The 57,671-nt window shown below is 50.9% G+C and carries 49 protein-coding genes, 1 tRNA gene and 2 pseudogenes (2 of these 52 only partly in view); 28 read left to right on the top strand and 24 right to left on the bottom strand.

Annotated features, from left to right (window positions below; all coding sequences use genetic code 11):
* Positions 1-65 carry the 5' portion of a DUF418 domain-containing protein YeiB gene (yeiB, locus tag G4551_RS15645; protein WP_003840115.1) on the bottom strand. Its footprint begins 1,093 nt before the window's first position, so only the first 65 of its 1,158 coding nucleotides appear in the window; its start codon is at positions 63-65; its stop codon lies beyond the left edge, outside the window.
* Positions 66-79: 14 nt separating this feature from the next.
* A complete protein-coding gene (folE, locus tag G4551_RS15650) occupies positions 80-748 on the bottom strand; it encodes a GTP cyclohydrolase I FolE (protein WP_003027410.1) in 669 nt (222 codons plus the stop codon).
* A 322-nt stretch (positions 749-1,070) separates the two neighbouring features.
* On the opposite strand from folE, the gene fghA reads away from it, so the two are divergent.
* Positions 1,071-1,907 (top strand): S-formylglutathione hydrolase, encoded by an 837-nt coding sequence (gene fghA, locus G4551_RS15655; RefSeq protein WP_003840112.1) that lies wholly within the window; start codon positions 1,071-1,073, stop codon positions 1,905-1,907.
* Here fghA and G4551_RS15660 read toward each other — a convergent pair whose 3' ends face one another.
* Entirely contained in the window at positions 1,908-2,297 is a 390-nt protein-coding gene (locus G4551_RS15660) for a helix-turn-helix domain-containing protein (protein ID WP_003840109.1), read from the bottom strand.
* Positions 2,287-3,657 (bottom strand): L-serine ammonia-lyase, encoded by a 1,371-nt coding sequence (locus G4551_RS15665; protein WP_071524317.1) that lies wholly within the window; start codon positions 3,655-3,657, stop codon positions 2,287-2,289. Before G4551_RS15665 ends, G4551_RS15660 begins: the two co-directional genes overlap by 11 nt.
* 216 nt (positions 3,658-3,873) lie before the next feature.
* Here G4551_RS15665 and serB point away from each other — a divergent pair, with 216 nt between their 5' ends.
* From serB to G4551_RS15680, 3 genes are all read left to right on the top strand, one after another.
* On the top strand, positions 3,874-4,761 hold the full coding sequence (serB, locus tag G4551_RS15670; protein WP_003840106.1) for a phosphoserine phosphatase SerB: 888 nt from the start codon (positions 3,874-3,876) through the stop codon (positions 4,759-4,761).
* 31 nt (positions 4,762-4,792) lie between these two features.
* The gene (locus G4551_RS15675) at positions 4,793-6,115 is read left to right on the top strand and encodes an MFS transporter (protein WP_003840104.1); all 1,323 of its coding nucleotides are present in this window, start codon (positions 4,793-4,795) and stop codon (positions 6,113-6,115) included.
* Positions 6,116-6,448: 333 nt separating this feature from the next.
* Positions 6,449-8,434 carry a ligand-gated channel protein gene (locus G4551_RS15680; RefSeq protein ID WP_003840102.1) on the top strand — a complete coding sequence of 662 codons (1,986 nt, stop codon included), beginning with the start codon at positions 6,449-6,451 and terminating at the stop codon, positions 8,432-8,434.
* Between the two features lie 64 nt (positions 8,435-8,498).
* On the opposite strand, the gene lysP is transcribed toward G4551_RS15680, so the two are convergent.
* Entirely contained in the window at positions 8,499-9,968 is a 1,470-nt protein-coding gene (gene lysP / locus G4551_RS15685) for a lysine-specific permease (protein ID WP_003027419.1), read from the bottom strand.
* A gap of 195 nt (positions 9,969-10,163) precedes the next feature.
* A complete protein-coding gene (gene yieE, locus G4551_RS15690; protein ID WP_003840099.1) occupies positions 10,164-11,045 on the bottom strand; it encodes a DNA-binding transcriptional regulator YeiE in 882 nt (293 codons plus the stop codon).
* A 178-nt stretch (positions 11,046-11,223) separates the two neighbouring features.
* Between yieE and G4551_RS15695 the strand changes: the two genes are divergently transcribed.
* From G4551_RS15695 to G4551_RS15705, 3 genes are all read left to right on the top strand, one after another.
* Complete coding sequence (locus tag G4551_RS15695) at positions 11,224-12,273, top strand: YeiH family protein (RefSeq protein WP_003840098.1); 1,050 nt, start codon at positions 11,224-11,226, stop codon at positions 12,271-12,273.
* A gap of 71 nt (positions 12,274-12,344) precedes the next feature.
* Positions 12,345-13,202 (top strand): deoxyribonuclease IV, encoded by an 858-nt coding sequence (nfo, locus tag G4551_RS15700; RefSeq protein WP_003027428.1) that lies wholly within the window; start codon positions 12,345-12,347, stop codon positions 13,200-13,202.
* Between the two features lie 2 nt (positions 13,203-13,204).
* Positions 13,205-14,293 carry a sugar kinase gene (locus tag G4551_RS15705; RefSeq protein WP_003027430.1) on the top strand — a complete coding sequence of 363 codons (1,089 nt, stop codon included), beginning with the start codon at positions 13,205-13,207 and terminating at the stop codon, positions 14,291-14,293.
* A 46-nt stretch (positions 14,294-14,339) separates the two neighbouring features.
* Here G4551_RS15705 and G4551_RS15710 read toward each other — a convergent pair whose 3' ends face one another.
* The 4 genes from G4551_RS15710 to hypT form a co-directional block, all read right to left on the bottom strand.
* Positions 14,340-15,590, bottom strand: a complete 1,251-nt coding sequence (locus G4551_RS15710; RefSeq protein ID WP_003840095.1) for a NupC/NupG family nucleoside CNT transporter — start codon at positions 15,588-15,590, stop codon at positions 14,340-14,342.
* A gap of 96 nt (positions 15,591-15,686) precedes the next feature.
* Positions 15,687-16,622 carry a pseudouridine-5'-phosphate glycosidase gene (locus tag G4551_RS15715; RefSeq protein ID WP_003840093.1) on the bottom strand — a complete coding sequence of 312 codons (936 nt, stop codon included), beginning with the start codon at positions 16,620-16,622 and terminating at the stop codon, positions 15,687-15,689.
* Entirely contained in the window at positions 16,610-17,551 is a 942-nt protein-coding gene (locus G4551_RS15720; RefSeq protein WP_003840092.1) for a pseudouridine kinase, read from the bottom strand. The genes G4551_RS15715 and G4551_RS15720 overlap by 13 nt, the downstream gene beginning before the upstream one ends.
* Positions 17,552-17,853: 302 nt before the next feature.
* Complete coding sequence (hypT, locus tag G4551_RS15725) at positions 17,854-18,765, bottom strand: hypochlorite stress DNA-binding transcriptional regulator HypT (RefSeq protein WP_003840090.1); 912 nt, start codon at positions 18,763-18,765, stop codon at positions 17,854-17,856.
* A gap of 349 nt (positions 18,766-19,114) precedes the next feature.
* Here hypT and cuyB point away from each other — a divergent pair, with 349 nt between their 5' ends.
* Together cuyB and G4551_RS15735 are read left to right on the top strand one after the other, a co-directional pair.
* On the top strand, positions 19,115-19,834 hold the full coding sequence (cuyB, locus tag G4551_RS15730) for a cysteate racemase (RefSeq protein ID WP_003840089.1): 720 nt from the start codon (positions 19,115-19,117) through the stop codon (positions 19,832-19,834).
* 75 nt (positions 19,835-19,909) lie between these two features.
* Positions 19,910-21,208: an anaerobic C4-dicarboxylate transporter gene (locus G4551_RS15735; protein ID WP_003840086.1), complete on the top strand. Its 1,299-nt coding sequence runs from the start codon at positions 19,910-19,912 to the stop codon at positions 21,206-21,208.
* 85 nt (positions 21,209-21,293) lie between these two features.
* Here G4551_RS15735 and fruA read toward each other — a convergent pair whose 3' ends face one another.
* From fruA to fruB, 3 genes are read right to left on the bottom strand one after another with little or no spacing between them, the layout of a single operon-like run.
* The gene (fruA, locus tag G4551_RS15740; protein WP_003840084.1) at positions 21,294-22,982 is read right to left on the bottom strand and encodes a PTS fructose transporter subunit IIBC; all 1,689 of its coding nucleotides are present in this window, start codon (positions 22,980-22,982) and stop codon (positions 21,294-21,296) included.
* Positions 22,983-22,998: 16 nt separating this feature from the next.
* Positions 22,999-23,937: a 1-phosphofructokinase gene (fruK, locus tag G4551_RS15745; protein WP_003027446.1), complete on the bottom strand. Its 939-nt coding sequence runs from the start codon at positions 23,935-23,937 to the stop codon at positions 22,999-23,001.
* Positions 23,937-25,067, bottom strand: coding sequence for a fused PTS fructose transporter subunit IIA/HPr protein (gene fruB, locus G4551_RS15750; protein WP_003840082.1), 1,131 nt, complete (start codon positions 25,065-25,067; stop codon positions 23,937-23,939). Before fruB ends, fruK begins: the two co-directional genes overlap by 1 nt.
* A gap of 368 nt (positions 25,068-25,435) precedes the next feature.
* On the opposite strand from fruB, the gene setB reads away from it, so the two are divergent.
* Positions 25,436-26,617 carry a sugar efflux transporter SetB gene (gene setB / locus G4551_RS15755; protein ID WP_003840079.1) on the top strand — a complete coding sequence of 394 codons (1,182 nt, stop codon included), beginning with the start codon at positions 25,436-25,438 and terminating at the stop codon, positions 26,615-26,617.
* Here setB and G4551_RS15760 read toward each other — a convergent pair.
* The gene (locus tag G4551_RS15760) at positions 26,614-26,868 is read right to left on the bottom strand and encodes a YkgJ family cysteine cluster protein (RefSeq protein WP_003840078.1); all 255 of its coding nucleotides are present in this window, start codon (positions 26,866-26,868) and stop codon (positions 26,614-26,616) included. The genes setB and G4551_RS15760 overlap by 4 nt on opposite strands.
* Positions 26,869-27,025: 157 nt before the next feature.
* On the opposite strand from G4551_RS15760, the gene yeiP reads away from it, so the two are divergent.
* Entirely contained in the window at positions 27,026-27,598 is a 573-nt protein-coding gene (gene yeiP / locus G4551_RS15765) for an elongation factor P-like protein YeiP (protein ID WP_003027452.1), read from the top strand.
* 715 nt (positions 27,599-28,313) lie between these two features.
* On the opposite strand, the gene torD is transcribed toward yeiP, so the two are convergent.
* From torD to torC, 3 genes are read right to left on the bottom strand one after another with little or no spacing between them, the layout of a single operon-like run.
* The gene (torD, locus tag G4551_RS15770; protein WP_003840076.1) at positions 28,314-28,946 is read right to left on the bottom strand and encodes a molecular chaperone TorD; all 633 of its coding nucleotides are present in this window, start codon (positions 28,944-28,946) and stop codon (positions 28,314-28,316) included.
* A complete protein-coding gene (torA, locus tag G4551_RS15775) occupies positions 28,936-31,434 on the bottom strand; it encodes a trimethylamine-N-oxide reductase TorA (RefSeq protein WP_003840074.1) in 2,499 nt (832 codons plus the stop codon). The genes torD and torA overlap by 11 nt, the downstream gene beginning before the upstream one ends.
* Positions 31,435-31,443: 9 nt before the next feature.
* The gene (torC, locus tag G4551_RS15780; protein WP_032939215.1) at positions 31,444-32,577 is read right to left on the bottom strand and encodes a pentaheme c-type cytochrome TorC; all 1,134 of its coding nucleotides are present in this window, start codon (positions 32,575-32,577) and stop codon (positions 31,444-31,446) included.
* Positions 32,578-32,741: 164 nt separating this feature from the next.
* On the opposite strand from torC, the gene pdxR reads away from it, so the two are divergent.
* Complete coding sequence (gene pdxR, locus G4551_RS15785) at positions 32,742-34,214, top strand: MocR-like pyridoxine biosynthesis transcription factor PdxR (protein ID WP_003840070.1); 1,473 nt, start codon at positions 32,742-32,744, stop codon at positions 34,212-34,214.
* 45 nt (positions 34,215-34,259) lie between these two features.
* On the opposite strand, the gene uxuA is transcribed toward pdxR, so the two are convergent.
* Positions 34,260-35,450 carry a mannonate dehydratase gene (gene uxuA / locus G4551_RS15790; RefSeq protein ID WP_003840068.1) on the bottom strand — a complete coding sequence of 397 codons (1,191 nt, stop codon included), beginning with the start codon at positions 35,448-35,450 and terminating at the stop codon, positions 34,260-34,262.
* A 202-nt stretch (positions 35,451-35,652) separates the two neighbouring features.
* Between uxuA and G4551_RS15795 the strand changes: the two genes are divergently transcribed.
* The 9 genes from G4551_RS15795 (at position 35,653) to yejF (ending at position 47,313) form a co-directional block, all read left to right on the top strand.
* Positions 35,653-37,119, top strand: coding sequence for a mannitol dehydrogenase family protein (locus G4551_RS15795; protein WP_003840066.1), 1,467 nt, complete (start codon positions 35,653-35,655; stop codon positions 37,117-37,119).
* A 119-nt stretch (positions 37,120-37,238) separates the two neighbouring features.
* Positions 37,239-38,225 (top strand): CobW family GTP-binding protein, encoded by a 987-nt coding sequence (locus G4551_RS15800; protein ID WP_003840064.1) that lies wholly within the window; start codon positions 37,239-37,241, stop codon positions 38,223-38,225.
* Between the two features lie 34 nt (positions 38,226-38,259).
* Positions 38,260-38,973, top strand: coding sequence for a phosphatase PAP2 family protein (locus G4551_RS15805; protein WP_003840063.1), 714 nt, complete (start codon positions 38,260-38,262; stop codon positions 38,971-38,973).
* Between the two features lie 413 nt (positions 38,974-39,386).
* Entirely contained in the window at positions 39,387-39,956 is a 570-nt protein-coding gene (gene mepS / locus G4551_RS15810; protein ID WP_003027474.1) for a bifunctional murein DD-endopeptidase/murein LD-carboxypeptidase, read from the top strand.
* Between the two features lie 172 nt (positions 39,957-40,128).
* The gene (locus tag G4551_RS15815; RefSeq protein ID WP_003840059.1) at positions 40,129-41,688 is read left to right on the top strand and encodes a cyclic di-GMP phosphodiesterase; all 1,560 of its coding nucleotides are present in this window, start codon (positions 40,129-40,131) and stop codon (positions 41,686-41,688) included.
* A 99-nt stretch (positions 41,689-41,787) separates the two neighbouring features.
* Entirely contained in the window at positions 41,788-43,602 is a 1,815-nt protein-coding gene (locus G4551_RS15820; protein ID WP_003840057.1) for an extracellular solute-binding protein, read from the top strand.
* On the top strand, positions 43,603-44,697 hold the full coding sequence (locus tag G4551_RS15825; protein ID WP_003834575.1) for a microcin C ABC transporter permease YejB: 1,095 nt from the start codon (positions 43,603-43,605) through the stop codon (positions 44,695-44,697). It abuts the gene before it with no gap.
* Positions 44,697-45,722, top strand: coding sequence for an ABC transporter permease (locus G4551_RS15830; protein ID WP_003840055.1), 1,026 nt, complete (start codon positions 44,697-44,699; stop codon positions 45,720-45,722). Before G4551_RS15825 ends, G4551_RS15830 begins: the two co-directional genes overlap by 1 nt.
* A 1-nt stretch (position 45,723) precedes the next feature.
* On the top strand, positions 45,724-47,313 hold the full coding sequence (gene yejF / locus G4551_RS15835) for a microcin C ABC transporter ATP-binding protein YejF (RefSeq protein ID WP_003840053.1): 1,590 nt from the start codon (positions 45,724-45,726) through the stop codon (positions 47,311-47,313).
* Positions 47,314-47,316: 3 nt separating this feature from the next.
* On the opposite strand, the gene G4551_RS15840 is transcribed toward yejF, so the two are convergent.
* The 3 genes from G4551_RS15840 to rsuA form a co-directional block, all read right to left on the bottom strand.
* Entirely contained in the window at positions 47,317-47,661 is a 345-nt protein-coding gene (locus tag G4551_RS15840) for a YejG family protein (RefSeq protein ID WP_085951589.1), read from the bottom strand.
* A 333-nt stretch (positions 47,662-47,994) separates the two neighbouring features.
* Positions 47,995-49,185: a Bcr/CflA family multidrug efflux MFS transporter gene (locus tag G4551_RS15845; protein WP_003027494.1), complete on the bottom strand. Its 1,191-nt coding sequence runs from the start codon at positions 49,183-49,185 to the stop codon at positions 47,995-47,997.
* A gap of 15 nt (positions 49,186-49,200) precedes the next feature.
* Complete coding sequence (rsuA, locus tag G4551_RS15850) at positions 49,201-49,908, bottom strand: 16S rRNA pseudouridine(516) synthase RsuA (protein ID WP_003027496.1); 708 nt, start codon at positions 49,906-49,908, stop codon at positions 49,201-49,203.
* Between the two features lie 150 nt (positions 49,909-50,058).
* Here rsuA and G4551_RS15855 point away from each other — a divergent pair, with 150 nt between their 5' ends.
* Positions 50,059-51,819, top strand: a complete 1,761-nt coding sequence (locus tag G4551_RS15855; RefSeq protein ID WP_003840048.1) for a DEAD/DEAH box helicase — start codon at positions 50,059-50,061, stop codon at positions 51,817-51,819.
* A 124-nt stretch (positions 51,820-51,943) separates the two neighbouring features.
* Positions 51,944-52,228: a 50S ribosomal protein L25 gene (gene rplY, locus G4551_RS15860; protein ID WP_003027502.1), complete on the top strand. Its 285-nt coding sequence runs from the start codon at positions 51,944-51,946 to the stop codon at positions 52,226-52,228.
* A gap of 120 nt (positions 52,229-52,348) precedes the next feature.
* Here rplY and yejK read toward each other — a convergent pair whose 3' ends face one another.
* Positions 52,349-53,356 (bottom strand): nucleoid-associated protein YejK, encoded by a 1,008-nt coding sequence (gene yejK, locus G4551_RS15865; RefSeq protein ID WP_003027504.1) that lies wholly within the window; start codon positions 53,354-53,356, stop codon positions 52,349-52,351.
* 134 nt (positions 53,357-53,490) lie between these two features.
* Here yejK and G4551_RS15870 point away from each other — a divergent pair, with 134 nt between their 5' ends.
* The 3 genes from G4551_RS15870 to G4551_RS15880 all read left to right on the top strand — a co-directional run bounded on the left by G4551_RS15870 (position 53,491) and on the right by G4551_RS15880 (position 55,661).
* A complete protein-coding gene (locus G4551_RS15870; RefSeq protein ID WP_003027506.1) occupies positions 53,491-53,718 on the top strand; it encodes a YejL family protein in 228 nt (75 codons plus the stop codon).
* A 31-nt stretch (positions 53,719-53,749) separates the two neighbouring features.
* A complete protein-coding gene (gene yejM / locus G4551_RS15875) occupies positions 53,750-55,510 on the top strand; it encodes an LPS biosynthesis-modulating metalloenzyme YejM (RefSeq protein WP_003840045.1) in 1,761 nt (586 codons plus the stop codon).
* Positions 55,511-55,584: 74 nt separating this feature from the next.
* Positions 55,585-55,661: transfer RNA gene (locus G4551_RS15880), tRNA-Pro, on the top strand.
* A 58-nt stretch (positions 55,662-55,719) separates the two neighbouring features.
* On the opposite strand, the pseudogene G4551_RS23880 reads toward G4551_RS15880, so the two are convergent.
* Positions 55,720-56,085: pseudogene (locus tag G4551_RS23880) on the bottom strand (HumD family translesion DNA polymerase); the annotation flags it as partial.
* Positions 56,086-56,087: 2 nt separating this feature from the next.
* Positions 56,088-56,252 (bottom strand): annotated as a pseudogene (locus G4551_RS24140) (DNA polymerase V); the annotation flags it as partial.
* A gap of 81 nt (positions 56,253-56,333) precedes the next feature.
* Here G4551_RS24140 and G4551_RS15895 point away from each other — a divergent pair.
* Together G4551_RS15895 and yibB are read left to right on the top strand one after the other, a co-directional pair.
* Positions 56,334-56,576: a DinI family protein gene (locus G4551_RS15895; protein WP_003840043.1), complete on the top strand. Its 243-nt coding sequence runs from the start codon at positions 56,334-56,336 to the stop codon at positions 56,574-56,576.
* A 484-nt stretch (positions 56,577-57,060) separates the two neighbouring features.
* Positions 57,061-57,671, top strand: partial view of a protein YibB gene (yibB, locus tag G4551_RS15900; protein WP_003840041.1) — the 5' portion only. The gene runs 247 nt beyond the window's last position; only the first 611 of its 858 coding nucleotides appear in the window; its start codon is at positions 57,061-57,063; its stop codon lies beyond the right edge, outside the window.

Below are 57,671 nucleotides of genomic sequence, written 5' to 3' on the forward strand. Positions count from 1 at the left end.
TTGAGAAGCAGGATACCAAGAATGGCGACGCCACGAATAAAATCCAGCGTGACATTACGCTCCATGGTTCCTGCCCTAATCAGTTGTGATGACGTACTGCGCGCAGGAATTCCTGACGCGTGTTCTGGCTGGACTTAAACAATCCACCAAGAGAAGTGGTGGTGGTCGCACTGGTCGCATCACGAATGCCGCGCGCTTTCACACAGTAATGCACCGCATCAATCGACACCGCCACATTATTCGTCCCGAGCAGCGTTTGCAGCGCGGTGAGAATTTGCTGGGTCAGGCGTTCCTGTACCTGTGGGCGCTGGGCGAAGAACTGCACAATGCGGTTAATCTTCGACAGACCAATAACCGAATCTTTCGGAATATACGCCACCGTCGCTTTGCCATCGATAGTGACAAAGTGGTGTTCGCAGGTGCTGGTCAGCGTAATATCGCGGACCGTGACCATCTCGTCCACCTTCATTTTATTTTCAATGACGGTGATTTTCGGGAAGTTGGCGTAATCGAGGCCGGAGAAAATCTCATCGACATACATTTTCGCAATGCGATGCGGAGTTTCCATCAGACTGTCATCGCTCAAATCGAGATTGAGCAATTGCATAATCTCGGTCATATGGCCAGAGATAAGACGTTTGCGTGTTTCGTTATCCATCTCTTGCACGGGCGGGCGCAGCGGGGTTTCGAGACCACGCGCAACCAGCGCTTCATGAACCAGTGCCGCTTCTTTACTGAGTGATGACATTTCTTCTTCTCCTGCAGGTGGGGCGCCTCTGCCCTGCATGGGGCAAAGTTTTTAGGCTGTATCACAGCCAGAACATTGTGCGTGAGGCGGCGCACATAATCCAGTATTCACCGCGATAATTATTGAAATTGGCACAGCCTTTCAGCTGTAGCAACTTCACTTTCTGTTCAGCCCGGTGACGTCGAGTGTTAATGTAAAGTTATATAGATGATGAAGTATGTTTGCTCAATGCGGAAGTGAAAGTTACTCACAGTGCAATGAATAATCTGTATTATGGTGAGTTCGCAAACACATACAGGTTCAACACAACAAGGAGCCACGCATGGAAATGCTTGAAGAGCACCGCTGTTTTGAAGGCTGGCAGCAACGCTGGCGTCACGACTCCACCACGTTAAATTGCGCCATGACCTTCAGTATTTTTCTTCCACCACCCCGCGATAACTCCCCGCCTCCGGTGCTGTACTGGCTGTCGGGCCTGACCTGCAATGATGAAAACTTCACCACCAAAGCCGGCGCACAGCGCATCGCGGCTGAGCTCGGTATTGTTCTGGTGATGCCAGACACCAGCCCGCGCGGCGAGCAGGTTGCCAACGATGATGGTTACGATTTAGGCCAGGGCGCGGGATTTTACCTCAATGCCACTCAGCAGCCATGGGCAACGCATTTTTGTATGTATGACTATCTGCGTGATGAGCTTCCGGCACTGATTCAGTCTCAGTTTAACGTCAGCGATCGCTGCGCGATCAGCGGGCACTCTATGGGGGGTCACGGCGCATTGATTATGGCGCTGAAAAATCCCGGGAGATACACCAGCGTTTCAGCCTTTGCGCCGATCGTAAACCCTTGTCGCGTTCCGTGGGGCGAAAAGGCTTTTAGCGCTTATCTGGGTGAAGATAAAACACAATGGGCTGAGTGGGACAGCTGCGAATTAATGCTGGCCAGCAAGCCCGCAGACGCGATTCCGACGCTAATTGATCAAGGAGACAGCGATCAGTTTCTTGCCGATCAGTTGCAGCCCGCAGTGCTGGCGGAAACAGCCCGTCAAACCGCATGGCCAATGACACTGCGTATCCAGCCAGGTTACGACCACAGCTATTACTTTATTGCGTCGTTTATTGAGGATCACCTGCGCTTTCATGCCCAGTATTTGCTGAAGTGATCACCAGTAAAGCGTATTTTCTATTGCCGCGCTGTAGCTCATCTCTTCTGACTGCGGCGCGGACGCTTTACGATTTAGATCGGCCGCCTGTTGGCGTACCTGTAATCGCCCCACGCTCTCACCGCCTTCATAACCTTCGTTAAAATTACGCACTTCAGACTCGAATAAGATTGCATCCAGGTGATGCAACTTATTCAGTGCACGCAACAGGGAGATAAGCGTGTCCAGATTGAGGCCGCCGCCTTTCTCAATGCGTTTAATGGTCGCAATGCCGACCTGTGCGCGGTCAGCAAGTTGCTGCTGCGTTAGCGCCAGAGAAATCCGCGTTTCTCTGATGCGAGCGCATAATGACAAGATGATTTCATCATTATTCATGGTGTTATATTTCATGCCGCCCTCCCCGATTTTTGGGCTGAATTTTCCCAAGGCAGCCGTGATACGTCTCACGGTACTTCGCGCTCATGTCTTTACCCGTTTCATACATGGCGGCAATCACCTCATCGAGCGAAACGCATGGCTCGCTGACACGGCTCATCGCCATCGTTGCGGCGTTAATCGCTTTTACGGACGAAATCGCGTTTCGTTCGACGCAGGGAATTTGTACCTGCCCGCCAAGCGGATCGCAGGTCAGTCCGAGATGGTGCTCCATGGTGATTTCTGCGGCATTCAGCACCTGAGCAACTGACGCCCCCATCAGTTCTGCTAATCCGGCTGCGGCCATCGAACTGGCCACGCCGATCTCTCCCTGACACCCAACCTCAGAACCTAAAATAGACGCGTTTTGTTTGAACAGTAGCGCGATGGCGCCAGCGGTGAGGAAAAAGCGGATAACCGATGCGCTATCCAACTTACAGACAAACTTATCGTACCAACTGAGGACCGCAGGGATGATACCGCTCGCACCATTGGTCGGCGCGGTCACCACTCGCCCTCCAGCGGCGTTTTCCTCGCTGACGGCAATCGCAAACGCATTCACCCAGTTGAGGTTGGTGAGAAAGTCGTTAGCAGAGGGTTTCATTGCCAGTAATTTATAGAGCGAGCAGGCCCTGCGCGGCACCTGATACGAGCCGGGCAGTAGGCCTTCAGTATGCAGACCACGATGGACTGCCTGCTGCATTACCGCCCAAACATGCGCGAAATAGTCATGCAACGCCGCCTGGGAATGCACCTGTAATTCATTTTTCATCATTAATGCCGCAACGGATAATCCATTACGCTGACACAGCGCCTGCAGCTGCGCGGCATTTTGAAACGCAAAAGGAAATGCGTTTTTTTGCGCGGCTCTCTCGGGCGCCGGCTCGCCGGGTTTGCGAACCTGTCCGGCGCCGGTTGAAAACCATGTTTCTTCATACAACGTAAAATAATCATCCCTGGCACGAAACGTCATCGCATAGGGATGGCCAGAATGCGGTTGTTGATTCGGCTTAATCGCGACCGTCACGGTAACTGAAGGAGAAAGCGTCAGGGTGCCGTCCTGTTCAGCACGTTTAATGAGATCCATCTGCTGGCGTAAATCAACATCATCCGGCTGATTGCCCAACAGCCCCAGATAAAGAGCGATATCAACGTTATGACACTTGCGGCTTAATGAGAGCGCGCCGTATAGCTCAACCTCGATTTCTCGCGTTAGCGGTAAGATCTCCTGTAGCTTTAATTGTGAAATGAAGTTAAACGCGGCACGCATTGGCCCTACTGTTCTTGAACTGGAAGGCCCAATGACGACTTTAAAAATATCAATACAACTTTCCATTTTAGACCCATCCCTGTTAGTCAAAATAGAATATACCGCCAGTAGCAACAGACCGTGACGTGTATATCAAAAATGATACCTTTCAGACTTTGTTTATTTATTGGTATAAAAAACAATACTATTTTATCTTTTTTTTAACATTCACATCTGTGATAAAGCAGGATTCAATCGTCACCCTCTACTATTACAATAACCTTAATTTACAGGAGTGACATAATGGCAATTATTTATTTTATTAGTGCAAAAGATCCTGAAAAACTTCAGGCATGGCTGCACAATACATTTCTAAATACCGAGACCAAACAATATCCGTGCGCACTGGAACAATTATCTATAGCCGCATTCAATAAACCGTATTTAAAATTATCAATACCCGATGAAATATTCACCGATGACATATACAAGAAACTAAGGGCTACATCGTTCACTCAGCAATTTGATTTTTTCCTAAAACCGCAAATCATCCCGATGAACGGGATCATCGCCTTTGACATGGACTCGACGTTTATCGAGGAAGAAGGTGTGGATGAGATTGCCCGCGCGCTAGGCATCACCGATCAGATAACGAAACTGACGCAGCAAGCGATGGAAGGAAAACTGGATTTCAATAACAGTTTCACCCGGCGCATCGGAATGTTAAAAGGGACACACATCCATGTCATTAATGCCGTATGCGATCGGATGACGGCCTCTCCCGGCATCACCACCATTTTGCCATTCCTCAAGCAAAAAGGATTTAAAACAGCGATCATTTCCGGCGGACTGGATATTTTCACCCACCGCTTACAACAGAAATATCAGCTGGACTATATATTTTCAAATACCGTTGAAGTCAGGAATGGTATGCTGACAGATAATATTTCCGCGCCAATCATGAATGCAGAAAATAAGCAAAAAACATTGGCCATGCTTGCCGACTCTCTGCAGATGCCTCAGCATAATATTATCGCCTGCGGTGATGGCGCCAACGATATTCCCATGCTCACGTATGCTGGCACTGGTATTGCCTGGCGAGCAAAACCCGCGGTCAGAAATTTAATTAACAATCAGATTAATTTTCACGGATTCGAGTCGCTTTTGTTCTTTATCGAAAATGGATTATAACCCCACAAGCACTGTCTGAAGGGAAGATCATATGAGCTTGAAATCATTTATATTCAGCCAGGCTGATAAGCCGGTTGTAAAAGAAAAAAAAGAGATTGACCATACTTACAAAAAATTCAGGATAGAGATTATTACCTCGGTTTTTATCTCTTACGCGGTCTTTTATTTAACACGTAAAAACTTCTCAGCCGCCATGCCGGCCATGCTGTCAGATACCACTCTGACCGCAGAAGATTTTGCCATCATGTCTTCACTGTTTTACATCCTGTATGGCTCAATGAAGTTTGTTGGCGGCATGCTGGTTGATAAAATCAATCCGAAAGCCATGACCGGCCCGGTGCTCATTGGCGTGGGGATCGTTAATATTCTGTTTGGTTTTTCCGACAGCGTTGCCGCGTTTTATGTGTTGTACAGCCTCAATGCTATCCTCCAGGGCACCAGTTTTCCACCAATGGCAAAGATCATGGCATCCTGGTTTTCCAAGAATGAACGCGGACGTTGGTGGGCGGTCGTTGAAGCGGCGCATAATATTGGCGGGAGTCTCGCCCCACTGCTGACAAGTTTCGCGATTGTCTGGAGCGGTAGCTGGAAAATGGGTTTTTATGTACCGGGCGCAATCTCCTTGCTGATGGGGATCGTAGCGCTCTTTACGATTAAAGACCGTCCCGGGACCTTAGGTTTGCCTAACGTTGGCGAATGGCGTAAGGATCCAACAGAGCTTGCCCAAGTGAAAGCCAGTCCGGTAAATCTCTCCTTTTGGCAGATTTTCGTCAAATATATCCTGATTAACCCATTAGTGTGGATTATTATCATTGGCGATATGTCCGTTTATATTGCCCGCACCATCCTCAATGACTGGCCGCAAATTTACTATTCTCAGGTACATGGCTGGAGCCTGATTAAAGCCAACTCCATTATCTCGTGGTTTGAAGCCGGTGGACTTGCCGGAGGGTTACTGGCGGGTTACTTATCTGACTTTATGTTTAAAAGTAACCGCTGGATGACAGGCTTAATATTCGCATTAATGCTGTGCGTATGTATTACCTTAATCCCACTGGTTCAGGATACCTCATATACCATTACGGCCATTCTCTTCACCATTATGGGTTTCGCCCTGTACGGGCCGCATATGCTTTTTGCCGTAGGTTGTCTGGACGTCACTCACAAAGATGCGGCGGGATCGATAACTGGCTTCCGCGGATTGTTTAGCTATGTCGGCGCGGCGTTAGCGGGCGTACCGGTGATATTAGTGAAGAACAACTGGGAGTGGTCTGGAGTCTATCTCTATGCCGTGATCGCAATCCTGTTAACCACCTTGTCACTGGCCTTACTCGCCAAATTCCATCGACTATAAGCCAGCCATAACAGGACAGTGGCGCCATCGCCGCTGTCTTTCGGTTGGGTTCTTTCAGCGTCAAAAAGGTGTCCATCTTCTTCATCCCTCCATCATTCCTTCACTTTTTCTCCTTTTTTCTTCCTTCACTATCTTATTGATTAAAAAAGTATTTCACCCCAAATCAAATCAAACACAAATGATTTCTATTATCATTTGTGTTTACAAATATTCATACTTTTGTACAATCCTCCCGCTTCTTTACTGAAAAGAGTCCTTAAAAGACAAATACATACAATTGTCATGGCCTTTCACATGACGCGCAGTTTGATTCATTTAAATGGAATGATACAAATGACTATACCTCACGTTAAGGCTGTAGCTGCCGCAGTATGCGTCGCCAGTCTCCCATCACTCGGCTATGCCGCTGAACAAGATACCGTGGTAGTTACCGCTACCGGCTTTGAGCAGAAAATTCAGGATGCCCCGGCTTCGATATCTGTTATTACCAAGCAGCAGATTGAGGACAAAGCCTATCGCGATGTCACCGATGCGCTAAAAGATGTCCCTGGCGTCGTCGTCACCGGCGGGGGGAGCAGCAGCGATATCAGTATTCGCGGTATGGCTTCGCAATACACGCTCTTCCTGGTCAACGGTAAACGCATCAGCACCCGCGGCACACGTCCTAATAGCGACAACTCAGGTATTGAACAAGGTTGGCTGCCGCCGCTTGAATCCATCGAGCGTATCGAAGTCATCCGTGGCCCGATGTCATCCCTGTACGGCTCCGACGCGATGGGCGGTGTCATTAACGTCATCACCAAGAAAGTGTCGAATACCAAAGCCTGGACCGGTTCTCTGCACGGCGATGCCACTTTCCAGGAAGACAGAGACTCTGGCGATATTTACCAGACCAACGCCTATGCGTCTGGGCCACTGATTGACGGATTACTTGGCGCGAAGGTGACCGGTTTATTCTCCCATCGGGCGGAAGATAAAATCCTCAATGGCTACAATGAACAGCGTATGCGTAACGGGGGCTTAACCCTGAACTTTACGCCAGACGATAAAAACGATATCGATTTCGATTACGCACGTGAATTGCAGGATCGCGACAGTACCCCAGGCAAATCTATGGCTGAGGAAAACTGTCGTAACGGAAGCTGTAAGCCGAACAGCAAAAGCGAAAGCAAGTATGTGCACACGACATATTCACTAACCCACAGCGGTTATTACGACGACTTCAACTCCACCAGCTATGTCCAGCAGGAAGAGAGCGAAAACCCGGGTCGCCAGATGAAGTCCTACAACACGATTTTCAATAACCAGAACCAGGTATTCCTTGGAGCGCATACCCTGACGCTAGGCGGGCAATACCGTTATGAAAAACTGCGCGATAACGGCAACCAGCTGCAAGCGGCTGATGGGCTGAACAAACTGACCCGCTGGAGCTGGGCGTTGTTTGCTGAAGATGAATGGGCCGTTACCGATACCTTTACGCTGACCGGCGGTCTGCGTATGGATAAGGATGAAAACTACGGTGACAACTGGACGCCACGCGGCTATGGCGTATGGCATCTGAGCGATCAATGGACCTTAAAAGGCGGCGTTTCGGCGGGCTATCGCGCCCCGGATCTGCGCCAGTCATCAGCAAACTGGGGACAGGTCACCGGCGGCGGTCGTCTGAACGGAATCATTGTCGGCAACCCGGACCTGAAGCCGGAGAAAAGCCTCAGCGAAGAAATCGGCTTACTGTGGGATAACGGCGATAACCTCAACGCAGGCGTCACCCTGTTCAATACCGACTTCAAGAACAAAATCACTGAAGTGCGCCGTTGTAACAGCAGTTCCGATCCGGCCTGCACCATCGGCAATACCCATTATGACTTCGTCAGCGATCGCGTTAACGTCGATAAAGCCAATATGCGTGGCGTAGAATCCACCTTCGGCTGGAAAATAACCTCTGACGTCAACTGGACTGCGAACTACACCTACACGGAATCTGAGCAGAAAAGCGGTCAGTTCTCCGGCCAGCCGTTGAACAAAATGCCGAAGCATATGTTTAACACGACGCTGGACTGGCAGGCCACGCAAGATCTCGGTTTCTGGAGCCGCCTGAATCTGCGTGGAAAAACGTCTGAATACCTGAGCCGTACTTCCATGGCACAGGGTACGCCGTCCTATACGCAGGTCGATGTGGGTTTACGTTACTATGCCACCAAGGATCTGTTGATGACCGCTGGCGTGTATAACGTGCTGGATAAGCAAATCGATTACGATACCTACGACACCGTTCTCGATGGTCGTCGTTACACGGTTGGCATGACATACAGCTTCTAAGTCTGACGCAATAAAAAACCCCGGCACTCATCATGCCGGGGTTTTTGTTATGCTTTTTATACTGTTATTTCTTCACGCGACCCGGGAATTTCATTTCGCTGTAGCGAACAAAATGAGTTCCTTTGGTCAGCTTATAGCCAAACCAGATAATCAGGAACAGCGGGATACCAATATAGGTAGCCATCACGCCGCCCCAGTCAATGCTGTCTTTCAGGAACGCTTCGTAGTTCTGGCCGAGAGTGATAATCAGGCACAGCACAAAGGCGAAGATCGGACCCAGCGGGAAGAAGCCAGAACGGTACGGCAGATCCTTCACATCGTGGCCCTGCAGCACATAACCGCGACGGAAGCGATAGTGGCTAATGGCGATCCCCAGCCAGGCGATAAAGCCGGTCATCCCGGAGGTATTCAGCAGCCACAGGTATACGGTCTGGTTGCCAAACATCGAGGTCAGGAAGCACAGCCCCGCCACCACGGTGGTCGCATACAGCGCGTTACGCGGTACGCCGCCGCGAGACAGTTTGCCGAAAATACGTGGCGCTTTACCGTCACATGCCAGGGTGTAAAGCATACGCGTCGAGGCATACATCCCGGAGTTACCTGCAGACAGTACCGCCGTCAGAATAACCGCGTTCATCACCGCCGCAGCAGACAGCAGACCCGCATGCTGGAATACCAGCGTGAACGGGCTAACGCTGATGTCTTTCACATCGTTACGCAGCAGGCTTGGATCGGTGTACGGAATAATCAGGCTGATAATCAAAATCGCGAACACATAGAACAGCAGGATTCGCCAGAATACCTGACGTACCGCACGTGGAATGTTCTTTTCAGGATCTTCAGATTCACCTGCCGCGATACCGATAAGCTCCGTCCCCTGGAAGGAGAAGCCGACGATCATCGCCACACCAATCATCGCAGCAAAACCACCGGCAAACGGTGCATCACCGGTCGTCCAGTTGCTCCAGCCCACCGGCTGAGCGCCTTTGAAGATACCGAAAATCATCATTACGCCAACTACGATGAAGATAATGACAGTGGTAACTTTGATCAGTGAGAACCAATATTCCGCTTCACCAAATCCGCGAACGGAAATGTAGTTCAGCAGGAAGATCACGCCGAGGAACAGCGCACTCCAGATCCAACCCGGCGTGTCCGGGAACCACCAGCTCATCACCAGCTGTGCGGCCACCAGGTCAACGGCAATCGTTACCGCCCAGTTGTACCAGTAGTTCCAGCCCAGCGCGAAGCCAAAGCCTTCTTCTACGTAGTTCTGACCGTAGGTGGAAAACGAGCCAGAAACCGGCATATAAGCCGCCAGTTCACCGAGGCTGGTCATCAGGAAATACACCATCAGACCGATCAGAATATAAGAGAACAACGCGCCGCCAGGACCCGCTGCAGAAATAGTTGCACCAGATGCAACGAAAAGACCTGTACCGATGGAGCCTCCAATGGCAATCATCGTCAGGTGACGCGCCTTCAGTTCACGACGTAGCGTGGGCGCTTCTGTGGTTTTAGTTTCGGAAACCATGTGAAAATGCTATCCATCCAAAAAATGAGGCGCGATTGTAGCAGACGAAACGGCATTCTTCCGGCACAAATGCGCTGTTATAAGAGACCTTCATGACTGGCCGCGGATTATAAGTAAAGCAGAAAATAGAGGGGGCAAGGCGGTTAAAACGTAACCGCCATTATGCAAAAAGGAGTCGCTACGACAGTGAACGTCCTATTCCCCCTGCTCTACCTGGTCGCTGTAGTGCAAAAAGCGCGTAATGGCATTGGAGATATGTTTTTGTCGATGATGAACACGCCACAGCGTGCGGACCAAACGTGGAAGCGGCACAGGAACTTCGCTCAGCGTTCCCGCCTGTAACTGCTCGGCAATGACCCGCCGTGACAAACAGCTGATCCCAAGGCCATGGCGCACTGCATGCTTAATGGCCTCGGAGTTACCCAACTCCATTGCCATCTGAAATCTCGGCAAATGAGACAACAGCAGGTAATCCACCAGTTCACGCGTACCCGATCCTCGTTCACGCAGGATCCACGGCGAAGCAGCCAGTTGTTCCAGCGTAACGGGTCCCTTTGTAAGCGGTGACGACGGTGCGGCGAACACCACCAGCTCGTCTTCCAGCCACGGTTCAGAGATAATTTCCGTACTGTGACACGGCCCTTCAATCAGCCCGATGTCTACCCGGAAATCCAGCACCGCATTGATCACGTCCTGGCTGTTGCCCACGCTAAGCTCCAGCGGCAAATCAGGGAAATCATGCCGATAGCGGGCGATCATGGCAGGGAGAATATAGTTGCCAATGGTGCTACTGGCATAAACCCGGATAGCGCCATTATCTTCGCGGAAAAGCTGTTCGATTTCGGTCGTTTGCTCGAGTAGCGCCAGCGCCCGTGGGTAGAGCAAGCGCCCGTGTTCGTTGACCACCAATCGTTTACCAACACGGTCAAACAGTTGCACGCCGAGTTGCCCTTCCAGATCGGTAAGTGCCGCACTCACCGCCGACTGCGACAATGCCAGCATGACAGACGCCTGGGTCGTTGAGCCGCTTTTTAATACCTCAGCAAACACTTCAAGTTGTCGCAGGGTGATATGCATAGTCGTTTTCCACCGGATAACCGTTACTTATACCCTAAATAATTCGAGTTGCAGCCAGCGCACATGCAACCTGAAGTATGACGGGTATACCACTTATATAGATTAATTATAAATATATAATCAATTTTATTTTTAAACCACTTCGCCGTACTCTTTTACCCAGATAAAGGAGAAGGATATGACAGAACTCACCTTGCAGACTCATCGTCGTACAGCGTGGCATTTTATTCCGGGGCTCGCCCTGAGTGCAGTTATCACTGGGGTCGCCTTATGGGGTGGATCCATTCCCGCCGTTGCAGGTGCCGGGTTCAGCGCCCTCACCTTAGCAATCTTGCTGGGGATGGTTCTCGGCAACACCGTCTATCCGCACATCTGGAAAAGCTGTGACGGCGGTGTGCTGTTTGCTAAACAACATTTATTACGTCTGGGGATCATCCTCTACGGCTTCCGCCTCACCTTCGCGCAAATTGCTGACGTCGGCGTCAGCGGTATCGTGATTGATGTGTTAACGCTAAGCAGTACCTTTATGATTGCCTGTTTCCTGGGGCAAAAAGTGTTTGGTCTGGACCGCCACACCAGTTGGCTGATTGGCGCGGGGAGCAGCATTTGTGGTGCCGCCGCCGTGTTGGCAACCGAGCCGGTAGTGAAGGCGGAAGCCAGTAAGGTAACCGTCGCTGTCGCCACCGTAGTGATCTTCGGTACCATCGCTATCTTCCTGTATCCGGCAATGTATCCGCTGCTGGCACACTGGTTTAGCCCGGAAACCTACGGCATTTACATTGGTTCCACCATGCATGAAGTGGCACAGGTAGTGGCTGCCGGGCACGCCATTAACCCGGATGCGGAAAATGCCGCAGTTATTGCCAAAATGCTGCGCGTCATGATGCTGGCACCGTTTCTTATCCTGTTGGCCGCCCGCGTTAAACAGCTGTCTCCGGCCTCCGGTGGTGAGAAGAGCAAAATCACCATTCCGTGGTTTGCCATCCTGTTCATTGTGGTCGCGATTTTTAACTCGTTCCACTTTCTGCCGCAGTCGATAGTGAACATGCTGGTAACACTGGATACCATTTTGCTGGCAATGGCGATGGCCGCACTGGGGCTGACCACTCACGTTAGCGCCCTGAAAAAAGCCGGTGCTAAACCGTTACTGATGGCCCTGCTGCTGTTTGTCTGGCTGATTGTAGGCGGTGGCGCGATTAACCTCGCTATCCACGCGCTGATGGCATAAACGAGCACGACTCACCTCCATTAACCCGCTATACTTCCTCCTTTTGCATTTGAGTATGGCGGGTTTAATTTATGAAATACATCGGAGCGCACGTAAGCGCCGCTGGCGGTCTGGCTAACGCCGCTATTCGAGCCGCAGAAATCGAAGCGACCGCATTCGCCCTGTTCACCAAGAATCAGCGTCAGTGGCGTGCCGCGCCGCTGACCACCGAAATCATTGATGATTTCAAATCTGCCTGCGAGAAGTATCACTATACTTCCGCGCAAATCCTGCCTCACGACAGCTACCTGATTAACCTCGGTCACCCGGTCAGCGATGCGCTGGAAAAATCGCGTGACGCGTTTCTTGACGAAATGCAACGCTGCGAACAGCTTGGCTTATCCCTGCTTAACTTTCACCCGGGTAGCCATTTGATGCAGATTCCGGAAGATGAATGTCTGGCGCGCATTGCGGAATCGATCAATATCGCCCTCGCCCAGACCCAGGGCGTTACGGCGGTCATTGAAAATACCGCCGGACAGGGCAGCAACCTTGGCTTTAAGTTTGAGCACCTGGCCGCCATTATCGACGGCGTAGAAGATAAATCCCGTGTCGGCGTCTGTATTGATACCTGCCACGCCTTCGCGGCCGGTTACGATTTGCGATCCGTTGAGGAATGCGAAAAGACCTTTGCGGAATTTGAACGAATTGTCGGCTTCAAGTATCTGCGCGGTATGCACCTGAACGACGCCAAGAGCACGTTTGGCAGCCGCGTTGACCGTCACCACAGCTTAGGTGAAGGCAATATTGGCCACGATGCCTTCCGTTGGATCATGCAGGACAATCGTTTTGACGGCATTCCGCTGGTGTTGGAAACCATTAATCCAGATATCTGGGCAGAAGAGATTGCCTGGCTGAAAGCCCAGCAAACTGAAAAAGCGGTGGCCTAATCATGAACGACAGGGAAAAGCAGATCCTTAAGATCTTGCGCCGCAATCCGTTGATTCAGCAGAATGAAATCGCCGATATTTTGCAGATCAGCCGTTCACGCGTCGCTGCGCATATTATGGATTTAATGCGTAAAGGCATGATCAAAGGTAAAGGTTATATCCTTACCGAACAGGATTATTGCGTGGTTGTCGGTGCTATCAACATGGATATCCGGGGTGTTGCAGACATCCATTATCCGCAGGCAGCCTCTAACCCTGGCAGCATTCATTGCTCAGCAGGCGGTGTAGGACGTAACATCGCCCACAACCTGGCGCTGTTGGGCCGCGACGTACATTTAATTTCCGCTGTTGGCAGTGACTTCTATGGCGAAACATTGCTGGAACAAACGCGTCAGGCTGGGGTTAACGTTTCCAGCTGCATTCGTCTGCATGGACACAACACCTCAACCTACCTGTCGATCGCTAATCAACAGGAAGAGACCGTACTGGCCATTAACGATACCCATATCCTGCAACAATTGACGCCGCAGTTGCTTAACGGTTCGCGAGATTTGATTCGCCATTCCGGTGTCGTACTGGCCGATTGCAATCTGACCGCCGAAGCCATTGAGTGGGTCTTTACTATTGCCGATGATATTCCGGTATTCATTGACACCGTTTCAGAGTTCAAAGCGGAAAAAATGAAAACCTGGTTTACGCGTATTCATACGCTAAAACCCACGCAGAAAGAGCTTGCGATTTTATGGGGCCAACCTATTCATACTGATGCGGATCGCGTACTGGCCGTCAATAGCCTGCATCAGCAAGGGGTAAAACGCATTTTTGTCTGCCTGGAAGATGAATCCGTTTTTTGCAGCGAAAAGGACGGCGAACAGTTTTTATTGACGCCGCCTGAGCATACGGTGGTAGACAGTTTTGGTGCCGATGACGCTTTTATGGCGGGATTACTGTACAGCTTTCTGGAAGGCAGTGAGTTTCGTGAAAGCGCGCGCTTTGCCATGGCCTGCGCAGCATTATCGCGGGCCAGCGTCAGTATCAACAACCCAACGCTCTCTGCGGATAACGCTCTGTATTTGCTGCAAACAGCTTGAATGTCTGCCGGATAGCGCTACGCTTATCCGGCCTACAAACTTTATTTTATGCCAGTCCGATAAAGAAACCGGCTATTGTGGCGCTCATCAGGTTTGACAGCGTTGCTGCTGCCAGCGCACGCATTCCAAGTTGCGCGATTTCCGGCGCACGCTGTGGCGCAATCGCCGAAAATGCCCCGACCACGACGCCAATCGAACCGAAGTTCGCGAAACCACACAACGCAAACGAGATAATCGCGATGGTCTTCACGTCCAGCGTTCCGCCCGTTTGCAGATACGGCGAGAAGTTGAGATAAGCGACAAATTCGTTGATCGCCAGCTTCTGTCCAATCAGACTACCTGCCAGCGTCGCATCGCTCCAGTCCACGCCCATAATCCACGCCAGCGGGGCTAACACATAGCCAAAGATCCCTTCCAGAGTGGCGTGTCCAAAACCAAACCAACCGCCAATTCCGCCGATAATGCCGTTAATCAGCGCGATAATGGCGACAAATGCCATTACCACCGTCGCAACGCCTGCGGCAATCTTCAGCCCGGTCATAGCCCCACTGGCCGCCGCTTCGATGATGCTTTTCGGTGGTGTTTCAGTAAATGACAGGTTTTCAAAGGTGACGCGAGATTCTTCCGTTGCCGGACTCAGCATACGGGCGAACAAAATGCCGCCAGGGATTGCCATCAATGATGCCGCCAGCAAATAGTCAATCGGGACGCCCATTCCGGCGTAACCAATCATCATTGAGCCAGCAATCGAGGCCATCCCGCTACAAATAGCGGTAAACAGTTCATTACGATTAAGGCGGTCAATAAACGGTTTCACGATTGCCGGGATCTCGTTTTGCCCGAGGAAAATCGTGGTTACTGCGACAAATGACTCGATCTTACTGATGTTCAACGCCTTCTGGAAAATACCGCCGAGGATGCGGATCAATAGCCCCATCACGCCAATGTAATAGAGCAGACTGATGAGTGCGGTCACAAAAATGATAGCCGGGAGCACCCGGAAGGCGAAGATAAACCCAGCCCCGTCAAACAGCACATCCATTTTTGGCCCAACCAGGGAGCCGAAGATAAATGCGCTACCCGCGTCACTATATGACATCACCTTGTGGACGCCGAGCGCGGCCTGTTCAACCAGCCATTTTCCCGGCGGGAAATAGAGCATAATACCGCCGATGGCAATTTGCAGTACCAGCGCAGCCCCAACGGTGCGCAGACTAATACGTTTTTTATTTACTGACAGCAGAAACGCGATGGCCAGTAATACCACCATACCCACAACACTTCTCATTATATCCATAATGAAATTCCCTTCATGTCAGGAAACCCGGCGTTATCGCCAGGTTTTGGTAGGTTTGATATTCGCGGGCGACCGCATTCTGCCCGGGAAATTCTGTCAGGCGAGGCGTTGATACTCCTTCGCAATTTCACAGGCCAGCACCGCGTTGTTGAACACCAGTTGAATATTTGATTTCAGGCTGTCGCCACCGGTCAGCTCCGCAACTCGCGCCAGCAGGAACGGCGTACTTTCTTTACCCACGACGCCCTGCTCTTCCGCTTCTTTTACCGCCTGATCTATTGCCGCATTAATTTTTTCTTCTGCCATGGCAAACTGCTCCGGGATTGGATTAGCGACAACCAGGCCTCCATTAAGACCCGTTTGCCATTTCACCGCCATCGCACGGGCAATCTCTTTAGCGCTGTCCAGACGGATACTGACTTCAAACGGACTGGTACGACAGAAAAATGCCGGTAACGCTTGGGTTCGATATCCAATTAACGGCACGCCAAAGGTTTCTAAATATTCAGTCGTTAAGCCAAGATCCAGAATAGATTTTGCACCAGCACAAATTACCGTGACATTGGTATGTGCCAGTTCCTGCAGATCCGCGGAAATATCAAACGTATGTTCAGCACCACGATGAACGCCACCAATTCCCCCGGTCGCAAATACTTTAATTCCAGCCAGCGCGGCAATAATCATCGTAGAGGCAACGGTGGTGGCACCATTTTTCCCTGCCGCGACCACAAATGGCAAATCACGACGACTTACTTTCGTAACGCTATGTCCTTCTCGTCCAAGCAATTCAATTTCATCTTTACTTAAACCTACTTTCATTATTCCGCCGATAATGGCAATGGTCGCAGGAACAGCGCCGTGCTTACGAATAGTTTCTTCTACTTCAATCGCTGTCTGAGCATTCTGCGGAAATGGCATTCCATGAGAAATAATGGTTGATTCAAGCGCAACAATCGGTTTTTTACTGTTTAATGCTTCCTGGACTTCTGGTGATATTTGTAATAATTCAGAGGAAAGAGTTAATTCAGACATTCTGTGTTCTCCACTATTGAGCTAACATTCGCAACAGACAAATCAGGGTTATTGGTATATTCACAGGCTAATGCCATTGATGAACACCCCTGCGCAAATCGAACCGAATCAATAAAGGGCATGCCGTCTACCCAGCAGGCGGCCAGTCCAGCCATCATCGCATCACCAGCCCCTGTGACATTAATGACGCGAGTTTTAATGGGGAGCGACCAACCACAACTCCCCGCAATATCACTGTAATAAACGCCGTCGCCGCCCATGCTGAGCACCAGCCGGTTTAAGCCGCGATCATGAAACCACGCGGCGACTTTGCTAACGTCATCACGCCCAGAAAGCGCAATACCGCTGAGCGTTTCGGCTTCAAGGCGGTTTGGTTTGAGGGTGTGAATTTTTGCAAGGCGGCCGCGAATTTTTACGCACTTCCAGGCCGACACCGGGTCAACAAACACCGGAACATCTCCGGCGTTTTCCAGTACCCATGCCAGAGCGTCTTCGCTGATATTGCAATCGGCGATAATGACTTTTGCCTGCCTAATAAAATCAAAATGCTGTGATAAAAATTCTGCTGAAATATGCTCGGTGATACTCATATCATTAATAGCCACCAGCATTTCACCAGTATTATCAAGCAGCGATAAATAACTGGATGTATTCTCTCCGGAAACGATAAGACACTTGTCGACATGTACTCCTGATTGATTAGTTTGTGCCAATAATGATTGACCATAAAAATCGTTACCAACCGCTGTTAGCAACCAAGAATTTTTACCCAGCAGCGCGAGATTATGTGCGATATTGCGTCCAACGCCACCGGGAGTAAATTTTATCTTACCTGGATTCGAATCCGCATAATTTAGAGAAGCATGCGAACACCCAGCAACATCCATATTGGCCGAGCCAATCGTTACGATGTATTCCTTTTCACGCATAGCACGTCCCCTGGCAATTAATTTGCCAAAAATGAGTTCGTTAAAAATAACCAACGCCACACATCAGGTTATTAGAGCACATGTTCACTATCAAACATGTGTTCATAGTAGGCGTGTTTTTGACAAAGTAAATCCATCCACAAGCTATAAAGTCGATAGATATGAACAGAATCACAATTTTTTATAGATACAGTTTGTCAGGGAGAGAGAAAATGAGAGGTAGTACACAAATTGATCAGGTTAAAAAGCATCTTTGGTCATAACCGAAGGTTTTTCAGACGCGCCAGGCGAACTGGCGCGTATCAACTAAGCGAAACCAGATCCTCTGGCATATGGTTGTACAAAATCCGCCAGAAGTGCTCAGCCGTTTTATTCAGGCGGGTATCCATTCTATAAATATAGGCCTGAATAGGCACCATCAACTCCGGCGTGTCCAGACAAACCAGGCGTTTATCCCGTAGTTCGTTCACGATCGTCCACGCTGGCAGCCAGGCAATACCATGCCCATCCAATGCCATATTCTTCAATAGCTCACTCATCGAAGACATAAACAGCGTACGCGCCGAAATACTACCCACCTCCGCCAGGTGACGGTTAACCAATCTTCCCATGTAGGATGTGCTGGTATAGTTCAGTATCGGCACCTGCGGCTGATAGATATCAAACAACGCCTTACCCTGTGAATCCGCAGCACAGACGGGATACAGCTCAGACTCAAACACCTTCAAGCCGCAGAAAGGTGACTGCATTAAGTCTTCATCGCGAAAGGAGATAATGAAATCACTTTTCCCCTCGCGCAGCGTATTCACTGCCTGGACTACGTCAATCGCTTCGACGTGGTATACAAACTCCTCGCCCCATGCTGACATTGAATGTACTAATCTGGGCAACATCGTCAGCGACAGAGAATGCGCTGCCGCTATTTTGATATTGGGAACGCCAAGCAGGTTGTGACCACTAAGCTCATCTAAGTTACATTCCAGCTGTTGCAGCAGGCTACGGGTCTGCGAATGGAATAACTTACCCTCCTCCGTCAGCTGCAGTGGACTCGTCGTACGGTCAAACAGCAACACCCCAACGGCGGATTCGAGCGCCTTGATCCGCCGGCTAAATGCCGGTTGGGATAGGTTGCGCTCCTCCGCTGCCTGGGAAAAATGACGACACGCTTCCAGCGTCAAAAAGTCATATAACCATTTTGTCTCGATATTTTTCATGCCTGTCACGCGGATGTTTAAATATGTCAATTAGTCTTAAGCATCATGCCTGAATATGCCCAGAGATGATATTCAACATCAGCATCTGTTGATTCGTTTTTTGCATAACACCTTCGTTTTTGACATTAACCTGTTTCTTTACCCATCGACCACGACAGCTTATCGCTGCGGAATTTCAGACACCAGCCTGATTACTGGCCTGCTGAGGTGGCAAAAGAAACTGCACCCATGCAGTTTTTGCATTGAACCATACATTATTGCATTTCTCCTCACGACACACTGCTGTTAAACATAGACACCAGACACACACCAGCCCTGATATTAAATATCGGTAATAGAGGTATATATTGTGAAAGGTTTAATTGGCGTACTTGGTGGTATGGGACCTGCTGCAACCGTCGATCTTTTTAATAAATTCGTCACCTTTACCGCAGCGCAACGCGATCAGGAACATATCCCATTAATTATTTCATCCATCCCTGATATTCCAGATCGAACTGATGCGTTAATGCATCATGGTCATTCCCCACTTCCGGCAATGCGTGATTATATGCATAAACTGGAAGATGCTGGTGCGGAGTGTATTGTGATCCCCTGTAATACTGCCCACTTTTGGTTTAATGAATTAAAAGAGTGCTGTCATACAGAGTTACTCAGTATCGTTGAAACCACCATGGATGAAGTCAAAAACTGCGGAAAATCACGTATCGGTTTACTTGCTACCAACGCCACCCTTTACATGGGACTCTACCAAAAAGGCATAGAATCTCTTGGCTTAACCTGTGTCAGCCCTGATTCATCCGGTCAGGAAAAAGTCATGGATAGTATTTATTGCTTAAAAGCCGGCGATCTTAAGCGGGCACAAACGCTGATGAATGAACAGGCTGAAATGCTCTTTTCACGCGGTGCAGAAGTCATTGTACTGGGATGTACTGAAGTCCCCGTCATTCTTGCCAACGCAGTCAAAAACTCACCAGATAAATATATTGACTCAACCGGTTCATTAGTACGCGCCGGTATTAAATGGTACGAAAAGCGGGTTGGCAAACATCATCTTCTGGCGCAATAACAGCCGTCACCAGTTTAATAAAGCATTAAACAAACACTTATTTTAATAACAAATTATTCTCTGGCGGAGGCCATTATGGTTTGGTTAGAAATTATCGTCGTGTTGGGTGCAATATTTTTTGGTATCCGCCTCGGCGGAATAGGTATCGGTTTATGCGGCGGGCTGGGGCTGGCTATTTTAACGTTGGGATTTGATCTACAAATTGGTTCGCCCCCCGTTGACGTTATTCTCATTATTATGACAGTTGTCGTGGCAGCATCGGCGCTACAGGCCGCCGGAGGTATGGATTATCTGGTTCGCGTAGCCGGTAATTTCATGCGGCGTAATCCTAAATATATCAATATTATTGCACCGATTATCACCTGGTCGATGACCATTATGGCCGGAACAGGGTTCATTGTATTTTCTACCCTACCGGTGATTGCCGAAGTCGCCAAAGAGTCCGGTATCCGCCCTTCTCGTACGCTCGCCGGCTCCGTGGTCGCCTCTCAGGTGGCGATATCCGGTTCGCCGATCAGTGCCGCAATGGCGGCGATGCTGACCATTATGGAAGGCAACGGTGTCACCTTTATCCAGGTTATGGCGGTATGTCTGCCAGCTTCGTTTGTTGCCGCGATGGCCGCCGCTTTTATCGCCTCACGTCAGGGATGCGAGCTACAAGATGATGAAGTCTATCTTGAACGCCTGCAAAAAGGGTTGGTGCGTAAATATGAAGGGCAAAACAGCACTGTACCGGGTGCCAAACTCTCAGTCGCCCTGTTCATGTTGGCAACGGTCGTCATCGTTATTCTTGCCGCCTGCCCGCAGCTACGCCCCGGATTTGATGCCGGCAACCCAATGAATACCCGGGATATCATCATTATTTGTATGCTATCTGCCGCTTGCCTGATGGTGGTGTTATGCAAAACATCAACCGATGCTATTGTCCTGACCTCCACATTTCGAGCAGGGATGAGTTCACTGGCCGTCATTCTCGGGATTGTTACATTGGGAACGACCTTCATTGATGCCCACTTAGCGGAGATTAAGGATATCGCAGGCGATATTCTACAGGCTTATCCGATGCTGTTGGCGCTGGTGCTGTTTGGTACCTGCGCGCTTCTCTACTCGCAAGGCGCCACAACACCGCTGATTATCCCTCTGGCCGTTGCACTCGACGTACCTACATGGGCGATTCTGGCCTCCTATGTGGCGGTAACCGGGGTGTTTGTTCTACCAACATACCCGACTTCGCTGGCGGCAATGGAGTTCGACACCACAGGGACAACACGCGTGGGCAAGTATGTCTTAAACCATCCGTTTATGCTGCCAGGACTGGGTGGGATCATTGCTGGCGTTGCCTTTGGTTTTATCATAGCGCCAATGATTGCCTGAACCGTTTTACATATCTATCTTCAGGCAGCAGTTAATCGATAAAAAAAGGGGCAGAGAAATCTCTGCCCCTGATGTCAGCATTAAATCATGCCGCTTTTGCCACAACCTCATCTTCCGGGCGCTTCAGCACCGCGTAGGAGAGACCGGCTACCAGCGTACCGGCAATAATGGCCAGCAGGTATCCCAGTACCGGCGTAATTGCACCTGGAATTAACAGGACGAAAAGCCCGCCGTGTGGCGCCATCAGTTTCGCACCCACTGCCATCGAGATAGCACCGGTAATCGCACCACCAACGATACAGCAAGGCAGAACGCGCATCGGGTCACGTGCAGCGAATGGAATAGCCCCTTCGGTGATAAAACACAGGCCCAGTACCAGCGCTGCTTTGCCGCCTTCCTGCTGCGCTTTGTCGAACTTACGGCGCGCAACCAGCGTTGCCAAACCCAGAGCCAGCGGGGGAACCATACCTGCCGCCATGATGGCCGCCATCGGCGCATAAGTTTGCGTACTCAGCAGACCCACACCGAAAGCATACGCCGCCTTGTTAACCGGACCACCCATATCGGTACACATCATGCCGCCAAGAATCGCTCCAAGCAGCACCGCATTCGCCGTACCCATGGTTTGCAGCCAGTGGGTCAGACCTTCCAGAATGCCAGCCACCGGTTTGCCGATCAGGTAAATCATGGCCAGACCAACCACCAGGCTTGAGAACAGCGGAATGATCAGGATCGGTTTCAGCGCTTCCATACTCTGCGGGAGTTTCAACTTCGTGCTGATAAGCTTCGCCACATAACCGGCAAGGAAACCAGCAATAATCCCGCCAATAAAGCCGGAACCGGTGCTCACCGCCAGCATACCGCCGATAAGACCCGGCGTCAGACCAGGACGGTCAGCGATGGAAAACGCGATATAACCTGCCAAAACCGGCACCATCAGCGCAAAAGCTGAACCACCGCCAATCTGCATCAGCGCCGCCGCCAGCGTACCCTGCTCTTTAAACGCTTCGATACCAAAAGCGAACGAGAGTGCAATACACAGACCGCCAGCAACCACCATCGGCAGCATGTAAGAGACACCCGTCAGCAGGTGACGATATGCCCCCGCGCTCTCTTTCTTACTTTCGGTTGCTGAAGTCTGCGCTTTACCGGTTGGCTGGTACGGTGTTGCTTCTTCCAGCGCTTTGTCCAGCTCCTGCTTGGTTTTCTTCAACGCAAGACCCGTAGAGGTGCGGTACATCGGTTTGCCGGCAAACTTCGCCAGATCAACTTCAATGTCAGCTGCCACAATCACCAGATCCGCCTGAGCCACTTCTTCCGGCGTAATGGCATTGCCTGCGCCAACAGAACCTCGGGTTTCAACCTTCACCCACCAGCCACGTTTTTTCGCTTCTGTTTCAATCGCTTCAGCAGCCATAAACGTATGAGCAACACCGGTCGGACACGCCGTCACTGCCACTACACGTTTTGGACCACTGCTGGCCACAGGTGCTGTTGCAACCGGGGCACTGTAAGGTTTTGCATGGCCCTTCGCTTCGCTGAGGAACAGTTCAGGGTGCGCAACCGCACGACCAATGTCGCCCAGCCAGACTTTTTTGCCGTTCAGCGAACTGTCGGCAGGAAGCGTATCGCCCAGAACAATTGCCAGTTCGGCATCATTCGGATTATCAATAATTTCCAGATGTGCTTTCTGTGCCGCCGCTCCAAGAAGGGTTTTCGCCATGTAAGCGCGAGCCTGGCCGAGATTAGCGTCAATAATCAGCAGCGTTTTCATTATGCCTCTCCTGCTGTCAGTTAAACGGTTTTAAGTCGACACGCGCCATCATTGCGGCCAACTGAGGACGATCGGTAATGCCTACATTGCTTTGGCTTACTGCCAGGGCGGCAACAGCCGTCGCCAGACGCAGGGTATGTTCACTGGACTCACGCATCAGCAGGCCGTAAATCAGACCGCCAACCATTGAATCACCCGCGCCGACGGTGCTGACCACCTCAACTGACGGCGGTTTAGCAATCCATTCACCTGAAGCGTTAACCCACAGCGCACCTTCCGCGCCGAGTGAAATCACCACGTGAGCAATACCCTGCTCGCGCAGCGCATGCGCCGCATCAATCACATCTTTCATTTCCGGCAGTTTGCGGCCTGCCCAGATTTCCAGCTCACGACGGTTTGGTTTCACCAGCCACGGTGCCGCTTTCAGACCCGCCACCAACGCTTCACGACTACTATCAAAGATAATGCAAGGACACTGACTGCGCAGGCGCGTCATCCAGTCGGTGAAGGCTTCCGGGCTTACGCCGGTCGGCAAACTGCCGCTGACGCACACCATGTCGAACTGGCCCAGCCAGCTCAGCGAGTCATTCACAAAGCGTTCCCAGTCAGCCGGGGTGACTTCAAAGCCGGAGAAATTAAAGTCAGAAACTTCACCGTCTTTTTCGGTCAGTTTGACGTTGATACGGGTACGCCCTTGTACAACCTGAAAACGGTTGGCAATACCCAGTTCGCTGAACAACTGCTGAAAACCATCCTGGTTGTCTTTACCCAGGAAGCCGCCCACAGTGACATCGATACCTAAATCCTTCAAAACCTTAGCGACGTTAATTCCTTTCCCTGCCGCGTGCAGACCGGTGGTTTTAACCAGGTTCACTTCACCGCGTTCAATTTCCGGGCAAAAGCCCACCAGGTCGTAAGCCGGGTTAAGGGTGATAGTCGCAACACGTCTGCTCATTACGCGCCCTCCCCCAGACCTGCCGCGATGGCTTCTCCAATCGCCTTCAGCGCCTGTTCAGCATCTTCGCCCTGTGCGGTAAAGCGCAGGTGATGTCCTTTTTTCACACCTAATGCCACAACTTTCATCAGACTGCGTCCATTCGCCGGTTTGCCGGTTCCATCAAGATTTGTCACGGTAATTTCACTGTTAAATTGTTTAATCGTATTCACCAGCATGGTGCCCGGGCGGGCATGTAACCCATGCTCATTGCGCACAATAAATTCGGCGCTCAGTACATCATCAGTTAAGGCGTCATCGCTGGTCAGCAGCGCCAGCACCGTTGCCGCATCGGCTTTCAACAAACGGTCAGCTTTATTATTCAGCAGCACATCGCCAAGGCGCTTCAGCACGGCAACCGGTTGATCGTCATTCATGGCGACGGTCACCAGCAGGGCTGCCGCTTCACCTTCTACATCGAATGTTGTTGCTGCACGGCTGACCGCAACAGCGCTACGCACGTTGCCTTCAGCACAGTCATTCAGCCAGATCCCCTGACCGAGATTCATCGGCTGCTCATTGATTGCTCTGGCCACAAAGGTGGCGTCAACCGCACCGACTTCTTTCAGTCGTGCCGCGTTGAGTGCCTGCAGCGTCACCAGCGAGTTGGCCACGACATCCAGCGACAGCGTTTCGTTATCAAGCTTCAGCTGTTCGCTTTGCTTTTCGCCCATCAGCAGCGCACGCAGTTCTTCCGCCGTGGTCGCAGATTTCAGCTGTTCAGCGACGGAGTCATCGCTCAGCACGTGTGTCAGCTGACGCAGTAAACCGAGATGTTCATCAGAGCTTGCGGCGATGCCGATTGCCACATAAGCAACCTGCCCTTCGCCCCAGGTCACGCCCTGCGGAAACTGAAAAACCTGCACACCGGTTTTCAGCACCTGACCGCGCGTGTCCGTCGTACCGTGAGGAATCGCAATACCGTTGCCGAGGAACGTGGACGTCTGTTGTTCGCGCGCCAGCATGCCATCGACGTAGCCTTCCGCGACGTTACCCGCCTGCACTAAGGCAGCGGCAACCTGGCGAATAGCCTCTTCTTTATTCCCGGCCTGTTCGCCCGGGTGAATATCCTGAACAGATAACTGGAACATGGTTCTCCTCTCCCGCTGATTTGAAACGATTCAGCTAACATGAGAAAAAAGGCGTCACCTGACTCCATCAGTTATGGCGAGATGACGCTGAAACGTTTCAAGAAGTCTTGCTCTTTTTTCTTCAGCACACAAGTAAAGTTGACAAATTACTTGCTGAATTTAGAGATAACGCACATTTTCTCTGCGAGGGAGAAAAAACTGCTGACGGAAAAACGGCGTCAGCTTGTCAGATTCAGCAACGTCAGCAAACAGCATTCTTTGACTGAAATGCTATTTTGATTTTTGATGCCGATTTTGATTTGGCTCCCTGTTTATTTTCTGACAAGCGGCGTAAACTCCGCGTCTCTTCACATCATTGATATCAAAACATGCATAACACCCCCGTAGCCGCCACACCCAAGGCGTTTGATTTAACGTCTTCGGCGTTCCTGCTTGTCGCATTTCTGACGGGTATCGCCGGTGCGTTGCAGACGCCAACGCTTAGCCTTTTTCTGACGGATGAAGTCCATGCCCGTCCCGGCATGGTCGGGTTCTTTTTTACCGGCAGCGCCGTGATCGGCATTTTGGTGAGTCGGTTTCTGGCCGGGCGCTCGGATAAAAAAGGCGATCGCAAAAACCTGATTGTGTTTTGCTGCGTGCTGGGGATGCTGGCCTGCGTGCTGTTCGCCTGGAACCGTAACTATTTTATTCTGCTGTTTATCGGGGTATTCCTCAGCAGCTTTGGATCGACTGCCAACCCGCAAATGTTCGCTCTCGCCCGTGAACACGCCGATCGCACAGGTCGGGAAGCCGTCATGTTCAGCTCAATATTACGTGCGCAGGTTTCGCTGGCCTGGGTAATTGGCCCACCGCTGGCCTACGCGCTGGCCATGGGGTTCAGCTTTACGGTGATGTATCTCAGCGCAGCGGTGGCGTTTGTTGTCTGCGGCGTAATGGTCTGGTTATTTTTACCCTCGATGAGTAAAAACGTGCCGCTCGCAACAGGCGCAGTTGAAGCCCCGCGCCGCAATCGACGCGACACGCTGCTGCTGTTTGTTATCTGCACATTAATGTGGGGCACTAATAGTCTCTATATCATTAATATGCCGCTGTTTATCATCAACGAACTGCATCTGCCGGAAAAACTGGCTGGCATCATGATGGGTACCGCTGCCGGACTGGAAATCCCGACCATGTTGATTGCTGGCTATTTTGCAAAGCGTCTGGGCAAACGTCTGTTGATGAGAATTGCCGTCGTCGCCGGATTCTTCTTTTATGCCGGTATGCTGCTGGCTCACTCTCCGGCGATATTACTTGGCTTACAGCTGCTGAATGCGATTTACATCGGCATCCTCGGCGGAATTGGCATGCTCTATTTCCAGGATCTGATGCCAGGACAGGCAGGCTCAGCAACGACCCTGTATACGAATACCATTCGCGTGGGCTGGATTATTGCCGGATCGCTGGCGGGGATTGCCGCTGAAATCTGGAACTATCACGCGGTGTTCTGGTTTGCGCTGGTGATGATCGTCGCTACCGTCGTGTGCCTTGCGCGCATCAAGGACGTTTAAGGCGCGGTCAGCGCTTCAAGCTCGATGAGATAAACCATGGCATGGTGCGTCGTCTGTCCGCACATTTCCGCACTGGGCTGTAAACCGCCACACACTTTTGGTCGTAGCGGCGAAGCAAAAATTTTGCAACGCAGGGATTCATCCAGCTGAACGCATGGCGTATTAGCAGGTTTGCCATCAGGCATGCCAGGGATGGGACTGGAGATTGAAGGCGCGGTGCAGCATGCACCACAATCCGGACGGCATTCCATACAGTACTCTCTTTATCGTAAACCATCGGATTGTGCGGAAAGCGCACAGTACCACCTTTTTGGCACCAGCAAAAGCATCAATTCCGCTTGCCTGAATGCCCCGGCGCGAGTAGTTTTACGCGATATTTTAGACACTCCTCACTACAGGATTTTTTCGATGCCAAGAGCGAACGAAATTAAAAAAGGTATGGTACTGAACTACAACGGCAAACTGCTGATTGTAAAAGATATCGATATTCAATCACCGTCCGCACGTGGTGCAGCTACGCTGTACAAAATGCGTTTTTCTGATGTGCGTACCGGTCTGAAAGTTGAAGAGCGCTTCAAAGGCGACGATATCGTGGATACCGTCACCCTGAGCCGCCGCGGGGTTGATTTCTCCTACGTCGATGGCAACGAATATATCTTTATGGATAAAGAAGACTATACCCCGTATACCTTCACCAAAGACCAGATTGAAGAAGAGCTGCTGTTCATGCCGGAAGGCGGTATGCCGGATATGCAGGTACTGACCTGGGACGGCCAACTGCTGGCGCTTGAACTGCCGCAGACCGTAGACCTGGAAATCGTTGAAACCTCACCGGGTATTAAAGGTGCTTCAGCGAGTGCGCGCAACAAGCCAGCAACCCTGAGCACCGGTCTGGTGATCCAGGTTCCTGAGTATCTTAGTGCGGGTGAAAAAATCCGTATTCATATCGAAGAACGTCGCTATATGGGCCGTGCAGATTAATCTCCTGTCGTTACAGGTGAACCAAAGATAATGGCATGTTATCTCTGGCAAAATGTTCCGTTCACTTTAGTGGTATCACTTCTCTGAAACCATACTGCCTGTGAACGTGTTAAGGGTACTATCGCCGTACCCTTAACAATCCCGGCTCCCGGCGGGAAAATTGCCACTTCGTGGTTCCCTCCGCTTATTCCTCCAGGCTACCGGGCCGGGCGCGAGGTAGCGTCCCTGCAAAACGCGCCCTGAACCCGCATCCATGCGGGTTCTCCCGGCCTTACGGAAACACGTCGGCAATTTTCAGCCGGACCAGCCCACACCTGACCACCTGCGTTTTTTGTTTAAACAGCAAAACAGATTTAACTGGAAGCCAGAGCGTTAAAGCGATGACCCCGGTCCGGCTGAAAAACGATGAGGCGTTGACGGCTGACCGGGGCTGCCCGCAGGGATGCGGGCAGAGGGGACGGCCTGCAAGGATGCAGGCTCGGCACCGACCCGACAGGCAGACGGCATAAGACGAATAACTCGCGCAGCGATGATTTTCCCGCCGGGAGCCTGGGATGCAAGGGAGGCGGCGGTGAGCCTCCCTTGCACGTTCACGGGTAACGGCGTTTCAGAGAAATGACTCCACTGAGGTGAACGGAACCCTATGCCGCAATCAAATATTCTCCATAATGCTTTACTGACTGGCATTACAGCGCAGGCTGTCCCTTTGTCATTTTCAGCGCTGACTGCTGAAATAAAAATCATCCATCAGCAGCGACTCCAGATACTGTTCATCCTCTTGCATAAAACGTACTATCAGATTAACCGCCTGAGGATAAAACCCCTCGTTATCCCGCACCAGACAAGCGTCGCGAAATAACGGTGCCCAGCACAGAATATGATGATGCAAAAAGTAATACTGCGCGGAGAATTTCTCCTCTTTAGCAACCATCCTCGCCATTAATGCCAACTGTACGGCAATATGATCGGAGGGTTCATTCTCCCGAGCCGCCAGCCCTTGCTCAACCAGCAGCACATTCATTTGCAGACGTTCTTCTGCCGCCGTCGTGTGTGGATAGTGCCCCGCATAGGGAGAAACACTAGCCGGCGGGGCCAGCAGAAACAACGAGGCAAAATCTGCGGCCAACTCAAGCTGTCGGGAGTCGCGCCGCAGAACCCGGCCCAGGCTACGCTCAAAACGTTTAACATTGGCAGATAATCCGGGGATCGCCTCGAGTGAGGCAATCCATGCCTGGCTATTGCCATTTTCCAGACTGGCGAGCTGTTTTTCATCCAGCTCACGAAATAACAGTTGCGAAAACCACTGGTACACAGCCGCCCGCTGCTGATGAATTTGATTATGCTGCACTGGTCCCCTCCTCTTTCACAATCTGCGGACCACCGAAAGCCGTCACCTGCGGGGCTTTCTGCTGATAACGCTCGACCTCCACCAGCACGGTATGTGCTGAAGGCCCCTGGGCCAGCTGTGAAGTACCGATATCCGCACTCAGCACGTTCGGGTCGCCATAGGTGCATAATGTTCCGGCTTTCCCCCCTTCCTGCGGGGAGTACCACGCGCCTTCATGAATACGGACCACGCCAGGGGTAAAATCCGGACTGATTACCACGCCAGCCAGTACCTGACCACGAGCGTTAAAAACGCGGGCGATATCACCGGCTTTTAAGCCACGAGTGGTGGCATCCTGTTCGCTGATATAAAGCGGCTCTCTTCCGGCAACTGCATAGGTGCTGCGAAACGCCTCGCTTGAGCACAACTGGGAATGTAGACGTTTATCCGGATGGCAGGATTGCAAATGCAGCGGGTATTTATCTTTTTTGCCGCTATGGGTACGCTCAAAGGGTTCCATCCACACCGGATACCCCGGACAATCCTCATAGGCAAAGCCCGCGATGGTTTTGCTGTAGATTTCAATAAGACCTGACGGCGTTCCCAGCGGATTCAGGTCTGGCTGCTCACGAAACTCGCCGTGACGTACCCACGGCTGACCCGGCGGATATTCAATATATCCGTCACCCTGCCAGAACGTTGTGAAGTCCGGTAAGGTAACACCGAGCGACGCCCCCATCTTCACACCTTCGTCATAAAGCGCCTGTATCCACTGCATTTCATTCCGGTTTTCACGGTACACCGCTTCCTTATCAAATCGCTTACACAGCCCGGCAAAGATGTCAAAATCATGCCGCGCTTCGTATTGCGGTTTAACAATCTGATGCAGCGCCATCAGCCCTTTATTCGAATGCGTGCCGAACTGCTCAATATCGTTACGTTCAAAACGGGTGGTCACAGGCAGAACGATATCGGCAAAACGGCACGACGCGGTCCATTGGTGATCTAACACCACCACGGTTTCCAGCTTTTTCCACGCGTCGATCATGCGGTTCCTGTCCTGCTGGGCGTGGAATGGATTGGCCGCACTGTAGATCGCCATTTTGATGTCAGGATACGTTAACGTCTCACCGTTGAAGGCAATCTTGTTGCCTGGCGCAAGCAGGCAGTCAACGATACGCGAAGTGGGGATATGCTCCGATGCGCCGCGAAAATCCGCTTTGTACTTCGCCTGCGGGGGATTAGTAATACTCCCCAGCCCGGAGAGCACTGGCCCGGTCGATGTTACCGTCCCACCCCCGTTATAGTGCCAGCCAAATCCGACCCCGCCGCCGGGCAAACCAATTTGACCGACCATACTGGCCAGTACCACCAGCATCCACGGATACTGCTCACCGTGGTGCATGCGTTGTACGCACCAACCGCCCATAAACTGTGTCCTGCCTTTCACCAACAGGCGGGCGAAGTCTCGGATCTGCTCTGCTGTCAGCCCGCAGATTTCAGCCGCCCATTCGGCATTTTTCGGCTGCTTATCACTCTCGCCCAGCAGGTACGGTAAAAACTGTTCAAAGCCGACGGTGTAATCGGTAATAAACGCCGTGTCGTACAGTTTTTCTTCGTACAGGGTATGCGCCAGTGCCAGCATTAACGCGACATCGGTTTGTGGCCGCAACGCCAATTGCTCGCAGCCAAGATAGTTTTGAGATTTGCTACGCACTGGATCAACGCTGATAACGCGCATCTTATTCTGCGCTACCGCCTCTTTAATCTGCTGCCAGTAGCCAAATGCATCGTGATCGGGAACCAAAAACTCGATCTGCAAGTTCTTGATCGGATCGCAACCCCACAACACGATGGTATTGCTGTTTTGAATCACCAGCGGGAGTGACGTCTGCTGCTCATAAACTTCCAGTGAACCAATCACATGCGGTAAAATGACCTGGGCCGCTGCCGCAGAATAGTCGCCGACAGTTGTCACATAGCTACCATGCAGACCAAGTCCCCGGTCCATCGCCCCGCCCGCTTTATGGTATTTGCCTACCATTTGCCAGTCAGCAAGCCCGGTAAATACGCCTGATGAACCATAAGTTTTTTGCACCCGCTCCAGCTCTTCGTACAACAAATCCAGCGCCTGATCCCAACTGACCCGTACAAAACGGTTATCTCCGCGCTGGCTGCGATCCGACTCCTCACGTTTAAGCAGCCAGTCCAGACGCACCATCGGGTAGCGCACCCGCGACGGGTTGTAGACCACTTCACGCACCGCGTTCAGCATATCGCAGGGATATTTGTCATGTTTGAACGGACGGGTTTCGGTCCACTCACCGTTGACCACTTTGGCTTCAAAAGCGCCATAGTGCGAACCTGATTGAATCCACTGTTCGGGATTTTCCCCCGCCGCCCACACTTTTGATATCAGCGGATTAGGCGCCAGTGCGCTGGCAGCACCCACCGCCAACATACCGCTGAGAAAACGGCGGCGGGACGGATTAAAGTCATGAATATCCATACATTATCCTTACTTTTTGTTGGTGTCAGACACATCGCTGGCGTGGGTCTGGAGGTATTTCAACAACGTACGTTCCTCCACCGGATTAAGCCGGTAATAGGTCGACATGGCTTTCAATCCAGCGATCCAGCCATTAGCGGTATATCGGGTCGTAGGAGGAGTGCTATGACAGGCGCTACAGGTGGATTGCAGCATTTGATCTGAGTACTCCCAGATTGGCGCAAGTGTGCTGATAAAGTCCTGATCGGTGGTCCAGGCGGTGACGCTCACCTGCTGCCATTCCTGATGTGAATCAGGATCGACCTGGGTTTGTAGCACTTTTACGTTCGCCATCAGGGGCTCATCGAGCACGGCGGAGAAAACGCGTTTCCCCATATACTGGGTGATCACCCGTCCACGCCCTTTGCTTTCACGCCAGCCCGTAATTTCGAGCTGGACGTTACTGCCTTCTTTTTTCAGCACCTTGGCCTCGGTGGCGGGAAATAACAGCGCCTTCCCTGCCGGACTTTCTGCCGTTGCCGCCAATGATTTTTCGCTTAATGAGAACAGTGTGGACGCATCCGTTGGCGTATCTCCCTGACGCTGTAGCTGCTTAAAGCGATCGCGAAAACCGCTGCTCATATCGGGTTTGTGATGGGCTATTCCTTTGTGGCAATCGATACAGTTACTGTCTTTTGCTGCCGCCGCGGTCATTTGCGCCGCCGCATTTGCCGATTGCTTGCCATGATCCATTGCCTCATAGCTATGGCAGGATTTACACGCCGCTGAATTATTCGCGCTCATGCGCGCCCACTCCCGTTGGGCCAGCTCCGAGCGTTTGGCTGCAAACTTTTCCGGAGTGTCGATAGAAGGAGAAATAAAGGTGTGATAGAGATCGTTTAAGGCTTCAGTTTTACGAATAAGCGTTGGCACAACGCCCGGTGGAATATGACAATCCTTACACTCAGCCCGCACGCCAGACGCGTTGCGAAAATGCACGCTGGTTTTATATTCCTCTCCAGCCGTGCGCATCGAGTGACACGATAAACAAAATTCGGTGGTACTGGTGTAATGAACGCCTTGCCACGTTCCCCAAATAGCCAAGGCCATTACTACCGCCCCGACGAATGCGCACCACAATGCGTTCTTTCTTATCCACGACATGCTTGCCTCCATTTTTTAATAGCGACACGCTAAGGGATAATAAAAATCAAAAATAGAGACAGCGAAAGCAGATTATAGGAACAGCAGCCACTCTATGAGGTGAGTCAAATAGTAAAGATCAGAAATTCGTAATATAGTGACCATCTGTAAATAAGGAATTTCTTATGCTAACACTGACGCTCAATAGAGAAAGCCGTACTCCGCTGCAACTGCAGATATTTCAATTTTATTTCCAGGCAATTCAGCAGGGTGATTTGCTTTGTGGAGACAAACTCCCCTCTATTCGCGAGCAGGCTCAGGTATTGCACGTTGCTAAAATAACGGTAGTGATGGCCTATGATAAGCTGATGGCGGCTGGGTTAATCAAGAGCCGACACGGCATTGGCTATGAAGTGATATTCACCACGCCTGTACGTATAACCCCAACTCATGTGCCCGTAACCCAAGGCTCCCCACCGGTAAAACCTAAAGCTGCCGGGGTCTCTACCGATGTTTACGCCGAGCCTGGACGAGAGTGCTACTGCCGGATGGGCGTCCCCGACCCCAACGCTTTTCCCTGGTCAAGCTGGCGGAAATGGAATAATGCTCCAAGCATACTTAAAGAACAATTATTTACCCGGTATCATTCACCAAATGGATTATTTTCACTACGTGAGCAACTGGTCAGATACCTTAATTTATCCCGCGGAATTAATACCCGAGCAGAGAACATCATCATTACCAACGGGATTCAGGAAGGATTATCACTACTCAGCCAAATATTTATTATTCATCATGCTGTCAGTCAGCAAAAAAAGTGCCATATTGTGACCGAATCCCCTTGTTATTCTGGCGCATGGCATCTCTTTAATTATTACGGTGCAGACATTACGTCAATTGCCGTAGATAACCACGGGCTGCAAACAGATAATTTACCCGAGTATGAAACCCAGCTTTGTTATGTTACTCCAGCTCATCAGTATCCGATGGGAAGTGTGCTTTCGCTGGAGCGCCGTCAGTCATTATTAACGTGGGCGCAACGCGTCGGCGCTTACATCATTGAAGACGATTACGATGCCGTTTTTACCTATGGGGACAATCCCCTTCCCGCGCTGAAAGCCATGGATTATCACAACCGGGTTATCTATATGGGGACATTTTCTAAAACACTGGGGCCAGGCGCACGGCTTGGCTATCTTATTTGCCCTGATGAACTGCTTCCGGCGGTACAGAACATGAAAGCGCTCAATAACAACGGCAGTCAGTGGTTGTTGCAGCAATTTTTAGCCGAACTGATGCAAAATCAGGTTTTTTATACGCATATCAGCAAGCTGGCCTGCAGCTATGCGACGCGCCTCACTCTGTTACGCGATGGCCTGTCCACTCTGTTTCCCGAAGGGAAAATCGCTGGCGCAACGGCAGGTCTGCACCTCTCGTTACGCATTGCCAGACATACCGAATTCATCGCCAGGTTGCAACAAAGCTGCCTGTTGGCTGGGATCCGTTTCGACACTCTGCCGGATATAGAAAATGGATCAGAAGCCGCATGGCGCAAAGAAAACAGCGATGCTGTTATGTTTTTTGGTTTTGGTGGATTGCAGATACAGCAGATCAATAAAGTGCTGACAGTGCTGGAGCAGGCGCTCGCGCAGCCTTGATGAATAACAGGGATTGCGCCTGTAGCGCAATCCCTGTTGTTAGACTTACAGCAGGTCGCGGAACTGCGTTTGTTTCAGCGCCAGCTCAACGCCGCGGACTTCTGCCAGTCCTTTCAGGCGACCAATCGCCGAGTAGCCCGGATTGGTTTTCTTGTGCAGATCGTCAAGCATCTGGTGCCCATGATCCGGACGCATCGGGATAGGACGCAGGTCGCCCGCCTTTTTACGCCGCTGCTCTTCGCTCAAAATGGCAGCCACCACCGATACCATATCCACATCACCCTGCAGGTGCGCACCTTCGTGGAACGTTTTCGGGTTATCTTCACGACAGGTCGAGCGCAGGTGCGTGAAGTGGATACGATCGCCAAAGGTTTCGATCATTTTCACCAGATCGTTATCAGCGCGCACGCCGTAAGAACCGGTACACATGGTGAAACCATTATTAATACTGTCGACGGTTTCTTTCAGCCACTGCATATCTTCGATAGTCGAAACGATACGCGGCAGGCCGAGGATCGGGCGCGGCGGATCGTCAGGATGCACGGCCAGACGCACACCGACTTCCTCTGCCACTGGCACAATCGCCCGCAGGAATACCGCCATATTTTCGCGCAGATCGTCTTTACTGATGCCGCCATATTCAGCAAGGCGAGCACGAAACTGATCCAGCGTATAGCCCTCTTCTGCGCCAGGCAGGCCAGCAATGATATTGCGTGTCAGCTTTTCAATTTCTGCATCGCTCATGGCATTGAAGTAGTCCAGCGCCTGGCGTTGTTCTTCGTCGGTATAATCCGCTTCAGCTCCCGGGCGTTGCAGAATGTGCAGCTCGAAAGCCGCAAAGGCAATCTGGTCAAAACGCAGCGCTTTGGAACCATCCGGCAGCTGATATTCGAGGTCGGTACGCGTCCAGTCGAGGATCGGCATGAAGTTATAGCACACGGTATCGATGCCGCAGGTCGCAAGATTACGGATACTCTGCTGATAGTTGGCAATCCACGTTTGATATTGACCTGAACGCGTTTTGATATCTTCGTGGACAGGGATACTTTCCACCACCGACCAGGTCAGCCCTTTTTCAGCCAGAATGGCCTGACGCTGTTGAATTTCTTCTACCGGCCACACTTCACCGTTAGGAATATGGTGCAAGGCGGTTACAACACCCGTTGCGCCAGCCTGACGCACATCATCAAGCGATACCGGATCGTTAGGTCCGTACCAACGCCAGGTTTGTTCCATTGTTTTACCTCACAAGTTGTTATACCAAATTAAATCACCTTAATGACGACTACCATACAGGTATCCGTTAGATGATCAACACATTGCCGATGATTGGTTGATCAAGCTCACATTCCCCGGATAAATGAGGCACACCAATTCAATTTGTTGTCATATAACTTTATACTGCCATTGTTAATTTATGGTTAATCAGGTGTATTTAATGAAAACTATTGCCTCAGCGCCACTGGCGGAAAATGTCATGATGCCGCAGTACGACCGCCAGCAATTAAAAACGCGGATTGTACATTTTGGTTTCGGTGCTTTTCACCGCGCCCATCAGGCGTTACTCACCGACAGGGTGCTGAATGCGCAGGGTGGAGACTGGGGTATTTGTGAGATCAGTCTGTTCAGCGGCGATCGACTGATGAGCCAACTGCGCGAACAGGATCATTTATTTACCGTGCTGGAGAAAGGGGCCAACGGCAACCAACCGATTGTTATCGGCTCCGTCAACGAATGTCTCAACGCCAGGCTGGATTCACTGGCGGCTATTATTGAAAAATTCTGCGAGCCTCAGGTGGCTATTGTCTCGTTAACCATTACGGAAAAAGGCTACTGCATCGATCCGGCTACAGGCTCGTTAGACCTCAGTAATCCACGTATTGCTCACGATCTGCAAACACCGACTGAACCGCACTCTGTCCCAGGAATTATTGTTGAAGCGCTACACCGCCGGCGTGAACGCGGGCTACAGCCGTTTACCGTCCTCTCTTGCGATAATATCCCGGACAATGGTCATGTGGTAAAAAACGCCGTACTGGGAATGGCGGAAAAACGTTCACCAGAACTGGCAACCTGGATTCAGGAGCATGTCAGCTTCCCGGGTACCATGGTGGATCGCATTGTTCCTGCCGCTACCGAAGAGTCACTGGCTGAAATCGCACGCGAGCTGGGCGTTGCCGATCCTTGCGCAATCAGCTGCGAACCGTTTATCCAGTGGGTGATTGAAGATAATTTTGTGTGTGGCCGCCCACAATGGGAAACGGCGGGTGTTCAGATGGTCGAAAACGTCTTGCCGTGGGAACAAATGAAACTGCGGATGCTGAACGGCAGTCATTCGTTTCTGGCTTATCTCGGTTATCTGGCCGGGTTCCAGCACATCAGCGACTGCATGCAGGACAGCGCATTTCGTGAAGCCGCCTACCGTCTGATGCTCAACGAACAGGCGCCTACGCTGCAAATTATCGACGTTGATTTAGACCAGTATGCCCTTAGCCTGTTGGAGCGTTTTGCCAACCCAGCGTTGAAACATAAAACCTGGCAAATTGCGATGGACGGTAGCCAGAAATTACCCCAGCGCATGTTGGAAGGGATCCGCGTACATTTAGCCCGCCAAAGCGAATGGCCGCTGCTGGCGCTCGGTGTCGCAGGCTGGATGCGTTATGTGAGCGGCGTGGATGACTCAGGCGCAGCAATTGATATTCGTGACCCACTAAGTGAGAAAATTGCCGCTCTGGTTAAACAGAGTACTGAATCAGAACGTGTCAGCGCCCTGCTTTCGCTGCGCGAAATTTTCGCTACCGATCTCGTCCAGAATCCGCAGTTTGTCGCGGCCATTCAGCAGGCCTGGCAACGCATTGCCCAATACGGTGCGCATCAGGCTGTCATTGATACGTTAAAAAGTTAACGATTTCTGCCATTAAACAGGACGAAGCGCGTCTTCGTCCTCTCACCCCTTCTCTTTTTCACCGTTTTTCGCCAGGATTGTTAAATGCCATTACGGTAATTTATGATTCTGGAGTAAATGTGACTAAAACCAATCTCATCACCGGTTTTCTCGGCAGTGGCAAAACCACCTCTATTCTTCATTTATTGGCAAACAAAGATCCTGCTGAGAAGTGGGCCGTGCTGGTTAATGAGTTTGGCGAAGTTGGCATTGATGGCGCGCTACTGGCTAACAGCGGTGCGCTGTTAAAAGAGATCCCCGGCGGCTGTATGTGCTGCGTTAACGGTCTGCCGATGCAGGTTGGTCTCAATACGCTGCTACGTCAGGGAAAACCTGACCGTCTGCTCATTGAACCCACCGGCCTCGGCCACCCTAAACAGATTCTGGATTTACTCACCGCACCGGTTTACGAACCGTGGATCGATCTGCGTGCGACCCTCTGTATTCTTGACCCGCGGCTGTTACTGGATGAAAAAAGCGTCGCCAATGACAATTTCCGCGACCAGCTGGCCGCCGCAGATATCATTGTTGCCAACAAAACCGACCGTGCCACGACGGGAAGCGAAGACGCCCTGCAAAGCTGGTGGCAACACTATGGAGGTAATCGCCAGTTAGTTCATGCCGACCATGGACAAATTGACGGACAGCTACTGGATTTGCCCCGACTAAACCTGGCAGAGCTTCCTGCAAGCGCGGAGCACGCCCATAGTCATGCCGACAAAAAGGGGCTAGCAGCGTTGAGTCTACCCGCACAGCAGCGCTGGCGTCGTAGCCTGAACAGCGGACAGGGCCATCAGGCCTGCGGTTGGATTTTTGACGCCGATACTGTGTTCGATACTATCGGTCTGCTGGAATGGTCGCGTCTTGCTCCTGTTGGACGAGTGAAGGGGGTAATGCGTATTAAAGAAGGACTGGTACGCATTAACCGCCAGGGAGACGACTGGCATATAGAGACGCAAAACGTCGCGCCACCAGATAGTCGTATTGAACTCATCGCCGATACCGAGACCGACTGGAATGCGCTACAGAGCGCATTGTTGAGACTTCGTTTAGGCGCTAGCGCGTAAGGTTGCCTTCGTTTTTTAGCAATGGTAAACGACGATGAAAACCCGATACCCTCTAATCCTCCTGCTTAATATTGTGGGCCTGGCACTGTTTCTGTCCTGGTATATTCCAGCCGGGCATGGGTTCTGGTCTTCACTGGATACGGGCGTTTTCCGCTTCTTTAATCATAAACTGGTGGAAAGTCCGCTGTTCTTATGGGTTGTTGCTATAACCAATAACCGGGCATTTGATGGCTGCTCATTGCTGGCAATGGGCGCATTGATGCTGCACTTTTGGCTCAAAGAGACATCGGAAGGTCGCCGACGCATTGTGGCTATCGGTTTGGTTATGCTGCTTACCGCAGTGATATTAAATCAGCTGGGCCAGGCGCTTATTCCCGTTAAACGTGCCAGCCCAACCCTGATGCTGGATAATATTTATCGCGTCAGCGAACTGCTGCATATTCCGACCAAAGATGCGTCGAAAGACAGTTTTCCTGGCGATCACGGCATGATGTTGCTTATTTTTTCCGCATTCATGCTGCGTTATTTCGGAAAAGTCGCAGGAATAATCGGCCTCATTATCGCTGTGGTTTTTGCCTTCCCACGCGTAATGATTGGCGCCCACTGGCTCACCGATATCGTGGTTGGTTCCATGACGGTGGTCTTGATTGGCCTCCCCTGGTGGCTAATGACGCCATTAAGCGACCGATTAGTCACTCTGTTCGTGAATTATCTACCCGGCAAAAACAAACAATTTTTAAACAAATAACGCAGAGTAATTAACATCATCAGGGATACTTCTGATTCCCTGATGATGCCTGGCAATATTTCATCATTCTGATTGTCATTCTCCTGTCATCTTATTCATGTTTAAAATGAGTAAGTTGCGTGTTTTTTACCCTGATTGTTCTTAATTTAGACAATGCCGTTTATTCACTTTCTGTATCAATTTTTCTTATAAGAAATCACGTAAAATCACTCGCATTGACCGGAACGATCGGGTAATCTCGAACACGTTTTGCCTCGCGGGATAATTATTCCCTTTCAGAATAAATTTGTGCGTTCTGCCACAGATTTGACCTTAAGGAATTGTCTCATCGTGCGATGGTAATTAGTCTCGTCACGTTTGGCATTTTTTATAACGATATTTATCGTTAAGGACTTCAAGGGAAAACAAACAAAATGGTCAAATCTCAACCGATTTTGAGATATATCTTGCGGGGCATACCCGCGATAGCAGTTGCGGTTCTGCTTTCTGCATGTAGCACAACGAACACCGCCAGGAATATGCATTCTGAGACGCATGCTGTGGGCAATGGAGATAACTCTTCACTGCAAGCCTCTCAGGATGAATTTGAAAATATGGTACGTAATATCGATGTTAAATCACGTATTATGGACCAATATGCTGACTGGAAAGGCGTGCGTTACCGCCTTGGCGGCAGCACCAAAAAAGGCATTGATTGTTCAAGCTTCGTACAGCGTACGTTTCGTGAGCAATTTGGTTTAGAGCTTCCTCGCTCAACCTATGAACAACAGGAAACGGGTAAATCCGTTTCGCGCACTAATCTGCGTACAGGCGATCTGGTTCTGTTCCGTGCTGGCTCTACTGGCCGACACGTCGGTATTTATATCGGCAACAACCAGTTCGTACATGCCTCGACCAGCAGTGGCGTTATCATTTCCAGCATGAACGAGCCTTACTGGAAAAAACGTTACAACGAAGCTCGCCGGGTTCTAAGCCGCAGTTAATTTCGTTTGGCAGCTATCCCTTGGCTATCCTGATGAGACATATAAAAAAGCACTGCTGCGGCGGTGTTTTTTTTTGCTTTGCCCTTGTGACTAAGAAAAATCTCACAACATGAGTCATTTCAGGTTATATTCATACAGGATAAGTGGTTACTTCAGGTAAACATAAGGAACTATGTTAAGGCGCTCCTCTTCTTCCGATCGGAAACTCCTGCTCACCTGCGTTATAACGGGGATAGTCGTCGCGTTACTCGTCAGCTCACTGCAGTTTTTTATGTCATGGCATCAACGAAACGCAAAGTACGACACGCTAACGTCTAACATACAAAACTATATTGAAAGTTTCTTCGCTGACCTTGAAACCACCACCAACACACTGCAACCTCTGGTAAAAGACACCTGCTCGCAAGCTTCAGCTCAACTCACTTCCAGCGCCGCGTTTAGCCTGAATGTGCGGGCCTTTTTGCTGGTAAAAGACGGTATCGCTTTCTGCTCTTCAGCAACCGGTTCAATGAATACGCCTCTTCAGCAATTGGTTCCCGTGCTGGACATGACGAAAGATATCGATATGGATCTCCAGCCCGGTACGCCAATGATGCCGAATAAACCGGCAATACTCATTTGGTATCGCAATCATTCATTACAGAACAGCGGCGTTTTTGCCACCCTGAATGTTAACCTGGCACCCTATCTTCTCTATAACGCCCGGCAAGATGATTTCAACGGTGTGGCACTCATCGTCGGGAAGACGGCTATCACCACGTTTTCCAAACAATTAATCCCCGTGTCTGAACTCCCTGCTCTCCCATCATATAATGCAGCCTTGTCTACATTCCCGTTGGAGGTGCGTTTTTACGCGGATCGGTGGACGTATAAAGATGTTGGATACGCCATCATGCTCGGATGCATGGCCGGGATCATGACCGCTCTCCTTCTCTGGTACTACATCTATGCCGTCCGTTTACGCCCGGGGAAAGATATCCTTAACGCCATCAAACACAATCAGTTTTATGTGGTGTACCAGCCCGTGGTAGAGGTGCAAACGCTGGAGGTGAAAGGTGTTGAGGTACTATTACGCTGGCATCACCCGACCACCGGTGAGATCCCCCCGGATGCCTTTATTCATTACGCAGAATCACAGAAAATGATTGTGCCGCTAACCCAGCACCTCTTTAAGCTGATAGCCCAGGACGCGCCGATGCTGCAAAAAGTGTTACCCGCTGGCGCAAAATTGGGGATCAATATCGCGCCAACGCACTTACACGGCGAGACGTTTAAAGATGATATTCAACGCCTGTACGCCTGCCTTCCCGCGAACTATTTTCAACTGGTGCTGGAAATCACCGAGAGGGATATGCTGCATCAAAACAAGGCAATCGAGCTATTTGAATGGCTGCATTCAGCAGGTTTTGAGATTGCCATTGATGATTTTGGCACCGGTCATAGCGCACTTATTTATCTGGAACGCTTTACCGTTGACTACCTGAAAATCGATCGCGGCTTTATTAACGCCATTGGGACGGAAACCCTGACCTCTCCGGTTCTGGACGCCGTGTTGACACTCTCTAAACGTCTTAATATGCTGACGGTTGCTGAAGGGGTAGAAACACCTGAGCAAGCCCGTTGGCTGCGCGAACGTGGAGTACATTTTTTCCAGGGATACTGGATTAGCCGCCCATTAAAGCTTGCTGATTTCGTGCGTTGGATGGCGCAGCCCAATAAGCCGACGTGGTGATCGCAGTATGCGATTCATATATTCTCACTCGCCGCTACATCTCTTATCTTTCAGGCATGATGCCCGTCGGGTTGTGGCAGGAAAAGGAAATCGCTTTTAATGATCCCTCGCGTATTGCTTCTGTTTATCACCCTCATCGGGTTTAGCGCCCAGGCGCAATCCATCAAAGAAAGCTATGCTTTTGCCGTGCTGGGTGAACCGAAGTACGCGTTTAACTTTAATCACTTCGATTATGTTAATCCCGCAGCCCCTAAAGGTGGTCAAATCACCCTCTCCGCCATTGGCACATTTGACAACTTTAACCGCTATGCAATGCGAGGTAATCCCGGCGCACGTACCGAAACGCTTTACGATACGCTGTTTACAACCTCTGACGATGAGCCTGGTAGCTATTACCCGCTCATTGCCGACAGCGCACGCTATGCTGACGACTATTCCTGGGTAGAAATTGCCATTAATCCACGAGCGCGTTTTCACGATGGATCACCCATTACCGCCCGCGACGTCGCATTCACCTTCCACAAATTTATGACTGAAGGCGTGCCACAGTTTCGTCTGGTCTACAAGGGAACAACGGTAAAAGCCATCGCGCCATTAACCGTACGCATTGAATTAGCCAAACCGAGTAAAGAGGACATGCTCAGCCTGTTTTCATTACCCGTGATGCCAGAGAAGTACTGGAAAGACCATAAGCTCAGCGATCCCTTATCATCGCCACCGCTCGCCAGCGGCCCTTATCGCATTACCAAATGGAAGATGGGCCAGTATATTGTCTATTCGCGCGTCAAAGATTATTGGGCCGCTAATCTACCCGTCAATCGTGGACGCTGGAACTTCGATACCATCCGCTACGACTATTATCTGGATGATAACGTCGCCTTTGAAGCGTTTAAGGCCGGTGCGTTTGATCTGCGTCTTGAAAATGATGCCAAAAACTGGGCGACGCGTTATACCGGGAAAAATTTTGCGAATCATTACATCATCAAAGATGAACAAAAAAATGAATCCGCCCAGGATACGCGCTGGCTGGCTTTTAATATTCAGCGTCCGGTGTTCAGTGACCGACGGGTGCGGGAAGCCATCACGCTGGCCTTTGATTTTGAATGGATGAATAAAGCCCTGTTCTATAACGCCTGGAGCCGGACCAACAGCTATTTTCAGAATACCGAATATGCTGCGACAAAATACCCCGATGCAGATGAACTGGTGGTACTCGCGCCCTTGAAAAAAGATCTCCCTCCTGAGGTCTTCAGCCAAATCTATCAGCCGCCAAAATCAAAAGGCGATGGCTACGATCGTGAGAACTTGCTGAAAGCCGATACCTTGCTGGAACAAGCCGGATGGGTACTCAAGGGGCAGCAGCGCGTAAACAGCGTCAGCGGTAAACCTCTGAGCTTTGAACTATTGCTCCCGGCGGGCAGCAACAGTCAGTGGGTGTTGCCGTTCCAGCACAACCTGCACCGCTTAGGCATTACCATGAACATCCGCCAGGTTGATAACTCACAAATTACCAACCGCTTACGCAGTCGCGACTATGACATGATGCCAAGGTTGTATCGCGCAATGCCGTGGCCGAGTTCAGACCTGCAAATTCTGTGGGCTTCTCAATATATTGACTCCAGCTATAACGCCCCCGGTGTGCAAAGCCCGGTTATCGATAAGCTGATCGGTCAAATCATTGCCGCGCAAGGTGATAAAGCCAAACTGATCCCACTCGGCCGGGTACTGGACAGAGTTTTAACCTGGAATTACTACATGTTGCCGATGTGGTTTATGGCCGAGGATCGTATCGCCTGGTGGGACAAATTTTCGCATCCGGCTATTCGCCCAATTTATACCATTGGCCTCGACAACTGGTGGTATGACGTCAACAAAGCGGCGAAACTGCCCGCAGCCAGACGGCAGGGAGAATAGATGGGCGCTTATCTGATTCGACGTCTGCTGCTGGTGATCCCAACGCTTTGGGCCATCATCACCATCAACTTTTTTATCGTGCAAATTGCCCCCGGCGGTCCGGTTGAACAGGCCGTCGCCGCCATTGAGTTCGGGCAAAGCGGGGCATTACCTGGCGCGGGTAGCGAAGGCGTTCGCGCCAGCCATGCGCAAACCGGCGTTGGTAACATCAGCGACAGTAATTATCGCGGCGGCCGGGGTCTGGACCCGGAAGTCATCGCGGAAATCACTCGGCGCTACGGGTTCGATAAGCCCATTCATGAGCGTTATTTCAAAATGCTTTGGGACTATATTCGTTTCGATTTCGGCGACAGCCTGTTTCGTAGCGCCTCTGTGCTGACGCTTATCAAAGACAGCCTGCCGGTTTCCGTTACGCTGGGCCTATGGAGTACGCTCATCATCTATCTGGTGTCGATACCCCTTGGGATCCGCAAAGCGGTTCACAACGGCAGCCGTTTTGATGTCTGGAGTAGCGCATTTATTATTATTGGCTATGCCATTCCGGCCTTTCTGTTTGCCATTTTGCTGATCGTCTTTTTTGCCGGGGGCAGCTACTACGACCTGTTCCCGCTGCGCGGGCTGGTTTCCGCCAATTTTGACTCCCTGCCCTGGTATCAGAAAGTGACCGACTACCTTTGGCATATTACCCTGCCGGTGCTGGCGACGGTAGTTGGTGGGTTTGCCGCGCTGACTATGCTGACCAAGAACTCATTTCTGGATGAGGTGCGCAAACAGTATGTCGTCACCGCACGCGCTAAAGGGGTCAGCGAGAAAAATATTCTGTGGAAACATGTGTTTCGCAATGCCATGTTGCTGGTGATCGCCGGCTTCCCGGCGACGTTTATCAGCATGTTTTTTACCGGTTCGCTGCTGATTGAGGTGATGTTCTCGCTTAACGGTCTGGGACTACTGGGGTATGAATCCACCGTATCGCGCGACTATCCGGTAATGTTTGGCACACTCTATATCTTCACCCTGATCGGTCTGCTGCTGAATATCCTCAGCGACATCAGCTATACGCTGGTCGATCCCCGTATTGATTTTGAGGGACGCTAATGTCGCGATTAAGCCCCGTCAATCAGGCCCGCTGGGCGCGCTTTCGCCACAACCGTCGCGGCTACTGGTCGCTGTGGATTTTTCTGGTGCTGTTCGGTCTTAGTCTGTGTTCAGAACTGATTGCCAATGATAAGCCGTTACTGGTGCGCTACGACAATAGCTGGTATTTCCCCCTGTTCAAAAACTACAGTGAAAGCGACTTCGGCGGACCGCTGGCGACCCGGGCTGATTATCAGGATCCGTGGCTACAGCAGCGCCTGGAAAACCAGGGCTGGATCCTGTGGGCACCAATACGCTTTGGGGCCACCAGCATTAACTTTGCCACCGATAAGCCCTTCCCTTCCCCGCCTTCTGCACAAAACTGGCTGGGAACAGACGCCAACGGCGGTGATGTACTGGCACGGATCCTCTACGGCACACGTATTTCGGTCTTATTTGGCTTAATGCTCACCCTGTGTTCGAGCGTGATGGGCATTATGGCTGGCGCAATACAGGGCTATTATGGCGGCAAGGTGGACCTGTGGGGGCAACGATTCATTGAAGTTTGGTCCGGTATGCCAACGCTGTTTCTCATCATTCTACTGTCGAGCGTTGTCCAGCCTAACTTCTGGTGGCTGCTGGGTATTACCGTGTTGTTTGGCTGGATGAGCCTGGTTGGCGTGGTGCGCGCGGAGTTTTTACGTACCCGAAACTTTGATTATATTCGTGCCGCTCAGGCGCTCGGCGTGAGCGATAGCAGTATTATTCTGCGCCATATGCTACCCAATGCGATGGTTGCCGCTCTGACCTTTTTACCGTTTATTTTGTGCGCCTCGATAACCACTCTAACCTCGCTGGATTTTCTTGGGTTTGGCTTACCGCTTGGCTCGCCATCGCTGGGAGAACTTCTGTTACAGGGTAAAAACAACCTGCAGGCACCGTGGCTTGGCATCACCGCGTTCATCTCCGTTGCCCTGCTCTTATCGCTTCTGATCTTTATTGGTGAAGCGGTACGCGACGCGTTCGATCCCAACAAGGCGATTTAAGATGACACAACCTCTGTTAGCTATTGACAATTTATCGGTAGGTTTTCGTCAACAAGAGACCGTGCGCACCGTGGTCAACAGTCTGTCACTGCGCGTTGATGCCGGACAAACGCTGGCGCTGGTGGGGGAGTCCGGCTCAGGTAAAAGCGTGACCGCGCTATCTATTTTACGGTTATTGCCCTCCCCTCCGGTCGTCTACCTTTCCGGCGACATCCGTTTTCATGGTGAATCATTACTTCACGCCGATGAGCAAACGCTTCGCGGCGTGCGGGGGAATAAAATCTCCATGATTTTCCAGGAACCAATGGTGTCACTGAACCCGCTCCACAATCTGGAAAAACAGCTTTATGAAGTGCTGTCGCTGCATAGGGGAATGCGTCGGGAGGCCGCGCGAGCAGAAATCCTGACCTGTCTGGATCGCGTCGGCATCCGTCAGGCGGCCAAACGTCTCGCAGACTACCCGCACCAACTGTCCGGCGGGGAACGCCAGCGCGTGATGATTGCCATGGCATTGCTAACACGACCGGAGCTGCTGATTGCCGATGAACCGACTACCGCGCTGGACGTTTCCGTTCAGGCACAGATCCTGCAACTACTGAGGGAACTACAGCGCGAGCTGAACATGGGATTACTGTTCATCACCCACAACCTCAGCATTGTGAAAAAGCTGGCCGATACCGTGGCAGTCATGCAAAACGGTCAGTGCGTTGAGCAAAATAAAGCAGCACAGTTGCTCACTGCGCCCACGCATCCCTACACGCAGAAATTGCTAAACAGTGAACCTTCCGGCGACCCGGTACCTTTACCGGCCGGACAAGCCCCGCTGCTGGAAGTGGAAAAACTGCACGTCGCCTTCCCCATCCGCAAAGGTATCCTGAAGCGTGTGGTGGACCACAACGTCGTGGTTAACAATATCAGTTTCTCTCTGCGGCCCGGTGAAACGCTGGGGTTGGTCGGTGAGTCTGGGTCGGGGAAAAGCACTACCGGACTGGCGCTCCTGAGGTTAATCTCCTCACAGGGAAGTATTGTGTTCGATGGTCAGGCGCTGCATACCTTAAATCGTCGCCAGCTGTTGCCGGTCCGTCACCGTATTCAGGTGGTATTTCAGGATCCCAACTCCTCGCTTAACCCACGCCTGAGCGTGCTACAGATTATCGAGGAGGGGTTACGCGTTCATCAGCCAACCCTGTCAGCCGAACAACGCGAGGCGCAGGTGAAAGCGGTGATGACGGAAGTGGGACTGGATAGCGAAACGCGGCATCGTTACCCGGTTGAGTTTTCCGGCGGTCAGCGTCAACGTATTGCCATCGCCAGAGCATTGATTCTCAAACCTTCCTTGATTATCCTGGATGAGCCAACATCATCGCTAGACAGAACCGTACAGGCGCAAATCCTGACGTTGTTAAAGTCCTTACAGGAAAAGCATCGGCTGGCTTATATTTTTATCAGCCATGATTTGCACGTAGTACGCGCGTTATGCCATCAGGTTATTGTGCTACGTCAGGGAGAGGTTGTGGAGCAAGGGCAATGCGAGCACGTATTTAACGCGCCACAGCAAGCCTATACGCGTCAGCTGCTTGCGCTAAGCTGACGCTCAAAACGGATTGTTATTTGAAAACGGCTCTGCGATGGCCACGCCGAAGTTTTTCAGTCTGCAGGTCGCGGCAAATTCATCCTGGCGATTCACAAACAGGCACGGCTCCCCTTCACATTCCAGTACGGAACAAGGAACCTCAATGTCGCTGAGGGCCTGGCTGAGCTTATGCATGACTGACCATGCGCTGTCACCATCAGGGCTGAGCAATTTGAGCGCCACCAGGCTGTTCTCATTGCTCTGACCGTTTTGCGGAATCGGTTCAACCTTTGAACCTGCGAAACCCACCGACCAACGATAGCTCTGCGGCAGACGATGAACGATTGAGAGTTGTAATGTCATCACTTTCTTTCCCTGGAAGCACAATCACTTCACAATTATTTTACATCAATATTAACACATCATTGACAATACGTCTTCAGACAGTTGGTAAACGTTTACACCCTGTCTTTATGCCGCTTTCCGAACCAGGTAATTAAAATTATTCAATGGTTCTGGCATATTTCCGGGCTATATGTACTCGTTTCTGCGATCTAACTCAACCTTTTTAACTACAATGATGTGACTTTTTACATAAATTGATTTTACATAAAATAAACATAACCAGGGGAAATGATAGATTTGCGGTTGATGTATATCAACTCTGGAGGCCTTAAGGCCCCCAGGATGTGTAATAGATCACCGTTTTTGGGCGCGACTGGCGTAAAGACAGAAGAGAATTGAACAGGTAGCGCAAAATGCGATCGACCATATCATTGGCCAGGCTGAGTTAAAGGTCGCCAGAGACAACAGCGCCCCAACGATGGCACCAATGCCGAAGCGGAATGTCCCTGCCAGCGATGACGCCGTTCCTGCCATATGTGGAAATTCATCCAGAATAACCGCCATGGCGTTAGATGACACCATCGACACACAGCCAACAAACGCCGCAACGCCCACAACCAGGGCCCAGAACCCCAACCCAAACAGTGTGCTAAAGACCATCCAGCCAGCCATCACGAACTGGATCCACAGACCGGTACGGAACATATTCAATGCCCCAACCCGACGCACAAAGCGGCTGTTGATGATAGTCATCACGAACAGGAATACGATGTTCAGTGCGAAGTAATAACCGAAATGTTGCGGTGAAACGTGGTTGATCTCAATGTAGACAAAGGGTCCGGCGCTCAGAAACGAGAACATCCCGGCAAAACTGAATCCGCTGGCCAGCATATAGCTCAGCACACGTTTATGACGAAACAGCGAGGCAAAGTTGCCAATAGTAGTACGCAGGCGAAACGGCTGGCGACGCTCTACCGGCAGAGTCTCTTTGATCAGTGTAAGGATCATCACCGACGCCAGAATAGCTGCCATGGCGAGGATCCAAAAGATATAGTGCCAGCTCAGCCATACCAGCACCCAGCCACCGATAATCGGTGCCATTAATGGCGCAATTGTCGTGACCAGCATGACGAATGACATCATGCGCGAAAACTCTTCTTTCGGATAGATATCACGCATCAGGGCGTTGATAACCACGCTCGCCGCCGCCGCAGCCAGGCCGTGGAAGAAACGCATCACGATCAGTTGATCGATGGTTTGCGCCAGTGCGCAGGCCACTGCCGCCGCCGCAAACACCAGCGTCCCGCCCAGGATCACTGGCTTGCGTCCAAGGCTGTCTGCCATTGGCCCATAGAACAGTTGCCCCACTGCGAACCCCAGAATATAGGTACTGAGGGTCATCTGCGCGCTACCTGCTGGCACACCAAACTGTTCAGAGATAACAGGCAGCGCCGGAAGATACATATCAATCGACAACGGCATCAACATGGCTAACAAGCCAAGGATAAAGACAATGGCAATTGACGAGTTCTGCCGGGTGGTCACATTTAGCTCCTGAAATTAACGCGGGGTTAAGTTAACGCTGGCGATTTCTTCTTCAGTCAAAGGACGGTATTCACCTGGCGCCAGATCCTCATCAAGCCTGATGTCACCAATCCGTTCACGGTGCAGTTCCACAACGTGGTTACCCACCGCGGCAAACATACGTTTAACCTGATGATAGCGCCCTTCGCTGATGGTCAAGCGCACCTGAGTTGGCGTAATCACTTCCAGCACGGCCGGTTTGGTCAGATCTTTCTCATTGTGCAACTGTACACCATGGGCAAACTGTTCGGCGGTATCATCTGCCACTGGCGACTCCAGCGTCACCAGATAGGTTTTCTCACAATGGTGACGAGGAGAGGTGATGCGATGCGACCACTGTCCGTCATCGGTCATCAGCACCAGTCCAGTGGTGTCGATATCCAGACGCCCTGCCGCATGCAGTTTGTAGGCAACCGGTTCATCAAGGAAATAGAGCACCGTCGGGTGATCGGGATCATCCGTTGAGCAAACATAACCCTGAGGCTTATTCAGCATAAAATAGCGCGGGCCATTTTGTTGAACCAGGGAATTACCGTCATATTCTACGTCGTGTTCTGGCAGCAGCTTAAAAGCGCTATTTCTGACGATTTCACCGTCGACGGTAACGCGGTTAGCACGGATCTCACGCCCGGCAATAGCGCGGCTGACGCCGAGTTGCTGAGCGATAAATTTATCAAGTCGCATGTGTGTGATTTTGCCTGTAAAAATACGAGAATCGGGTTTACGCCCGAAAAGTGGGACCGTTATCCGCCCAGTATAGCGGCGTTACACCATCCCTCAAGAGAAATGATTCATGGCATACTACTCCTTGTTATTGTTTATTATAGTGAGCCCATGATTTTTACTCTTCGCCCGTACCAAAAAGAAGCCGTGGACGCCACGCTCAACCATTTTCGCCACCACCGCACCCCGGCGGTTATCGTCCTGCCAACCGGCGCGGGCAAAAGTCTGGTGATTGCCGAGCTGGCCCGCGTAGCGCGTGGTCGCGTACTGGTACTGGCGCACGTCAAAGAACTGGTCGCACAAAACCATGCGAAATATTGTGCGCTGGGGCTGGAAGCCGATATTTTTGCCGCAGGCCTGAAGCGTAAAGAGAGCCACGGAAAAGTAGTATTTGGCAGCGTACAGTCGGTAGCGCGTAATCTGGACGCCTTTCAGGGAGAATTCTCCCTGCTTATCGTCGATGAATGCCATCGCATTGGCGATGATGAAGAGAGTCAGTATCAGCAAATCCTCACTCACCTGACCAAAGTAAATCCTCACTTACGCCTGCTCGGACTTACCGCCACACCTTTTCGTTTGGGCAAAGGCTGGATTTATCATTTTCATTATCACGGAATGGTGCGCGGCGATGAAAAAGCACTGTTTCGCGACTGCATTTATGAATTACCGCTGCGCTACATGATTAAACACGGCTACCTGACGCCGCCAGAACGCCTCGACATGCCGGTAGTGCAATATGACTTCAGCCGCCTGCAGGCGCAAAGTAACGGCCTGTTTAGCGAAGCGGACCTGAATCAGGAGCTGAAAAAGCAGCAGCGAATAACGCCGCATATCATCAGCCAGATTGTCGAGTTTGCCCAGACGCGTAAAGGGGTGATGATTTTCGCCGCCACAGTTGAACACGCCAAAGAAATTCTGGGTCTGCTGCCTGCTGACGACGCCGCACTTATCACCGGAGACACGCCTGGCGCCGAACGCGACGTGCTGATTGAAGAGTTCAAAGCCCAACGTTTTCGCTATCTGGTGAATGTGTCGGTCCTGACCACTGGCTTCGATGCCCCGCACGTCGACCTTATCGCCATTCTTCGCCCGACCGAGTCAGTTAGCCTTTACCAACAAATTGTCGGTCGTGGGCTGCGCCTGGCGCCGGATAAAACCGACTGTCTGATCCTCGATTACGCTGGTAACCCGCACGACCTGTACGCGCCGGAAGTTGGTGCGCCGAAAGGGAAAAGCGACAACGTTCCGGTACAGGTGTTCTGTCCTGCCTGCGGCTTTGCCAACACCTTCTGGGGCAAAACAACGGCCGACGGCACGCTGATTGAGCACTTTGGCCGCCGCTGTCAGGGATGGTTTGAAGATGATGACGGCCATCGCGAACAGTGCGATTTTCGTTTCCGTTTTAAAAACTGCCCGCAATGCAACGCGGAAAATGACATCGCCGCCCGCCGTTGTCGGGAGTGCGACGCGGTACTGGTTGACCCAGATGACATGCTGAAAGCCGCGCTCAGGCTTAAAGATGCGCTGGTTCTGCGCTGCAGCGGGATGGCGCTACAAAATGGGCAGGATGAAAAAGGCGAATGGCTGAAAATTACCTATTACGATGAAGATGGCGCCGACGTCAGCGAACGCTTTCGCCTGCATACTCCCGCGCAGCGAACGGCCTTCGAGCAACTGTTTATTCGCCCGCACACCCGAACGCCCGGCATTCCCTTACGCTGGATAACCGCCGCCGATATCCTCGCCCAGCAGGCGCTGTTACGTCATCCTGATTTCGTGGTCGCGCGCATGAAAGGTCAGTACTGGCAGGTCCGTGAAAAGGTCTTCGATTATGAAGGACGCTTTCGTCGGGCACATGAATTACGCGGTTAATCGTACTTTTGATTGATGTACCAGCCGTTTGAGTATAGAATCTCGCCCGCTTTTGCATACGCAAAGCAGATCACTTACCTGTTGCTGGGTCGCCTGTAGCAGGAATTATTAAAGAGAGATTTAAATGTTTACTATCAACGCTGAAGTACGTAAAGAGCAGGGTAAGGGTGCGAGCCGCCGCCTGCGTGCCGCTAACAAGTTCCCGGCAATCATCTACGGTGGCGCAGAAGCCCCGATTGCTATCGAACTGGATCACGATGCAGTTATGAACATGCAAGCTAAAGCTGAATTCTACAGCGAAGTTCTGACCATCGTTGTTGACGGTAAAGAAGTTAAAGTTAAAGCTCAGGCTGTACAGCGTCACCCGTTCAAGCCGAAGCTGTCTCACATCGACTTCGTTCGCGCGTAATCGCAAACAAGTTGAAGAAAAACCCCGCCAAGGCGGGGTTTTTTTATGGGATTTTGTAATCGATACTGATGGTTCTCGTCGACCGGATAAGGCGTTTACGCTCTCACCCGGCAAACGGTTTTATTTCCCGCCCGACGTGCGACGCTGCAGCTGGTCGCGCAGGTTCGGCGGCGTACCTTTGATGGTCAAAGTATCTGTAGCCGGATCCCAGAAAATACGTTCACCCAGTAGCATGGCGTCGAAGTTGATGGTTAACCCACCGCCGCTTCCGGCAAATTTGGTTAACTGACGCAGCGTACTGCGATCTGCCGGGAAGCTCTCTTCCAGCTCGTAGCCTTTATCAGCGGTAAATTCGCTGAAGCTAACTTCACTGACGCCGGAAAGCTCTTTGGACAGCGACTCCAGCTCGATCTCTTCACCGGCTTGTAGCTGTTCGTTGCAGTAGCTGTACACCTGCTGGCGCACGTTCTGGCGTTCAGCTTTATCGAGCTGCGCCTCGGCAGTAAAGTCATCGACCGCCTGCAGCAGGCCACGGTTTTGCGCTTTGGCGTTCAGACCTTCGCTGGCACCGAGGAAATCCATAAAGAAATCGGCAACTTTGCGCCCTACCCGCCCTTTCAGGAACGTCAGATAGCGCGTGGACTCCGGATTGGTTTCCCATTCGGTTAAATCAATACGCGCCACGATATCCGCATGATTGATGTCCAGATAGTGCGTCGGATTGATATCCAGATTTTCATTGACGCGCATGCTGCTTAAATTGTTCAGCACGGCGACCAACAGATACTCTACCGCCAGATAGCGGTAATGGCAGAACAGGACAATGCCGCCGTCGGCAAAAGGATATTTCGCCAGCTCGTCCCGCAAGCGTCCGGTCGCGGCACGACTAAATGCCAGAAAATCCTCTTCGCCCTGACGCTGTAAACGCAGCGTTTGTGCCAGTTCACTCTCTTCGCTAAACAGGCCATAAGCTTTATTCTTGGCGCTATATACCCGATGCAGCTCAGCCATCATATCGACAACCGTCGCTGTCGGTTCCAGTAATGAATCGCGCAAGACCAGCTCAAGGTTCTGCTCGTCACGTTTGATAAGCTGGTGCAGGGCAATCTGGTTGATATCCAGACTCATGATAAACTCTCCTTTTAGACCGGGCGGTATTCAACCACCTGCCGGGCAGTGACGCAATAGAAGATAAAAAAGCAGAAAAAAAACTGTCTGTACGGTAATATGTTGCCCTTTCATGAACAGACTGATTTCGATTTATGCCACAAATTTCCCGCTATAGTGACGAACACGTTGAACAACTGCTGAATGAGATGCTCAACGTACTGGAAAAACATAAGGCGCCGACCGACCTTTCCCTGATGGTACTGGGAAATATGGTGACTAACCTTATCAATACAAGCATCGCACCGGCCCAGCGCCAGGCGATTGCCAACTCTTTTGCCCGCGCATTACAGTCTTCGGTAAACGACGACCAAGCGCATTAAGAGCCTGCTCCGGGGAAACGAACAACAGTTTATGGTAACTCATCGTCAGCGCTACCGTGAGAAAGTCTCCCAGATGGTTAGCTGGGGGCACTGGTTTGCCTTGTTCAACATTCTGTTGGCCGTGGTACTCGGTAGCCGTTACCTGTTTGTCGCCGACTGGCCGACAACGCTTGCAGGTCGTATTTATTCCTATGTAAGCCTGGTCGGACATTTTAGTTTTTTGGTGTTTGCCACCTATCTGCTAATCCTGTTTCCCCTGACGTTTATCGTCATGTCCCAGAGGCTGATGCGATTCTTATCAGCTATTCTGGCGACGGTGGGCATGACGCTGTTGCTAATCGACAGCGAAGTTTTCACCCGCTTCCATTTGCACCTCAACCCGATCGTCTGGGAACTGGTCATCAATCCTGACCAGAATGAAGCGGCGCGTGACTGGCAACTGATGTTTATCAGCGTACCAGTGATTTTGTTAATTGAAATGCTGTTTGCGACCTGGAGCTGGCAAAAGCTGCGTAGCCTGACGCGTCGTCGCCACTTCGCCAAACCATTAGCCGCATTCTTCTTCATTTGCTTTATCGCCTCGCACGTGGTGTATATCTGGGCGGATGCCAATTTCTATCGCCCGATTACCATGCAGCGCGCGAATCTGCCGCTCTCCTACCCGATGACGGCGCGTAAGTTCCTGGAAAAACATGGTCTGCTGGATGCGCAAGAGTATCAGCGTCGCCTGATCGAGCAGGGGAATCCGGAAGCAGTTTCTGTGCAGTACCCGCTGAGCGAACTGCGTTATCGCGATATGGGCACCGGCCAGAACGTCCTGCTGATCACCGTCGACGGCCTGAACTATTCACGCTTTGAAAAGCAGATGCCTGCGCTGGCTGAATTCGCCGGGCAGAATATCTCCTTTACGCGTCACATGAGCACTGGCAACACCACGGATAACGGGATTTTTGGCCTGTTTTACGGCGTCTCACCAAGCTACATGGATGGGATTTTATCGACCCGAACGCCTGCGGCGTTGATTTCCGCGCTGAACCAGCAGGGCTATCAGTTAGGGCTATTCTCTTCGGATGGCTTTACCAGCCCGCTTTATCGCCAGGCGCTGCTGTCAGATTTCTCCATGCCAAGCGTGCAGACGCAATCTGACGACCAAACCGCAAGCCAGTGGATTAACTGGCTGGGACGCTACGCGCAGGAAGATAACCGCTGGTTCTCGTGGGTCTCCTTTAACGGGACCAACCTTGATGACAGCAACCAGAAGAACTTTGCCAAACGCTATGCCAGCGCCGCTCAGGATGTGGATGCCAACATCAACCGCGTTATTAGCGCCCTGCGCGACTCCGGCAAACTGAACAACACGGTGGTGATTATTACCGCAGGTCGGGGCGTGCCGCTGACGCAGGAAGAGAACAACTTTGCCTGGTCGCGAGGCCATCTGCAGGTTCCTCTGGTTATTCACTGGCCGGGAACGCCTGCTCAGCGCATCAATAGCCTGACCGATCATACGGACCTGATGACAACGCTGATGCAGCGCCTGCTGCACGTCAGTACACCTGCTAACGAATACTCGCAGGGGCAGGATCTGTTCAATGCAACCCGCCGCCATTACTGGGTTACTGCCGCTGACGGCAGCACGATGGCCGTTACCACACCCGAGATGACGCTGGTGCTGAACAACAACGGTAATTATCAGACCTATAATTTGCGCGGCGAGAAAATAAAAGATCAGAAACCGCAGCTAAGTCTGCTGTTACAGGTTCTGACGGATGAGAAGCGATTTATTGCTAACTGATTAATTATAAATCAGTTAGCGAGACATGCTCTTGCATTCGTAGCGGAAAGCAGTAGTATTAGCAGCCATAGCGTCGGCACGTAGCGCAGCCTGGTAGCGCACCGTCATGGGGTGTCGGGGGTCGGAGGTTCAAATCCTCTCGTGCCGACCAAAAATCCTCGAAAAACCAGCCTGTTACGGCTGGTTTTTTTATGCCTGTTTTCTGAGCGCTCCGCGTTCCTGGCATCATTAATGATGTACGTGATAACTCCAAATATTGCGTGTGAGGAATTGTAGCCATCACCATCTTCTGACAGCGCTTCCCTTCTCCCGTTCTCCAGATTTATCAGGTGGGGCTGAGGGTGAGTTCGGTATCACTTTATCCTGAATTCCCCATCTATCGCGCATATCAGCAGCGAACCATCACAGGCTGAAAGCGACGCATCCACAACAAGTAGCGCCCCCTGGATTATCCCTTCCCTGAAATGTGAACGCGATGCCCGTATGAAATAAGTCGCTGCGGGCTGGCTGATTAGCTGCTGATCGAGGGAGATCCTTGTTTCAACGTAATCATTGGCAGGTGAAGGGAAGCCCATGGCTATAGTCCTCCGTTTGGATTGAACAGCTGAAAGGTACGGTTCTCCCCTTCCTGCGTTGATACATCGCGGAATGTTGTCACATACCACTCGATCCATTCGTTAGCCTGCTTCATCGTCCAGTTCCAGTTAACCTTGCTCAGTTCCTGGACAAACCGCTGTGTGGTGGCATCAATTAACCCCTCTTGGATACCGGATAAAAACACAGTATAAATACTGTATATACACCCAGCAAAAGGCTACAAGCAATGTTCGTGGAACTCGTTTATGACAAAAGGAATTTTGATGGTTTGCCCGGAGCAAAAGATATCATTCTGGGAGAATTGACTAAGAGGGTTCAGCGGATCTTCCCCGATGCTGATGTTCGGGTTAAACCGATGATGACACTATCGGCGATCAACACTGACGCCAGCAAACATGAGAAGGAGCAGATAAGCCGTACTGTTCAGGAAATGTTTGAAGAGGCTGATATGTGGCTAGTTTCAGATTAAACGCCTTGAACCGTCATATTGCTTAAGTACAATCCACCGTGACTGGCAATCATTCAATACTCGCACTATCGAACGTTCGCCAGTCGGCCGCAATCATGCTCTTGCATACGGTGTGGTTGCGGCAACTCTTGTTACAGTTCACCATCAATTGGCCAGCCAGGTCATCTTTAATGATTTCCGTTATTACGCCAAATATCGGCAAAGGAACACTGCTTGATATGATTCAGTAACCTATGGTTATCATATATTGGAACAAAATGACAATTTCAAAAAAAATAATATCAATGAAAATTATTCACCATTGAACAATCCTTTGCAACAACCAGTTATTTTGTATATCCGTTGCTTATCAGTTTTAATATCACATGATCCTTCCCGCCTCATGTTGATACTGATAGAATGTTTCCATGTGACTGATATCAAAAAATATGTATTCAACATTCTTGTAGTTATTGGATAGGTATAAAACACGGATTGCTTAAAAATGAACTCTTCTATTACCATTGTTACAGCATTTTTCGATATAGGACGAGGAGACTGGACGAGTAATAAAGGTTTCTCTCCTCACTTAGAGAGAACAGCTGATACCTATATTCAGTACTTTGAAAATCTGTCTAAATTGGATAATGACATGGTCATTTTTACATCCAGTGAACTTAAACCCAAAATTGAAGCAATTAGAAATGGGAAAAACACTGTTGTAGTGGCTTTAGATATTAATAAGAAATTTCAAAGCATAAAAAAAAGAATTGCACGAATTCAAAAAGATAATGAGTTCATTAGCAAACTTGAAACTCGCCAGTTGATAAATCCCGAATACTGGTCCCCAGACTATGCACTGGTTTGCAATCTAAAAACATATTTTGTAAACAGAGCTATAGAGTTAAATCTTGTGAATGATGATATGGTTGCATGGGTTGACTTTGGTTACTGTCGTAGTGCAGACGTAACCAGAGGGTTATCTCGATGGGACTATCCTTTTGACCGCAACAAAGTAAATTTCTTTACAGTTAAAAAAGGTTTGACCGTCAAAACTATCCATCAGGTTTTTGACCACATGATTAACAATCGTTCCTATATTATTGGTGGGGCAAT

Origin of the sequence: Citrobacter freundii ATCC 8090 = MTCC 1658 = NBRC 12681 (assembly GCF_011064845.1) — a bacterium.
Lineage (GTDB): Bacteria > Pseudomonadota > Gammaproteobacteria > Enterobacterales > Enterobacteriaceae > Citrobacter > Citrobacter freundii.

Coding starts and splice junctions, on each gene's coding strand:
- folE (WP_003027410.1), bottom strand. CDS start 748: ATGTCATCACTCAGTAAAGAAGCGGCACTGGTTCATGAAGCGCTGGTT.
- fghA (WP_003840112.1), top strand. CDS start 1,071: ATGGAAATGCTTGAAGAGCACCGCTGTTTTGAAGGCTGGCAGCAACGC.
- G4551_RS15660 (WP_003840109.1), bottom strand. CDS start 2,297: ATGAAATATAACACCATGAATAATGATGAAATCATCTTGTCATTATGC.
- G4551_RS15665 (WP_071524317.1), bottom strand. CDS start 3,657: ATGGAAAGTTGTATTGATATTTTTAAAGTCGTCATTGGGCCTTCCAGT.
- serB (WP_003840106.1), top strand. CDS start 3,874: ATGGCAATTATTTATTTTATTAGTGCAAAAGATCCTGAAAAACTTCAG.
- G4551_RS15675 (WP_003840104.1), top strand. CDS start 4,793: ATGAGCTTGAAATCATTTATATTCAGCCAGGCTGATAAGCCGGTTGTA.
- G4551_RS15680 (WP_003840102.1), top strand. CDS start 6,449: ATGACTATACCTCACGTTAAGGCTGTAGCTGCCGCAGTATGCGTCGCC.
- lysP (WP_003027419.1), bottom strand. CDS start 9,968: ATGGTTTCCGAAACTAAAACCACAGAAGCGCCCACGCTACGTCGTGAA.
- yieE (WP_003840099.1), bottom strand. CDS start 11,045: ATGCATATCACCCTGCGACAACTTGAAGTGTTTGCTGAGGTATTAAAA.
- G4551_RS15695 (WP_003840098.1), top strand. CDS start 11,224: ATGACAGAACTCACCTTGCAGACTCATCGTCGTACAGCGTGGCATTTT.
- nfo (WP_003027428.1), top strand. CDS start 12,345: ATGAAATACATCGGAGCGCACGTAAGCGCCGCTGGCGGTCTGGCTAAC.
- G4551_RS15705 (WP_003027430.1), top strand. CDS start 13,205: ATGAACGACAGGGAAAAGCAGATCCTTAAGATCTTGCGCCGCAATCCG.
- G4551_RS15710 (WP_003840095.1), bottom strand. CDS start 15,590: ATGGATATAATGAGAAGTGTTGTGGGTATGGTGGTATTACTGGCCATC.
- G4551_RS15715 (WP_003840093.1), bottom strand. CDS start 16,622: ATGTCTGAATTAACTCTTTCCTCTGAATTATTACAAATATCACCAGAA.
- G4551_RS15720 (WP_003840092.1), bottom strand. CDS start 17,551: ATGCGTGAAAAGGAATACATCGTAACGATTGGCTCGGCCAATATGGAT.
- hypT (WP_003840090.1), bottom strand. CDS start 18,765: ATGAAAAATATCGAGACAAAATGGTTATATGACTTTTTGACGCTGGAA.
- G4551_RS15735 (WP_003840086.1), top strand. CDS start 19,910: ATGGTTTGGTTAGAAATTATCGTCGTGTTGGGTGCAATATTTTTTGGT.
- fruA (WP_003840084.1), bottom strand. CDS start 22,982: ATGAAAACGCTGCTGATTATTGACGCTAATCTCGGCCAGGCTCGCGCT.
- fruK (WP_003027446.1), bottom strand. CDS start 23,937: ATGAGCAGACGTGTTGCGACTATCACCCTTAACCCGGCTTACGACCTG.
- fruB (WP_003840082.1), bottom strand. CDS start 25,067: ATGTTCCAGTTATCTGTTCAGGATATTCACCCGGGCGAACAGGCCGGG.
- setB (WP_003840079.1), top strand. CDS start 25,436: ATGCATAACACCCCCGTAGCCGCCACACCCAAGGCGTTTGATTTAACG.
- G4551_RS15760 (WP_003840078.1), bottom strand. CDS start 26,868: ATGGAATGCCGTCCGGATTGTGGTGCATGCTGCACCGCGCCTTCAATC.
- yeiP (WP_003027452.1), top strand. CDS start 27,026: ATGCCAAGAGCGAACGAAATTAAAAAAGGTATGGTACTGAACTACAAC.
- torA (WP_003840074.1), bottom strand. CDS start 31,434: ATGGATATTCATGACTTTAATCCGTCCCGCCGCCGTTTTCTCAGCGGT.
- torC (WP_032939215.1), bottom strand. CDS start 32,577: ATGTCGTGGATAAGAAAGAACGCATTGTGGTGCGCATTCGTCGGGGCG.
- pdxR (WP_003840070.1), top strand. CDS start 32,742: ATGCTAACACTGACGCTCAATAGAGAAAGCCGTACTCCGCTGCAACTG.
- uxuA (WP_003840068.1), bottom strand. CDS start 35,450: ATGGAACAAACCTGGCGTTGGTACGGACCTAACGATCCGGTATCGCTT.
- G4551_RS15795 (WP_003840066.1), top strand. CDS start 35,653: ATGAAAACTATTGCCTCAGCGCCACTGGCGGAAAATGTCATGATGCCG.
- G4551_RS15805 (WP_003840063.1), top strand. CDS start 38,260: ATGAAAACCCGATACCCTCTAATCCTCCTGCTTAATATTGTGGGCCTG.
- mepS (WP_003027474.1), top strand. CDS start 39,387: ATGGTCAAATCTCAACCGATTTTGAGATATATCTTGCGGGGCATACCC.
- G4551_RS15815 (WP_003840059.1), top strand. CDS start 40,129: ATGTTAAGGCGCTCCTCTTCTTCCGATCGGAAACTCCTGCTCACCTGC.
- G4551_RS15820 (WP_003840057.1), top strand. CDS start 41,788: ATGATCCCTCGCGTATTGCTTCTGTTTATCACCCTCATCGGGTTTAGC.
- G4551_RS15825 (WP_003834575.1), top strand. CDS start 43,603: ATGGGCGCTTATCTGATTCGACGTCTGCTGCTGGTGATCCCAACGCTT.
- G4551_RS15830 (WP_003840055.1), top strand. CDS start 44,697: ATGTCGCGATTAAGCCCCGTCAATCAGGCCCGCTGGGCGCGCTTTCGC.
- yejF (WP_003840053.1), top strand. CDS start 45,724: ATGACACAACCTCTGTTAGCTATTGACAATTTATCGGTAGGTTTTCGT.
- rsuA (WP_003027496.1), bottom strand. CDS start 49,908: ATGCGACTTGATAAATTTATCGCTCAGCAACTCGGCGTCAGCCGCGCT.
- G4551_RS15855 (WP_003840048.1), top strand. CDS start 50,059: ATGATTTTTACTCTTCGCCCGTACCAAAAAGAAGCCGTGGACGCCACG.
- rplY (WP_003027502.1), top strand. CDS start 51,944: ATGTTTACTATCAACGCTGAAGTACGTAAAGAGCAGGGTAAGGGTGCG.
- yejK (WP_003027504.1), bottom strand. CDS start 53,356: ATGAGTCTGGATATCAACCAGATTGCCCTGCACCAGCTTATCAAACGT.
- G4551_RS15870 (WP_003027506.1), top strand. CDS start 53,491: ATGCCACAAATTTCCCGCTATAGTGACGAACACGTTGAACAACTGCTG.
- yejM (WP_003840045.1), top strand. CDS start 53,750: ATGGTAACTCATCGTCAGCGCTACCGTGAGAAAGTCTCCCAGATGGTT.
- G4551_RS15895 (WP_003840043.1), top strand. CDS start 56,334: ATGTTCGTGGAACTCGTTTATGACAAAAGGAATTTTGATGGTTTGCCC.